Genomic DNA, 56,683 nt, shown 5'->3' with positions numbered 1-56,683 from the left:
GCCAGTACTCCTCGTCGTCCGCCGGTGCGTTGTAGTTCCACAGCGACGCCGCATCGTTCGTGATGGGGTACACCGTCGAGGAGCCACCCGCCGTCAGGAGGTCCTTGCTCTTCGTGTCGCCGCTCTGTTCCGACGTTTTGTCGGAGTTGTCGTTGGACGTGTCCGAACCGTCGCCTCCCGAGCTCGTGCTCGAATCTTTGGAATCGCCGCTACTGCCGCTACAGCCAGCGAGGGCTGCTGCGCCAGCGACGCCGGTTACCGCGAGGAAGTTTCGTCGTGACGTGCCACCGTTCGCCCGTTCGGATTTTCGCGTCATTCACTCGGAGGAGGCCGATGGGACATAAAAACCGCTTATAATAGGCGTTCATATTACCACCGTTCAGGTCATACCCGAACGGAGCGCTATTGGTGCCACTATTCGAACAATTTCCACCAATAGTAGTAATATCGGAATAATACTACTATATAGATGGCTGACAGGGTGGAACGGCGAACCGCAGTCACGAACTCCGACGAGGTATTATGATATAACTCTTTTCTCGGTGAAAACAACAGTCAGTCGGAGAATGTTTTGAATTCGAACAGAGGGGGAGAACGGAGAACAGTGGCCGTGGTGATGGCTCGCTCCGCCCTTACACGTCCTCCTCGCGGAGTTCGAACTTCTGAATCTTCCCGCTGGGCGTCTTCGGCAGTTCGTCCACGAAGGCGTACTCACGCGGGCGCTTGAAATCGGCCAGGTCGTCGCTCCGGAGGAGGAACGAATCGAGCGTTTCCGCGGTCGTCCCCGGTTCGGCAGCGACGTACGCGACCACTTTCTCGCCCCACTCGTCGTCGGGGATGCCGACGACCGCCGCCTCGAACACGTCGGCGTGTTCGAGGAGCGTGTCTTCTACTTCTCGCGGATAGATGTTTTCTCCACCGCTGATTATCATGTCGTCCGCGCGGTCTTTGACCCAGACGTAGCCGTCCTCGTCGGCGTAGCCGAGGTCACCGGAGTAGTACCATCCGTCACGGATCGCCGCGTCGGTTTTTTCGGGACCATTCCAGTACCCTCGCATCAACGCCGGACCCTGAACGATTATCTCGCCAACGGTTCCGGTCAGTGCCTCATCGTCAGGCGCGAGCGCGTTACCGTTCTCGTCGAGTCGGGCGATGCGGACGTCGTGATTGAGGATAGGAATTCCGGCGCTTCCCGCCTTCTCCAGTTGTTCGTCCGGATAGAGCACCGTGACCGCCGGACCGAGTTCGGTCATTCCGTAGTACTGGAGGAGGTCACAGCCGATTCGTTCGTGGATGTCGCGGACGGTCGCCGGTGCCATGCTCGCTCCACCGTACCCGCCCAGTCGGAGCGCGGAGAGGTCGTAAGATTCCGGGTCCGCCTGGAGCATCGCGAGCCACATCGTCGGCGCACCGAACAGAACCGTCACGTCGTGTTCCGCGAGCATCGAGAGCGCCAACTCCGGATCGAAGGAGTGCTGAACGACGGTTGCCGCTCCCACGTGAATCCGTGGGATGAGGAAGACGTGGAGTTCCGCCGAGTGATAGAGCGGTGCCGCCGAGAGGCCGACGTCGTCCCGGGTCAGTTGCTGGTCCACGAGCACGGACATGCTGTGTTCGATCATGTCCCGGTGAGCGTGGACGACGCCTTTCGGCCGCCCGGTGGTCCCGCTGGTGTACATGACGATGTAGTCGTCGTCCTGTGACACGTCCACGCTCGGCGCGACCGTCGATCGGTCCGCTAGCAGGTCGTAGAAATACGTGTCCGCACTCGAATCGTCCACGTGGACGAACTCCTCGACCGTTTCGAGGTCGTCCCTGGCCGCCGCTACCACGTCCGCCACCGCGTCCTCGTACACGAGTACCGAACTCTCGGCGTCGTTCAGGATGTACGTCACCTCCCCGGCGGGCAGGCGGAAGTTCAAGGGATTGAACGCCGCGCCGAGTTTCGAGGCGGCGTACATCGTGAGCACCATCTCGCTGGTGTTGAACAGGAGCGTCGAGACGCGGTCCCCTTTTCCGACACCACGCTCGGAGAGCGCGTTGGCGAGTCGGTTCACGTTCTCGTCGAACTCCCGATAGCTCCAGGTCTGGTCCTTTCGCGGGTACACCAGTGCGGTGCGTTCCGGGTACTTCTCGGCAGTGAGGGAGAGAGTATCTCCCACGGTTGGGTGCATACGCCGAGTTTCATTCGCACGAATAATAAATATCCGCACGCTGGTGGTTCGAGAGTTCCCTCCCCGCACAAGCGCTCACCGAAAAGAGAGTGGACGGACGACGACCCCGACGCCGGTTTCCACGGTCAATCCGCGTCGACGATCCTGTTTTCGAGCGTTCCGATACCGTCGTATCGGATTTCGACCGCCTCGCCGGGACGAACGAGACCGGGGTTGGCGGGACTGCCGAAGGAGACGACGTCGCCCGGTTGGAACGTGTACCGCTCCGAGAGGAACGCGACGACTTCACGAGGGGAAAACAGCATCTCCGAGGTGTTCGCCTCCTGCCGGAGTTCGCCGCCGACGTGCGTCGTCATATCGACGTCCGTTGGCTCCAACTCCGTCTCGATCCACGGACCTAACGGCCCAGACCCGTCGAACGCCTTCCGGGCGGTTCGCCCGTCCTGGTCGAGCGCATCGAGGTCGTTGAGTATCGTGTATCCGCGAACCGCGTCGTCCACGTCGTCGACGTCGAGGTCCGTGCATCGGTCGTCGATAACGGCCGCGAGTTCTCCGGCGTAGGTCAGTTCGCTCGTCCAGTCGGGGTACGGTAATTCCGCTCCGTGCGGACGAACCGAGACCGGCGGCTTGATGAACCAGTCGGGACGTTCGGGTCGCTCGTAATCCATCTGTTCGTTCGTCGCCGCGTAATTCCGCCCTACGCAGTACAATGCCGACGGTTCGCAAGGAGCGAGCAGTTCGGCGTCGTCACCGACGACGTACGACTCTGTGCCAGCGTCCACCGTCCCGTCCTCGTATTCGCCGGTCAACACCCCGTCCGCGGTACGAATCCGTGCCAAACGCATACGTCGAACCCACTCACAGCAGGCGTCTATTCCTTTCGGTGTCTCCTGCTCCGTCGCGAATGGCCTGGCTACGGTAGCCACCCCGAAATATTCACGCCAGAAAACAATATATGATCCGAAATTTTCCAAAGGTTTAAATTAGAATAGCAAACCAAGCATACTCATAACGACATGTCTTCGATGGATATTTCACCGTGTTCTGACACACCTGCCACGTCTGATACTGGGACGGTTCCCCCACCGATTCCACCGGACGCCCCGGACGCGTGGTACGCACCGGACGTGCGCGACCAGCGCGAACTCCATCCCGGCGTCGTCGCGACGGTTCGAGAAACCGAGAATGGCTTTCGATACGACGTTCGAACGCCCACGCTCAGTGCCGCTGACGGGGAAGCGCTCACCCGAATTCGGGAGTATTTCGCCACCGCGAACCTCCGCCGACCGCTCACGCGCGAAGGTGCCGTGGAGTGTGTGGAACACGGGTTCGAACCGAAGTACCGGCGCGCCATCGACCGTCTGACCGACCTCTCGCCCGACTCCCGGCGACGCGTCGAGTATCACGCGCTCGCCGAACTCCTCTGTCTCGGGCGACTCACCCCCCTCGCGCTCGACGAACAGATCGAGGTCGCCGACGCCGCGGGCGACCATCTCGTCGTTCACACCGAGAACTACGCTCCCGCGGATACCGACCTCCCGGCGGACGGTGACTACCTCGCGCGCTTCGCCAGCGAACGTATCGAGACGCACACCGTCGATTTCGAGGGGTTCCGTATCCCGGTCGTCGTCTATCAGGAACACCTGCTCGGAACGGACTCCTTTGCGACGAAGTACGCCGTCCTCGAACCCAACCTCCTGCCGGACGACGACCGACTCATCACGGAGTGTAAGGACCGAATCTGGGAGACCCACGTCGGCGACATCGTGGACGACCGAGCGGCGTTCGTCCGCGAACGCGCGAAACAGTTCCTCTCGCGGCGACTCACCGCCCGAAACACCCGCGCGTGGTTCGACGCGGCGAAGTATCGCGTCCGGACGGCGCTTGCGGAGTACGACCTCGCCGTTCCGCCGGTGGACCATCGCTTTTCGGATGACCGCCTCTCGGACCTCGTATACTACGTCCTCCGGGATTACGTCGGCCACGGCAAACTCACGATTCCAATCCGGGACGGGTTACTCGAAGACATCGAGGCGAACCAAGTCGGGGAACGGATCAAAGTGATTCCCCGCGGTCACGCCATCGGCCACGGCGAGCGCATCCCGACGAACCTCTCGTTCGAGGACGAGTCGGCGTTCGTCAACGTCGTCACCCAGATGGCCGCTTCCGATGGTGTCGAACTCAACGCCAGCAACCCCAGCGCGAAGGTCAACCTGTCCCCCGACGGTGTGGCCGACGAGGAGACCATTCGCTGTGCCGTCGCCCTGCCGGTCATCAGCGAGGGCGGGCCGCACATCTCGATTCGAAAACAGGCACCCGATACGATGACGCCGGTCGACCTGCTGAATACCGAAAGCATCTCCACCGAAATCGTCACCTTCCTCTGGCAACTGTACGAGCATCACGGCGTCGCGCTGTTCTCCGGGCAAACCGGCGTCGGCAAGACGACGCTGATGAACGCGCACATGCCGTTCATACCGTACCGCGACCGGCCAATCAGCATCGACGAGGGGTCACGGGAGGTTCGACTGCCACACGAAACCGGCGTCTCGCTCACCACCCGCGACCACGAAAACGACTACAAGCGGGTGACGATGGCCGACCTGATGACCGAGTGCAACTACCTGAACCCGGACGTCGAGGTCATCGCCGAAATCAACACCCCCGCTTCCTTCCAGACGTTCGCCGAGTCGCTCAACACGGGACACGGACTTCTGGGCACCACGCACGCGGAAAACATCGAAAAGCTCGTCAACCGTGTGGTCGAACAGGGGCTCTCGTCGTATCTGCTCCGGGAGATAGACCTCGTCGTCTTCCCGCGAAACGTCAACGGCGAGCGCTACGTCGGCGAGGTCATCGAACTCGTGAACGAAGACGAACTGGCCGAGTTGGACGGTCGCTGTGGAACGGTTCGAAAGGACGGCACGACGATTCATTGGAACACGGTCGCGTGGCGCGACCACGAAGGGACGTTCCACACGAAGTACGACCATCCGCAACTCGGCGACGACGACCACGAAATCGGGTTCCAGTTCTTCGACCGACTTGCCCACCGTACCGACCGAAGCGTGGAGGAGGTCGAGACGGAGTTCCACCGCAAACACCACTACGTGCAGTATCTGGAACGCGAGGGGATGACCGACTTCGACGAGTTGTTCTCGTTCCTCGCCGACCTCCAGAACAACGAGGCGGCGACGGTGGAGCGAGTATCGCGGGAGGTGAGCGGATGAGTCTCACCGAGACCCCGAACACGACGGCGAACGGGGACGTCGTGGGAAACTCCATGGGCTCGGGCTCTTCCCTCGGCATCCTCGACCGCGCGCTGTACGCGCTGTTCTCGCGCCACGCCGATCACAGGCGACACGACCGGGATCGAAAACGGTACCGCGCGACGGACGTGAACGCCAGTTTCGACGTGTTCCTGTCGCGGACCTACGGTCTCTCGTGGGTCGTCTTTCTGGCACTGTTCGCGTGGACAGGGGTATTGATACTCGCAATCCCTCCTTCCGTCCTCGCACATCTCGTGTCGTTCTTTCACGGCGGCGTACCTGTGTTGGAGAAACTCACGTTTCCGTCCGTGTCCCGCGTGGACGCCGCAGCGATACTCGCCGTCGTCTGCGCGACGGGCGGAAAACGGGCGACGGTGTGGTTCGGCGGATTGTATCTCGGCTGGGCGGCGAGTGCACGTCGGTCGAACATCGAACGGACGCTCCCCGGCGCGGTACGCTATCTCCGCGCACTTTCGTCGGGGAGCGACGATCTGATCGCCATGCTTCGGAAGGTCGCCGACCGGGAGGAATCCTACGGCGAAACCGCGGTCGCGTTCCGGAAGGTGTTGAACAAGGCCGCGCTGACCGGGAGCGTCGATGACGGCTTGCGAATCGTCGCGCGTGATACTCCCTCGCGGGACGTGCTCGCGCCGTTTCTGCTCAAGTTCCGCGAACACGCCGAACAGGGTCCCGACACGCTGGAGCAGTATCTCCAGATGGAAGGGCGGATGTTGAGCCACAGTCAGTCCCGCTCTCACGAACAGGCACAGGATTTCCTCGAACTGCTGGCGGAGATGTTCATCGTCCTGCTCGTCATTCCGGCGTTGCTCGTCATCGTGTTGACCGTGATGAGCGTCCTCGCGCCGGGGTTGGCGGCACCCGCACCGGCACCGTTCGGTGCGCTCTCGGTTCGTGCGTTCATCATCTACGGAAGTGGGGCGTTCATCCTCGTCATCGGTGCCGGTGCCGCGGTGATGGTGTCGTCACTCCGTCCAGCGGACCAATCCCCGCCGGGTCACGCACGGTCGAGGGATGTCACTGATTTCCTGCGGACGGTGTTCATCAATCCCGCAAATACCATCGTCGTGTTCGGTCCGGCGGCGGTCATCGTCGGAACGCTTCTCCTCTCCCTTGGCTACACGCCGACCAACGTCGTCCTGCTCTCGTACGTCGCGTTCGCCCTTCCGGTCGGGTTGGTGTCGGTACGGCGCTCGCGCCGTGACGACGCGAAAGACCGGGAGATAAAGGACTTCGTCCACGCCGTGTCGAGCCACGTCAGTCTCGGGCGACCGTTCTCGACTGCCGTCGAGCGCGTCGCCCGCGACGTGGATCTCGGCGCGCTTCAACCGAACGTCAACGACCTCGCGTTCAGTGCGAACCTCACCAGCCGCGAAGGAGACCTCCGACGCGATGCCCTCACCCGATTCGTCGACGAAGTCGGAACGCCGCTCGCCGACCAAACCATCGGTCTCGTCACCGGAACCCTCGATGTCGGCGGGGACACCGAAACCGTCTTCGACACGCTGCAGGTCGAAATCGGGCGGCTGTACCACCAGAAGAAATCGCTGCGGTCGAACATGCTCGTGTACGTCGTGGTCGGGTGGACGACGGCACTGCTCGTCGTCGGGATCATGGTCGCCGTGAACACGTACGTCCTCGACAGTTTCGCACAGCTATCGACGGTCTCCTCGTCGAACGCCGGGTTCGCGCTCGACCCGAACGCGGTGCAACCGACCCGTGACCGATATCGGTTTTACGTCGTTACCCAAGCGACCATGCTCGCGTGTGGCTGGTTCGCGGGCTACGCGAGCCGCGGGTTCTACGAAGCACTGCTTCACTCGGCCGCACTCGTCGCAATCGCGTACTTCGTCTTCGCGGGGGCGGGAATGGTATGACCTCCACACCCCGTCCGGACCGCACGACTCGCGCCCAATCGAACGTCGTCGGCGTCGCGCTCCTCTTGGGTGTCGTCATGCTTTCGCTCGCTTCGCTGACGGCCAGCGTCGGGATGGTCGTCCAAAGCAACGCCGCGACGGCGGACTCGGCGCGTGTCGCAAACGACATGAGCAACGCACTCGCCCCCGTCGAGACCACCGGAATCCATCGCGGTCGGATCTCCTTTTCGAACGGCAAGCTGACGACCCAGAGTCGGGAGCTTCGAGTCCTCGACGACTCCGGCAATGTTTGGACAGTGGAGACCGATGCGCTCGTTTTCACGAGCGGAAACAGGCGTGTCACGTACGTGGCCGGTGCGGTCGTCCGAGGGACGAACGACGGCGGCCAAATGTACGCACGCCCGCCGATAACGTCCTCACGGCGTGGCGGTGTCCTCGTCGTCGGCGCACCGAAACTCGACGCTTCGAAGAAAACGGTCGTCTCCACGAGCGGCGAATCCGCACTCGTCCGCACGAACGTCACGCACAACCGGACGACGCTCGGAAACGGTACCTATCGAGTCGCAATCGAGACGAGGACGCCCGACGCGTGGCGGCGTTACTTCGAGCGGGAGAACGCCACGACGACGGTTCGGGACTTCGACGATGACGGTATCCAAAGCGTCGTGGCGAAATACCCAGGGCGACGGTTCGCCTATCTCGTCGTCCACGACATGCGAACGGAGGTCGAATGATGGACGCCCGTAGACGGAGGACGAACGAAAGACATCGAAGCCGCAAAAGTGACAGGCGGTTCCTCGACGACCGTGCCGTTAGCCCCGTCATCGGCAAGGCACTCGAAGCGGGACTCGTCGTCCTGTACATCGGACTGCTGACGACGACGCTGTACAGTGGCGTCGTTCCGAAGTACAAGGTCGCCGTCGGCCACGAAGTCGGCGACCGTGTCCTCTCGAAGACGGCGGAACGGGTTCAGCAGTCGGTTCCCGCTGATGGGACGAACGTCGACGTACGAATGCGTGTCTCCCTGCCGGAGACGATTCGCGGCCACGAGTACGTTATCCGTGCAAACGGGCGGATGCTGACGCTCGACCGTTCGGATGGTGGCTCGAATTCGAGCGTGCGACTCTCGCTTCCGTCCCGTGTCGCGACGGTACGCGGAAACTGGTCGAGTTATGATCCCGCCATCATCGCGGTATACAGCGGTCCGGATGGTCTCATCGTGGAACTGAAACGCGGGAAACGGGGGACGAATCGATGAACCGGAAGGGGACGGACGAGCGACTCCCGCGGTCACAACTGCGCGGACAGATGAACCTGCCCGCGCTGGCGGTCGCCCTCCTCATCCTAACGATGGTGACGGGATTGAGCGTCGGTATCGCCGATCGGGCGTTCGTCGGTGCGGACAGGACCCCGACGAAGCGTCGAATCGCCGTCGCGACGAGCGAACGGTTCGTGTCCGCGGACGGTCCGCTGACGATTCGGGCGAACGTCCTCGACGGGACGAAAGTAGCGAATCTGAACACAACCCGCCTGATGACGTTGTTTCCCGTCCTCGCGGATCACGACGTTCGAATCAGGCTCGGCGACACGATTCTTGCGGAACGCGGGTCTCCCTCGGGTGGCACGACGATTCGCCGTATCGTGCTGGTCGAAAATCGGAGTGCGGTGACGCGGACACCGCCGCTGTCGGGAAGGGATCCACAGTTCACGCTGCCGCGGCGTACGCCGAACGCGACGCTCGTTGTTCACCCACCGGACGGGACGACGGTGAGCACCGTTCGAGCGAACGGACGAGTCGTTCTCCGAAACGAGTCGGGTCTCGACGGGGAGCTTCACGTGTCGCTCTCACGGTTTGAGACGACGCGGTTCACGTTCGACACGAACGGAGCGCTCCCGACGGGGAGCATCCGAATGACGTACTATCCGGCGGCGACCCGGAAGTCGATTCTGGCGGTGACCGTCGATGGGTGATCGAAAACCCCGTGCCCAACTCTCCCTCTCCATCGTGGAATCGGGAATCGGCGTCGTGCTCATCCTCGGCGTTACGATGGGCTTCGCGCTCGGCGTTCCAGCGCCACACACGAGAGGGACACAACTGGACATGTACGCGAAGGACGCCGGAAACGTGCTCATGAACGACGCTCCGAGGCATCAGGGAACGACGCGACTGGCGGAGATCATCGACTCGTCGAAGTCGTTCCGCCGCGAGAAAGGCACGCTCGAACATCGCGTCGACCGCATCCTTCCGGACAACCTCATGTTCCGGGTCGAAACGCCGTACGGGTCCGTCGGGTATCGGAAACCGGCAGGGGTTCCGGTCGGCCACTCCACGGTGACGACGGCGAACGGCGACGTGACGGTCTGGGTGTGGTACGTATGAACGACCGCGCCCAACTCGTCCTCGGCGCGGCGGCACTCGTCGCCGTCGCGTTGACTCCGATACTCTTCGCGTATCTCCAACTAGGCTACAGCGGGGACGTGGCCGCGAGCGGCGAGTACGACGCGCCCGTCCAAAACGCACAGCGAGTCCTCTCGCGCGGCGTTCACGGTGCCGGGAGCGGGGTTCCGGAATCGTATCGCTGGCAACAACGAGACGCCGCCATCTCGACGGTTCACACCGATTTGCAGGGGACGCTCGACTCGCTTCGCTCGTCTCGCGTCGATTCGGGCACCGTGTATCAGGTCGAATACAACGAGTCGGCGGCACGGGTGTGGCGTCAGGCCAACTGCCCGGATGGTCCGAACCGACAGTTCGGGGCGTGCGAGGCGAGTCGAGGCGTGGTCGTTCAGAATCGGGACGGTGAAACGCACGTCCTCGCGGTGGCGTTCGACGTTCGGGTGACGATGGAGCGAGGGAAGTACGAGACGACGCTCGTCGTGGAAACGCGAGGCTGAACCCGATCGTCTCGAACAGATTTCGAATCAGAACGACTCGACTTCGCATCCGTTATAGTTCGACGGCGGTCCACGTACCGGCGACAGCGTTATCCTGTTACTCGTCTTTCACTGTGACAGCGACTATTGTACCAGGTCAGTCGAGGGGCTGACGGGGTGGGTTTCAGATGAGTCAAACCGAGAATCGGACGTTAACGGTGCCGGTGAACGAGACGGATCACGTCCGCGGGTCCGACGACGCGCCGGTGACGCTCGTGGAGTACGGCGATTTCGAATGTCCCTACTGCGGCGATTTCTATCCCATCGTCCGCCGGATTTTGAACCGACTGGGGACCCGAGTTCGCTTCGTCTTCCGGCACTTTCCGTTGACGGAGCAACATCCGCTCGCACAGCGGGCCGCCGAAGCGTCGGAGGCGGCCGCGGCGCAGGGACGGTTCTGGGAGATGTACGACCTGCTGTATCAGCATCAGGACGCGCTCACCCGCGCCGACCTTATCAGCTACGCCGAGGAACTCGAACTGGACGTCGATCGGTTCGCGGACGAGCTCGACCGCGGGGTGTACGAAGAGCGAGTTAGGGAGGATTTCGAGAGCGGCATCTACAGCGGCGCGAACGCGACGCCGACGTTCTTCGTCAACGGCGAACGCTACGACGGTGCGTACGAGCTCGAACCGCTCCTCGAAGCGATCGCCGAGGTCGGTGGTCTAACCGAGATTCAGCGGTCGTTACAGCCGGAAAACCGGGAGCTTCGGGAGACGATCGATCGTTCGCGGCGGGGTGCACCCGCCGCTGGCGAGGCCGTCCGCGACCGATTCTCGGCGGACGAGATCTTCCAGCGCGTGACGGCGACGGCGGACGAGGAGATCGAGCGGAGCACGCGGTTGCTGTTCTTCAGCGGGCTCGCCGCCGGATTGAGCATCGGCGCGACGTTCCTCGCGCGGGCCGCAATGACGACGGCGTATCCGGACAGCGTGGGGATGAGCAACCTGTTGTATCCCGTCGGATTCGTGATGATCGTCATCGGCAGTTACCAGCTGTTCACGGAGAACACGCTGACGCCGGTGACGTTGGTATTGACGCGGCTCGCGAGCCTTCCGCAACTGCTTCGACTGTGGACAATCGTGCTCGCGGCGAACGTCATCGGTGCGGGTATCACCGCCTACCTCCTCGCCACGACGGGGATTTTCGACCCCGCTGTGGCCGCGACCGCCAGCCATTTCGGCGAGCACGCGATGGGAACGGCGTGGTGGGCGCTCTTCTACAAAGGTGTCTTCGCAGGCGGCCTCGTGGCAACGATGGTCTGGTTGGTGCACGCGGCCCGGGAGACGATCTCGCGTCTCATCATCATCTACGCCATCATGATCATCATCCCCATCGCCGACCTCTTTCACTGCGTCGTCGGCGCGTGTGAAGTTCTCTTTCTGGTGTTCATCGGTATCGAGACTCTCGGCTCGGTGTTCTTCCATTTCTTCGTTCCCGTCGTCCTCGGAAACACCCTCGGTGGAATCGTGTTCGTCGCGCTCGTGAACTTCAGCATGACCGAGAATCGGCGGTTCCCCGAATACGACCGCCAGCGGTTCGAACTGCCGTGGGCCGACTGGCTGTTCGGTTCCCGTCTGATGAACTCCCTCCGTGAACGCGACCGTGAGAACGCCGTCGATGATCGGACACAGCCTCACTCGGCCGAGCGTCGGAACTGATCGGGAAGGGGAACGGTAACAGGATCCGTTAACAATGACCGCGATGTCCTACGAAGTGCTCGGCGAAAACGGTCGTGATAGGTTTCGCCGTTATGCCTACATATTTTATTCAGTCGCCCGTTCTCGCCATCATGCAAGGAGAATCAGTTCGCCTCGGTGTCGTCGGCTTGGGATTCATGGGCCAGACCCATGCGACGAACGCATTCGAACTCGGCCACGAGGTCGTTGCGGGTGCCGATATCGTCCCCGATATTCGCGAGAATTTCGAGACGAAGTTCGGCGCGAGAACCTACGAGGAGTTCGAGACGATGTACGAGAACGAGGACCTCGACGCGGTCGCGGTATCCACGCCGAACGCGTTTCACGAGGACGCCGTCGTCGCCGCGCTCGGGCAGGGCTACGACGTGCTCTGTGAGAAACCGCTCGCCGACAGTTTGGAGGCCGCCGAACGGATGGCCGAAACCGCGCGGGAGGCCGACGGGTTCTGCATGGTGAACTTCCACAACCGCGTCTCGACGGCGGCTGAACTGTTCAAGGGGTATCAGGACGCGGGTCACTTCGGCGACGTTCGGCACATCCGGGCGAACTACATCCGCAGTCGCGGCATCCCCGGTGTCGGTTCGTGGTTCACCAACGAGGAACTGTCGGGCGGCGGCGTCGTGGTCGATATCGGCGTTCACGCCATCGACTTCGCGCTGTATCTGATGGACTTCCCGCCGGTCGAGACCGTGTTCGGCGTCACCCGCAACCAGTTCGGGAACCGGGACGACTACGTGGACCCGGACGACTGGTACGACGCCACCGAGGAGGCCGTGTTCGACGTCGAGGACTCGGCGACGGCGCTGATCCGCTGTGCCGATGGCCGAACGATCTCGCTCGAAGTCGCGTGGGCGACCAACGAGGCCGAGAGTCAGGAGTTCGTCGTTCGCGGGTCGGAAGCAGGCGCACGTCTCGAACTCGGTGGCGACGACCTGACGATGTTGGAAGCGAGATCGAGTGGTCCCGACCATCTCGTGGAATCCACCGTCAGTGACGCCTCCATCGACCACGTCGGCTGGGAGGGAAGCGACAAGCGGTTCCTCGACGCCGTCGTGGCCGGGCAAGCGCCCGAGTTCAACACCATCGAGCAGGCGCTCACCACCCAGCGCGTGATGGACGCGATTTACCGCTCGTCAGAGTCGGGTGGCTGCGTCGAAGTCGGCGAGAAGCGATAGAGCGGGACGTCCCGCTTATCGTTGGAAGATCTGACATACTTTCTGTAGAGTAATCAACTCGCGATAGCCAGTTTTCCGTGACGGGCAACACTCAGGTCCCCCCAAAGCAATCCCGCAAACGGATACATGACTGTCGGCATCATCGGCGGCGGCGTCATCGGAACGAGTTGTGCGTACCACCTCGCCGACCGCGGCCACGACGTGGAACTGTTCGAACGGGACGATATCGGCGGCGGGACGACGGCCGCCTCGATGGCCGTGTTCGTGTGGCAGGCGGTGCCACCGAGCGAATTCGCACACGAACTCCGACGGCGAGCGTGGGACGAATATTCGACATTCATCGAGGACGGCGAACTGGTGTACACGCAAACGGGACTGCTCCACGTCGCATGGTCGGATTCGACGCTGGAGACGTATCGGGAGTACGCGGATTCGCTCCAGGACGCGGGAATTGACGCGGAGATTCTCCCGGACGCAGGGCCGTACGACGACGAGCGCGCCGTCGGCGCGCTCTCGACGCCCGAAGACGGCCACTTCGATCCCGTCGCCATCGCGGAACTGTACGCCGAAAAAGCACGGGACGCGGGCGCGACGATTCGAACCGGGACTGAAGTGAGGGGCATCGAAACCGAGTCCGGGCGCGTCACTGGCATCGAACTGGATGATGAAACGATGGCCGTCGATGCGGTGGTGAACGCCGCCGGACCGTGGGCGGTTGACGTGGACGGGATGGACGGTTTTCCCGTCCGCCGGACAGCGGGGCCCATCGTCGGGTTCGAGACGCCCGATGACGCGGATACCGGAATTCCGTTCACCCTCTTCGAGAACGAACTCTACGTCCGTCGATACGCGAAGGGGCTGTACGTCGGTCACTACAACACCGAGTTTCGGACGGACGAGGACGCGACTCCCACTACCGGAGATTCCCCCAACGACGACTTCGAACGGCGAGCGCGGGACCTGCTCTCGGAACTCGGCTTCGACGCCGACCGCTTCCGCCGCGAGACGGGATGGATCGGCTACCGAACCGTCACGCCCGACGGCCTGCCGATCGTGGGTGAGGGGAACACGGAAGACTACTATCACGCCGTCGGCATGAGCGGTCTCGGAATCACCCGAGCGCCCGTCGTCGGACAGTTGATATCCGAAGCGGTGGATGGCGAATCGTCGCCGATGCTCCGGCAGTTGTCCCCTGGGCGTTTCGAGTAGGGACGTGAGACTTAGGGACGTGAGACTTCGCTAAAATGACGATAGTTCTGATTTAATCGACTACATGTTTATGGCCGTCAACGGCGTAATGAAGCGACAACGCAGGAGAACAGCTGTCGCACGGTTGCGCTCTTCGGATGCGACTGTAAGGGGTGGGAGACAGATGGGAACTAACACGACGAAGCTAGCGAATCGCGTACCGACGATCACCGAACAAAACCGGAAGTGGTGGGTGGTGGTGGCCATCGGCATCGCCGGGATTCTGGTCAGCGTGGATTTCAACGGTCTCACGGTCGCGCTTCCGACCATCGGTCGGGACCTCGGAATCTCGACCACGGGACTCCAGTGGACCATCAACGCCTACCTGCTCGCGTTCGCCGCGCCGATGGTGGCGTTCGGTCGGCTGTCGGACATCTTCGGTCGGCGGCGCGTCCTGCTCATCGGGATTACCATCTTCATCGCCGCATCGGCGTTCGCCGGATTCTCCCAAAGCGAACTGTGGCTCGTGTCGGCCCGTGTGGTGCAGGGCCTGGGCGCGGCGGCCTTCTTCGCGGCGTCGCTACCGATAGTCAGTCACGCCTTCCCCGAGAAGGAACGCGGCAAAGGTATCGCGCTCTGGGCCGCTATCTCCGGCCTCGGACTGGCCGCCGGGCCCCTCGTCGGCGGCGTCCTCACCCAGATGGTGTCGTGGCGCTGGTTTTTCTTCTTCAACGTTCCGCTCGCGGCGGTGGCGGTCATCCTGACGCTCGCGGCCGTGCGCGAATCGCGTGATGAGACGGTCGGCCATCATGTCGATTTCGCGGGTCTCGTGACCGTTACCGGCGGTCTCGTCGCGCTAGTGCTCGCGATTCAACAGGGTGACACGCTCGGTTGGGGGTCACCGTTCGTCATCGGCGCACTCGGCGCAGCGGTGCTGTTGCTCGCGGCGTTTTTCGTCATCGAGCGGCGTACCGACGACCCGCTGATCGAACTCGACCTCTTCGCGAACCGGGACTTCCTCGGCGCGAACGCGGTCGGATTCGTCGTGAACTACGGGTTCGGTGCGCTGTTGTTCTACATGACGCTGTATCTCCAGAACATCCTCGACTACTCCCCGTTACGAACCGGACTGGTATTCCTGGCGTTCACCGTTCCGTTGGTGGTGTTGGAAGCACGGACGAACGACGTCTCGACCCGGCTCGGCGTCCGAAATTCGATGGTCGGTGGTATGGCACTCATGGCAGTGGCGTTCGTCTTTCTCACCCGCGTCACCCCGACGAGCGGATTGGTTACCGTCCTCGTCTCACTCGTCCTCGCCGGAACCGGGATCGGAGTGGCGTACACGCTCTCGAACACGGTCGGAATGGGAGCGCTGCCCGACGCGAAGGGCGGCGAAGCGTCCGGCGTGTTGGGGATGGTTCGGCTCTTGGGGGCCGTCTTCGGGGTCGCGGTGACCGGTGCCCTGTTCAAGACGCTTGAAAACGAGAAACTGGCCGAACTGCTCGTCAAGGCTGGAGCGGCGCTGGATGCATCCGACAGACAGGAGATCAAGGGGCTGCTGTCCGGGTCCGATGCCGCGGAGACGACGCTCAAACACCTCGCCCCGGAAGTCGAATCGCAGGTGGAGCGAATCGTCCACGTGGCCTTCGTCTCCGCGTTCGGCCGGGCGATGTTGCTCTGTATGGCCGTCTCGATACTCGGCGTCATCGCGGCGTACTTCATCATCGAAGCCGCCTCGTCGGAGTGAATCCTGCTTCGGTTCCGTTTGAACCCTGTTTTGGTTCCGTAGTCGGCCTACGCGTCGAACAGTGCGCGGATCGCTTCGTCGCCCGCTTCTCCGTTCTCGTCGGCGTACTTCGACAGCGCGAGCATCAGCTTGAGGCGGGCTTTGTGCGCAGGTAGGTCCCCTGCGAACAGCGCTCCGGCGTCCCGCAGCGTCTCGCCGCCGCCCGCGTTCCCGTATACCGGCGTCGTACGCCCGGCGAGACAGCGCGAGGTGACGACGACGGGCGTTCCGTCCCGAACCGTCGATTCGATAAATTCCCCGAGTTCCGCGGTGACGTTGCCGAGTCCCGTTCCGTTCACGACGAGTCCGTCCGCGCCAGCGTCGAGCGCGGACGCGACCAACCGTTCGTCCATTCCGGTTCCGCTCCCGACGACGAAGACGGTCGGATCGAGCGAGGCGTCCGGAACGTGCACTGATTCGCTTCGCGGCGGGCGGAGGATTCGAACGCCGCTCCGGTCGTGGGTCGCAACCGGGCCGACCTCGGGCGAGGCGAAGGCGTCGAGTTTCGACGTGTGGACCTTCGTGACGAACCGTGCCGAGTGAATCTCCTCATCGAAGGCGACGTAGGTTCCGCCGTCAACACCATCGTCTTCGACGAATTCCCCTGCCGCCGCAAACGCGGTGACGAGGTTTGTTGGGCCGTCGAATCCCCGTTCGTCCGGTCGTCGCTGTGCGCCGGTCAGGAAAACCGGCGTGCTCGGGCTGACGGCCACGTCGAGATAGTACGCCGTCTCCTCCATCGTATCGGTGCCGTGGGTGATGACGACGGTATCGACGTTCGGGTCGGCGTCCAGTTCCGTCACCCGCTCACGAACGGTTTCGAGCGTTTCCGTCGTCATCTCGTAGCTCGGAACCTGTGCGACCTGTTCGACCGTGATGTCGGCGTACTCGTCCAGTTCCGGAACGCGCCCGATCAGTTCCGCTCCGCGTTCGGTCGGGACCGCGCCGGTCTCGTGGGCCGTACTCGCGATCGTTCCGCCCGTGCCGAGAACGGTGACGTTCATATCGGCCGTTCGCATCGGACGACCAAAAAGGCGGAGCGGAACGGGTCGTCGTGAGTGTGGTGGATGGAGTGAAGCAAGGTATCGGTATCGGGTGGGTGGGAGTGGAGTGCAGTGGCTTCCCGAGCGCGCGTCGTGGACCGTCGCTCAGGTTCCAAATCATATAAATTTAATATATTCTGACAGTATTGATATCCGTTTCTCGCCGCTGTATGGCGGTTGTACTGCGATATGGCGGCGAGATGGATCACGATACGTATTTGAAACATTAGCCGCTATGATGATCCGATGCAAGTCGTCGGAAAGTGCCCCCCAACGGAAGCGGAGTTGCAAGCCGCGGCCGAGCGTGGATTCGATGCCGTCGAACTCCACCTCTCCCCGGAGAACTTGGACGCGATGGAAGAAACGGTCGCCGCGTGCCGGGACGCCGAGGTCGAAATCGCTTCGGTTCACACGCCGCACGTGGACCTCGAACAACTCGAATACGTCCAACTGACGAACGACCTCTGTGAACGACTCGACGCGACGCTCGTCGTCCACTCCGCGAAAATCCCGCTGAGTAACCTCGACTACGTCCTCGACAGGGTCGATATCACCGTCCCGAACGGGTTCGAGAACTCGACGGGCCACAGTACCCATTTCCTGAAAAACGTCCTCTTCGAGGAAGGGCTGTCGCTCGTCCTCGATACGGCCCACTTCTACACGGCCGAGGCGAATTTTTTCCCCCTGCTGGAGAGCCTGCTGACCGAGCACGGCGACTCGATACCGGTCGTCCACTGTTGTGACGGGACCAAAACCACCGACGGCTTGGCGTTCGGCACCGGAACGATGGAGATGGAGCGGCTAATCTCGCTCCTCGATGACTGCTACGACGGCATCGTCGTGCTGGAAGTCATGCCGGACGAGCAGGCCGACGCGCTGGACATGGTCGAGGACGTGCTCGGGTGCGAGACGGTGGCTGCTCCCGGAAGCGACTGATTCGCCGAGACGACTTCCAACGAAACGGCCTCCCAAACCGTCAATCGTCGGTCGGCCGCGGAGCGACCGACGACGGTTTCACCGCTTTTCCGCCCTCGATCGACCAGAGATGGTCCGTCGGGAGGGTCACGGGCACCGACTCGCCGACCGTCAGGGCCGCGTTGCTGAACGCCGTCACCTCCTCGTCTCCGAGCGCGAGCGTTACCCTATCGTCGCCGTCCCGCGGCGTGATGCGGGTGACGCTCGCCATCGCCGTCGGATTCGAGCCATCCAGTTCGACGTACTCCGGCCGAATCGAGACGTGGGTCGCCGACGACCCGGAAATCGTGCCGTCCGGTAGCACCGACACGGGAAGGCAGTTCGATCCGGTAAACCACGCGACGAAGGGCGTCGCTGGGCGGTGGAACACGTCCTCCACGGAGCCGAGTTGAACGATACGACCGTCGCGCATGACGGCGATTCGGTCGGCGAGCGCCCGGGCAGTCGTCCGGTTGTGAGTGACGTGAATCGCGGTGATGTCCGCGACGAGGTCCCGGAGGTCGTCGCGGAGCGCCTCGCGCGTCGGCACGTCGAGCGCGGAAAGCGGTTCGTCCAGCAGGAGTGCGGCGGGACGGATGGCGAGCGAACGCGCCAGCGCCACGCGCTGGCGCTCGCCGCCGGAGAGCGTTTCCGGGCGACGGTCCGCGAGGTGGTCCACGCCGAGGTCGGCGAGGACGGTATCGGCGTCGCGCGCTTCCGGGTGATAGCGCGCGCCGAACGCCACGTTTTCCCGCGCGGTCATGTGCGGAAAGAGCGCGTAATCCTGAAACACGAAGCCGAATCCCCGTTCTTCCGGCGGGTCGTCCGTCACGTCGTGGCCGTCGAATCCGACGTGACCATCGTGGTCGTGATAGCCAGCAACCGTTTCGAGCAGGAGCGTCTTGCCGCTCCCGCTCGGGCCGAGAACGACGAGGGTTTCGCCCGTCTCGACAGAGAACTCGGTTTCGAGGTCGAACGGGTCGGTACCTTGAGTGGTGAACGTCGCCGCGATGTCCACGTCGAAACTCACAGGAATCCCCCCGATTTCGTCCCCGTGAGCAGTCGAACGACGAGGAAGATGCCCGCGCTCATCACCAGCAGGATGAACGCGACGGCGCTCGCGTGTTGCAATCCTGCGGATCGATACGTGTCAGGATGTACACCGGCGCATGTTGTGAGATGGTCTCCTTTCCGGTGAACGGGTAAAAGAAGTTCACGCTGTAGGCGACGATGGCAATCGCGCCGAACTCCGAGACGCCGCGCGCCCACGCGAGGACGCCGCCCGTGACGATGCCGCGAGACGCGAGCGGCACCTGAATCCGGCGGAACGTCTCGAACGGCGTCGCGCCGTGGCTTCGTGCGGCGTATTCGAGTCCCGAATCGATCGATTCGAACGCCTCACGGGTGGTGTTGACCGCGTAGGGTGCGCTCACGAACGTCAGCGCCAGTACCATTCCGGTCATCGTGGTCAACACCGACGTCCCCGGAAACAGCCCGTGTTTCCCGAAGCCGAACAGGATGAGGATTCCGGCGACCGAGTGGGGAACGACGAGCGGCAGATCGACCAGACTCTCCACGATCGCCTGTCCCGTGAAGCCGCGGGCGAGGAGGGAGGCGAGCGGGACGCCGAAGACGAGTGCCCCAACCGTTGCGAGGAGCGGGCCGTAGATAGTGAGGTACAACATCGTGTGGACTTCCGACGACGTGGCCGTCTCGACGAGGAGGTCCGGTTCTTGATTGACGAAAAACATGGCGAACGGCATGCCGAGCGCGAGCAGGAGGACGACGCCGAACGTCGCGGCGGCCACGCCGAACCAGCCACGGTTCGCCCGCCATCCCAACAGCGCGGCGCTCACGAGCGCGACACCGATGTAGAGCGTCGGATGGCCGAGCACGTAGAGCGCCGCGAACGCGAGTACTTGGACCGTCAGCACCGTCAGTACGACCGACCCCCGACCGAGCATCGCCGTGGAAGTCGTTCGATATCGCCCGTCCTCGTAGTTGGAATCGCTCATTGGTTTTCTATTGGTTCGTGTCGGATCTCGGCGGTAGTTCGGAGTCCGGCTATAGCTTGAGCGGGCCGAGTGCCGATTTGGCTTCCGCGTCGTTCATGATGGTCTCGGGGACGGCGTCCTTCTGACTCTTCGGGACGACCGCAGGGGAAACCGGTTTGAAGCCGTTGTCCTTCAGTATCTTTCCTCCAGGCTCCGTGATCATGTACTCGACCCACGCGTTCCCAGCCTCGGTGTTCTTCGCATTCGTCGGAACCGTCATTCCGTAGGCGATGGGCGCTCCAGTGTACGTCGCGCTGTCCGTCTTCACGCTCACCTTCGCGTAGTGTTCGGCGTACTTCTTCGTGGCTTTCGAGAGGTCCACCGAGGGCTGTAAGTCCACCGTCTTCACGTCGTGGCTCGCGCTCGTGGACTGATACTCCCACGCGTAATCGAGGTCGCCCGAGTGCAGTTGACTGAGGAGGTCCGTTTCGGTGCTCGACGGGACCTTGGACTTGTCGATGAGTTTCTTCGACGTGCTCTCGTCGAACAGTTTCTCGCCGTCCAGCGGAATCGCACCGAGCTTCATCGACATCACGGAGCGATAGCCGTTCGGGTCCGCGGCGGGGTCGGAATGACCGAACGTCACGTCGTCACGCCCGAGGATCTTCCACCAGTTGTCGGCGGAGATTTCGTCCGCGCCCGTCGATTTGTCGGTGTAGGCGATGGTCATGGCGTTGGTCGCGAACACCGCGTACCACTTCGCGTGCTTCGGGAGCATCATGTCCCGGAGGAGGCGGTAGTCGGCCACGCCGAGCACGTCCGCCGACCGGCCGAGGTTGGTGATCTTCCGCGTGGAATCGACCGACCCCTTCGCCTCCTGATTGACCTGTACGTCGTAGTTCGACTCGACTTTCTTCTCGGCGGCGTCGAACGGCGCGGAGAGGCTTCCCGCGTGGAAGATGGTCATCGTCCCCGAGAAGCCCTTCAGGTCGGAGGAGGTCGTTTCCTCGCTCGAAGTTCCCCCGTCGGTCGAATCGGTTTCGCCCGAACTCGTGCTCCTGTCGCCCCCACCATCGCCACCGTCGTCACTCGACGTACACCCGGCGAGCGCGAGAACGCCTGTCGTTCCAACCCCGCGAAGCAATCGTCGTCGCGTTATCGTCGGTCGGTTTCCCATGAATGGAACATCGTTGTATCGATCAGCATATAACGATTGTGGTTGAATTGCTGACGCTTCCGACGATGGTGGGTCGTGACGTGCGAAACGCCGTCGCTGGCGTGTCGAGTAAACGGAAAAGAAACGTCAGTTCGTCTCGTGGGTCGTTAGACCGTGACCGCTTTCTTCTGTGAGAGCGACTGCGGGATGGAGACCTGATAGACCGTGGTCGCACCGTACTGGGTAGTAATCTTCACCTGTGCGGTCTGACCTTCCGAGAGTCCGTTGCCGTCGTCGCTGAGCAGGTCGGCAGGGACCGTTAGCCGAAGTCGGTCGTCCTGGCTGTTGAGCACGGGACGCGACTCATCGGTGTCCTTGATCGGACTGATAGCGAACTCGTTGCTCGACGGGGCGATGACGACTTTGTTGCCGACCATCGAGGAGTTGTTCCCGACGAGCGTCGTCGCGTTGTCCGGGCCGATCCATTCGATCGTCGCTTGGGAGAGGTTGATGTCGTCCGAACCCGACCCGCGCATGACGGTGAAGTTGACGAGGTCGACATGACCACTGCCGGAGACGTTACCGTACACGCTGACGATATCGACGCGGTTGGAGACCTGTGCGCTGCTGTCCTGTCCTGTCTGTTGAGACTTCGATTGGAGGAAACCCGCCGTGTTGATGAGCACGCCCGCCGCAATCGCGGCGACCAGTACCATCGCGATGAACACGATGAGCGTCCCGATGCCGACCTGTCCGCGGTCGTCGAGTCGCTTTTGAAGTATGTCTTTCATAGTTCTCGTTTGTCCGGTGCCGTATCGGAGAGTACCGGACACGCATGCCTATCATAACAGTAATCTTTTAAAACTTTTCGTTTACTAACAAAATAGATCAGTTTCTGTTATCTTCTAATCGGGCCTTAGAGCGTTTGATAGACCAAAAACAATATAGTAGTGTGTATTTAGTATTTATTCTGTTAGTTCTATTTGGGAGAGGTCAAAAACCGACCGCGATTCGGTCCGGGATCGTGTTATTCGTCCACCACTTCGTGAAGCGGGTTGGGGACCGTCCCGTGTTCCGACGCGTGCGGGCGACCGTCGGCGTCCTCGTAGCCGTAGTCGAGCAACCGATTTCGGTTGAGACAGAGCTTCGTGAACTCGGGTTGGAACAGGTCGAACAGTTCGAATCGCTCCTCGAGTTCGGGGAACTGGGCGTGATACGCCTCGATGGCATCACGCACACCCAACCAGAACTGCTCCTCCGAATAGTCCGAATGTGTCTCCAGCGCGTCGGCGACGTACCGGAAGACGCAGACGAACAGTCCGGAGAAGATGAACTGACACAGTCCCTCCGGTGGTTCGGTTCGCAGGACATTCGAGAGGTCCTCCGGAAGCGACTGGAGTTCCGGCAAGGGTTGGTCGCTGACGTTCACGTCGTCCACGAAGTCCTTCACGGCGAGTCGATGTGGGCGACCCTCCTTCAGCACCAGCATCGTGTTCTGGCCGTGCGGTGAGAACACCGTTCCGTACCGGTAGAGGTAGTGAAGCAGCGGCGGCAACACCGTCGAGAACAGTTCATCCAGCCACTCCTCCATCGACAGGCCGGACTTCTCGACGAACGATTCGAGGTACGGCGTTCCGCCCTCGACCTGCATCAACGCCGACAGCGTGATGGCCTGTTCGTCGTCGTTGAGGAAGGAATAGATGCTCTCGCGCCACACGCAACCGAGCAGTTCGTCGTACTGGTAGGCGGAGCCATCGAGCCGTGAGAAATCGGGATGGTCGTAGTTCAGCCCCGCTATCTCGCCGGGGAGGATCAGATCACATTCCTCGCGGAGGTACTCGTCGTCCTCGTAGATTTCCTTGACGTACTCCGTCACTATCGGCGCGACCTCGGTTCGTTCGCCCGGCAGTCCGCGGTAGACGAGCGTGTTGAGGAGTCTGAGCGGCAGTTTGACGTGATGGCGCTCCAGTTCGTCGGTGTTCACGAACGTTCGGATCGACTGCTGGGGTAGGTACTCGTCCGGACCGTCACCCAGCGGGACGATGGCGTTCGATGCGATTTCATCCGCGAACAGTTGGACGATGCTGTCCTCCCACTGCCACTCGTGGACCGGCAGGAAGTAGTAGTCGTCCGGGTCGAGACCCTTGGACTCCAGTTTCGAGCGGAATTTCCCGTAGCGCTCGCCGAGTTCGTCCCGAACCAGCGACTCGTGGTCGAGGTCGGTCACGGCGCTGAAGGTGGCCCGCGAGCGGGATACCGCCAGCCACGAGAGCGTCACGGGTTGTTTCCGCTCAGGTGCGTAGTCGAGGTAGTCCTCGTAGCCGAAGCCGAGTCGCCCTTTGTTGTAGGTTATCCACGGATGCCCCGTCATCTCCCCTTCGAGTTCCGCGTAGTCGAGCGACGTGAGGTCCCGTTCACCGTCGCGGGTTCCCTCCTCGATGTGGGCGTCCGCGAGCATCGTGTTGCGGTACTCCCGGACCAGGTGTCCGGCGGTCATGTCCGAGACGCCGATGGTCCTCTGTGCGTCGAGCAGGAACTCGACCGGATCCGTCGCCGGTTCCCAATCGCCGGATTCCCGGCGCTCGATGGAATCGGGATGGACGCTCGACCAGTCGAACAGCCGTTCGTCGGCCTCGAACCGATATTCGATGCCGTCCGATAATCCGAGATGGAGATACCCGTCCTCGGTTTTTCGGGGTGAGATGAGGTCCTCGTAGCTGAACTCGGCCAGCATCTTCGCCAGCAGTCGGCGGCCTACGCTCTCCCAAATTTCGGGGGAGAGTGCGTCCTCAAGTTGTTCGTACTCGATCCCGTTCGTCTCGTCCGCGTCGTGAATTGGTGTCTGTTGCATGGTCAATCCTCCCGTGTGGTCGTTGTCCGCTCGTCGGAGGCTCGTTCGTCGTCCGAGCGTTCGCCGTCGCTCAACCGATCACCGTCGCTCAATCGTTCGCTGTCGGGCGATTTTTCACAAAACCGCTCGACGGAGAAGTCCTGAAAGACGGTGTCCTCGTCGGTCGGATACCGTTCCTCGCCGAGGAGCGATTCGATGATGACGGCGTTTCGCTGACAGCACAGCCCGAGGTCGGGTGAGCCGACGCCGTGGCTGTGGAGTCCGGGGTTCTGAACGAACAGCCGTCCAGCGCCGTCGAACTCGATCTCGTAGTTCTCGGCGACGCGAATTCGACCCTTCGCGTCGCGACCGATTCGGTCCTCGATTCCGGCGAGGAAGGGTGATTGTGGGCGATGATAGCCGGTTCCGAGGACGACCACGTCGCTCCCGTGAGCGAACCGTTCGCCCGTCTGTCGCTGCTCGCAGGTCAGGCGGTAGCCGTCGCTGGCCTCCTCGATGTCCTCCACCTCGGTCATCGCGAGCATTCCCACGTCGGGTTCCGAATCGCCGATGGAGCGTTCGTATAGCAGGTCGTATATCTCCTCGCTCGTCTCGGGGTCGATTCCCTTGTACAGCAGGTCCTGTTCGGGCAGGATCGAGTCCTTTCGCTCCTGTGGGAGGTCGTAGAAGTACTCGGTGTACTCGGGCGTGAAGTACTGAAGCCCGAGTTTCGAGTACTCCATCGGGAAGAAGCCGTCCGAACGCGTGAACCAGTCGAGGCGGTAGCCCGCCTCTGGTTGGCGTTTCAGCAGGTCGAGGAACACCTCGGCGGCGCTCTGGCCCGACCCGACGACCGTGATGGCTTCGGCGTCGAGACAGCGCTCCCTCCGGTCCAGGTAACTCGCGGTGTGGAACACGTCCGACTCCGGATGTCCCTGCAACGCCTCCGGAACGTGCGGAATGCTGCCGACGCCGACCACGACGTCGTCGGCCTCGCATTCGACCGTTTCGCCGCTTTCCGGGTTGCGCGCGGTGACGTGGAACACCTCGTCGGCCTCGTCGTAGCGAACGTCCGTCACGCAGCGGCTGAACGCCGTGTTTTCGAGCGCGCTGGCGACCCACTTGCAGTAGTCGTCGTACTCCCGCCGCGGAACCTGAAACGTCTCGTAGAAGTAGAACTCGTAGAGACGGTCCGTCTCCCGGAGGTAGTTCAGGTAGCTGTACTCGCTGGTCGGGTCGGCGAGCGTCACGAGGTCGGCGAGAAACGGCACTTCGAGGGTCGCGTCCTCGATTAGCATGCCGCCGTGCCACTCGAACTCGGGCTTCTGTTCGAAGAACAGCGCGTCGCAGTCTGTGTCGTCCAACAGCGCCGCCAACCCGAGGTTGAACGGGCCGAGGCCGACGCCGACCATGTCGTAGGAATCGGTCATCGGCCCAACACCTCCGACTCGAACCGCTCGCGCTCACAGATCATGAGCAGGGCGTCCTTCTCCTCCAAGGACAACTCGCGTCGGGGTTCGAATCCGCACGCCTCGAAGACGCCGATGACCTTCTCGTTCCGAACGTCCGGTTCCGTCACGACCCGGTCGGTCTCGTCGTGGCGGAACTGGAACGCCGTCATCGCCCGAAGGAGGGGCTTCGCGTAACCGTGGCCCAGGAACTCCGGCACGCCGATGAGCAGGTGGATGCCTTGGTCGGTGGGCCGGGCGTCGTAGTGCTCCGCGAGGTCGTCGTCCGAAGCCCAGTACGATTCCCAGTAGCTCATCGGCACGTGGTCGAGGTGGCCGACGTAGAGCGTCTGGTGGTCGTCGGCCAACTTGTCGGCCAGCTTCCGACGGAATTCGGGAAGCGGGTCGTCCCACTGCCAGTACGGCAGGACGTGCGGTTCGTTCAACCAGCGGTGAAGCCGACCGAGGTCGCTCCCCATCTCGGCCTGTCGGAACGAAATGGTCGCTTCCGCGTCGTCGTCGTGCGTCTGGTAGTCGTAGTTCGACGCCACGAGTCCGGCGGCCCCGGTCATCGCGGTCCCTCCAGTTCCGTCACGAGCGGGTTCGGGACCTCGGAATAGACGGACTGGTTTTCGAGCGTCCCGGTCAGTTCGTCCATGCCGCGGAAACGTGTCAGGAGGTTCGCCTTGCACGGCAGTCGGCGCTCGGTGAGCAGGCTCGTCACCAACGAGGACTCCTCGCGCTCGAACTCCGCGAGCGATTCCAGTTCCTCGCGGAGGATAGCCAGCAGGTCGCGCTCGTCGGCTAGTCCGGCACAGCCGAAGGCGTTGATGACGCCGAACGTGTTGTTCAGCATCACGTAGTACCTGATTCGCTCGTCCGCCAGCGCGTCGGAAACGAGCGTGTCGGCACGCTCGGCGACGCCGGGGAGGTACTCCTCGACGTCGCTTTGGGTCGATTCCGCGAAGTAGTAGCCCTGATTGTCACGGTACCGGAACGTGTCCGGATACCCCTCCGCAAGCGTCAGTACGCTGTTCTGCTGGTGGGCCTCCAGCCCGATGCCGTGGGTCAGGTAGAGCCACAGCACCGGACGAACCGAGATTTCGAGGTACCGACGGAACCACTCCTCGCTGACCTCGGCGGTGCTCCGACCCTCCCGCGCCGCGATTTCCAACACGATGTTCCCGAGCCGCGAGTTTCCACCGATCGAATCCTGACAGAGGCCGACGATGGGCGTCGCGCTCTTCGCATCCTCGCCGCGGAACGGGTTCTCGCGGAGGACGACTTCGAACCCGGATTCGGGCTCAGGTCCCGCTTCGACGGTCAGATACGCCGGGTCGCGAACCACGTCGAACCCCGGGAACCGCGAGCGCAGTTCGTCGCCGAGTTCCGTGTCCATCAGTTCGGTGATGGCGACGCCGCGTTCCAGTTCCGGCCGCTTGTTCGTCCGCTCGGAGTTGGTGATGGTGACGGCGAGCGACCCCTTCACCATGAACGACGATTCCGGGCTGTACAGCGTTCGAACCGACGACGTCGGGAAGTACTCCCGACCCACCGCACCGAGATGTTCGAGGGAGCCGTCTTCCACGAGCGACTCCACGAACGGCTTCCGAAGCAGATGCTCGGCCTGCCACGGATGGACCGGAATCAGCGCGTCGTCGTTCTCGACGTGTTCGGACACGAACGATTCGGAAACCGACGAATCCTCGCGGAGTTCCTCCTTCACCCACTCGATTGCCGATTCGCCCCGTGCCGAATCGTGCGCGACGAGTTCGGGGGAGACCCGGAAGTAGTGGAGCGGGAAGGACCCGCGCAGTTCCGGAGCGTACGTCGGCGCGTCGCGGTGTGCGATACCCTCCCGACTCTTCGGCGTCGGGTGCAGGAGGTGACCGAAGACGAGCGACTGTTCCGCATCCGTGAACTCGAAGTCGGTGCCGTACAGTCGCTCCGAGTCGTCGGCGCGCGCGCCGACGAACCGCTCGGTCGCACGTTTGCTCGACAGCACGCGGGAAAGCAGTTCGTCGGCGACGTTGTCGCCCGAGCGTTCCAACGACAGTTCCTTGACGACGAGCGACGCCAGCGTGGCGTAGTCGAGGTCCGTCCAGTCGTCATCATCGCCCGCACGGAACCGCACCGGGAGGTCGAACAGGTGGCGACCGGTCGGGGAGCGGTACGACAGCGGCGCGACGATTTCGACGCCGACGGTCGGCAACTCGAACCGAATCGCCTGCCCGGCGGGTGCGGTCGAATCGACGAGTTCGCCCGCGCCCGTCTCCCGCAGATACGAGTTGAGGAAGGCGTGTGTCGTCGCGGACCCGGCGACCGCCGACGCGTCGGCGGCCGTCCGCTCGTCCACTTCCGATAGATGGCTCATCGGCTCACCTCCGGCGAGACGGCACACAGCGAATCGCCGCGCTTGGAAATCGTGTCGAGCACCTCGGCCACGTCATCGAGCGTCGTCCGTGGGTTGAGGAGCGTGAACTTCAACGTGGGCACGCCGTCCACCGTCGTCCGCGCCACGACGGCCGTCCCCTCACGGAGCAACGACTCGCGTATCGCTTCGTTCAGCCAGCCCACCCGTTCGTCCGAGAGGTTCTCGGTCGGCCGATACCGGAAGACGACGGCATTGAGCGTCGGTTCCGCGAGCAGTTCGAACGCCTCATCGTCCGCGAGCAGGGACGCGACGTCCTCGGCGAGGTCGATGGTGCCGTCGATGAGGGTCGCCAATCCGTCCCGGCCGAGCGCCTGAAACGTCACGAACGGTTTGAGCGCGTCGAACCGCCGCGTCGTCTGGGTGGATTTGGCGACGAGGTTCGGCGCGTTGTCGCCCGCCGGGTTGAGATACGAGGCGTTCCGTGCGATGTGTTCGTACTGCGAGCCATCGCGGAGCAGGAACGCGCCGCAACTGATGGGCTGATAGAACAGTTTGTGGAAATCGACGGAGATGGAGTCGGCCCGCTCGATACCCGCCAGACGCTCGCGATGTCGGTCGCTCGCGGCCAGCGCGCCGCCGTAGGCCGCGTCCACGTGGAACCAGAGGTCGTGTTCCTCGGCCCGTTCCGCGAGTTCGGGGAGCGGGTCGATGCTGCCGAAATCCGTCGTCCCGGCGGTGCCGACGAGCGCGAACGGGATCAGTTCCCGCTCGTGGAGTTGCGCGACCGTCCGGTCGAGTGCGTCCGGGGACATCCGGCGGTCGTCGTCGGTTTCGACGGTCACCACGGCGTTTTCTCCCAGTCCGAGATGGGCGGCGGCCTGTTCGGCGGTGAAGTGGGTCTCCTCTGAGCAGAGGATTCGCATCGCCTTCGCGCGCGGCGGGAGCCCCGAGCGCTGTACGTCCGTACCGAAGCGCTCCTTGGCGAACCACTCGCGGGCCAACAGCAGGCCGAGAAAGTTCGACTGCGTTCCGCCGCTGGTGAACACGCCGTCGCCAGCGTCGGCGTCGTAGCCGAAGAGCGAACACAGTTCCTCGACCATTTGAGTTTCCACCGTCGTCGCCGCCGGACTCTGGTCCCACGAGTCCATCGACTGGTTCGTCGCCGAGAGCATCGCCTCGGCGGCCAAGCTAGGGATCATCGGAGGACAGTGGAGATGGGCGAAGCAGGTCGGGTTCTCGACGCGGACCGAGTTCCCGAGTATCGGCGCGGCGGCCTCGATCGCTCCCTCCATGCCCACCCCCTCCTCGGGAATCATCCGCTCGTCCGCGAATCGGTCACGGAGCGACGCGGGCGACTGACCGGAGTACGGGTCGCCGTCCGACGAGTCGAGCACCGCATCCACCGCTCGGTTCATGGCGGTTCGGTACGCGTCATCGCCCTCGTCGCTGCCGATGAACAGCGATTTCGGGGACGTCCGTTCGTCCCGCTCCCGTTCCATCGGCGTCATGTGGTCTTCACCCCCTGTGGTCGTTCCTGTTCGACCGCCGCACCGACCGCCTCGTGGAACCGTTCCGCGATGGCGTCGACGTCGTCTTTCGTGACGATGAGCGGCGGCAGGAACCGGACGGTACTCCCGTGACGTCCGCCCAGTTCCACGATGAGGCCGCGGTCGAAACACTCCGCACGGATGGCCGACGCGAGGTCGGGTGCGGCGGGGAAACTCCCCAACTCGTCCGGTTCGGACGTCACGTCCACGATTTCGGCTCCGAGCATCAGGCCGCGGCCGCGAACGTCGCCGATGGCGTCGAACGCCTCCCCCGTCCCTTCGAGGTGGTCGCGGAGTCGCTTCCCCATCCGTTCGGCGTGTCCCGCGAGGTCGTTTTCGAGGACGTACTCGATGGTCGCCTCACCGGCGGCCATCGCCAACTGGTCGCCGCGGAACGTTCCGGCGTGTGCGCCGGGTTCCCACACGTCGAGCGACTCGTCGTAGACGACGACTGCGAGCGGGAGTCCGCCGCCGACTGCCTTCGAGAGTGTCACCACGTCCGGGGTGATGTCCGCGTGTTCGAAGGCGAAAGTTTCGCCCGTCCGACCGAGACCCGTCTGGATTTCGTCCACGACGAGCGGAATCTCGCGTTCGCGGGTGATGCGTCGGATTTCGCGCGTCCAGTCGTCGGGTGCGGGAATCGCGCCGCCCTCCCCCTGTACGAGTTCGAGAACCATCGCGGCGGGAGAGACGATGCCGCTCTCGGGGTCGTCCAACAGGCGTTCGACGTATCGGCTCGACGTTCGGTGGCCGTCCTCGCCACCGATGCCGAACGGACAGCGGTAGTCGTACGGATACGGCAGGTGGTGGACGTCCGGCATCGTTCCCGGAACGTCCTCTTTCGCGTCCGTGTCGCCCATCAACCCGAGCGCACCGTGCGTCATTCCGTGGTAGCCGCCCTGGAACCCGAGCACGGAGCGGTTTCCGGTGGCCGTCTTGGCGAGTTTCAGCGCCGCTTCGATGGCGTCGGTTCCGGCCGGGCTACAGAACTGCACGCGGGCGGAGTCCGAGAAGTCGTCGGGGAGGCTCTCGAACAGTCGGTCCACGAAGGCGTCCTTCGTCGGCGTCGTGATGTCGAGCGTGTGAAGCGGTCCGTTCGCGTCCAGGACTTCCTCGATGGCCCCCACGACGGCCGGGTGATTGTGGCCGAGCGCGAGCGTCCCCGCGCCCGCGAGGCAGTCGTAGTAGGTGGTCCCGTCCACGTCCTCGACTTTCACGCCTTCCGCTCGTTCGATGGCGAGCGGGAGATGTCGCGGATAGGTTCGGGCGTTCGACTCGCGACGCGCCTGCTTTTCGAGCAGTCGCTCGCTTTCGGGGCGGGTCATCGGACCCTCCCCCTCGAATCGAGTCGCAAAGCCGTCGCTCTCCGTTTCCTTTGGGGCTTGCATCGTTGCATACAGTTTTTAGGCCGACCTAATCCACCGTAAAAGCTCCGATTTTTAGGCTGTCCTAAAACATTGCTGTGCGACAATGTTCGGGAATACTGATGTAATATTTATCAAATCCACTGCGGTTATTTCGTCGAAATGAAAACGTGTTCGACGGATCAGTCTTCGCCGCGTTTCGCCATTAACACCGTACTTTTCGCACCGAGACGCACGCGTTCGGGGAGCGACCCGGAAATGAACTGTTGGAGGAGCGTTTCGCGCGTCGCGCCGAGGATGGTCACGTCGTAGTTGTTCGAGCGATGGATGATCTCTTCCGGTGCGTGTTCCGTCTTGACGATACTCGAACTCGCCTCGGGGACGTCACCGAGTCGGGTTTCGACGTCCTCGATGAGTCGTCTCGCCGCCTCCATCTCCTCCTCGGTGGCGTCCGTCGACACGCAGTGAACGATATCGATTCGAGCGCCCGCGGCCGTCGCCAGTGCATGTGCGAGGTCGACCGCCAAATCGGAGTGAACGCTATCGGCGACGGCCAGCAGTAGTCGGTGTGCCTGTTCGGCCGAGGAACCCAACTCCTCGACGTACGGTTCCAGTCCGAACCGTTCGACGTACACGTCACAGGTCGCGGTTTCGAGGAACCGCTCGATCGTGTCGCCGCGAAGCAACCGCTGTCGCTGTGAAGTCTGCTTTCGCGTCCCGAGAAACACCGCGTCGTACTCTCCCTCATCGACCAGTTGGTGCAACGTCCTCGCCTCCTTGTGCGCGAGACAGACGCTCCCCTGCATCGAATCTCGAAACCCGTTATCCTCGGCCCAATTCAAAAGCCGTATTACGTCATCACGTGCTTTCTTCCGTTCCTCCTCGATCGTGGAGTCCCGTGCGACGGTATCGAGCGGTGTCTGTGCAGGGAAGAGCAGGATGTTGACCAGATGCACCACGCCGTCCCGGGAACGGGCCAGCGACGACGCGGCCCCGAGCAGTCGCTTGATGTCGTACTCCTGTTCGTCGTCCGTCTGGGTGTCCAGAATCGGCACGAGGATTCGGTCCCCGTCGTGGACGTCCTCGTCCTCCTCCATGACGAACTCGATTTCGATGCTCTCCTCCGTCGTTCCGCCATCCGTGACGAGACTGTCGGCCGTTTCGAGCGGGTCGTGCTCCGCCGTTGGGTCGAAAATCATGAATGGCATACACCGGGCAGACATATCAATGCACCAGCGCCGTCAGAACGGTTTTCGAGTTGAATTTTCTCGTCAGTCGGTGAACGGTCCGAAGGGGCTGATTCGATCGCTGGCCGTCCCGTTCTCACCTCCCTTTTTCACGGACGACGACGCCTACGTCAGCGCGTGCGCTCTTGAAATCGCCATCAGTGGCGATACGGCCGAGCATGTCCTGATAGCGCGTCAGCGTGAGGACGTACTCATTGGGCATGGCGTCGGGTTTCTCTTCCGGAGGACCGTAGTCGGGCATCGGTAGCAACGTTCCGTCGTCGAGGGCCAGAACGTCCAACTGGTCGAACGCGGCACCGTCGTGATACAGACGGTATTTCGCACGTCGAAGCGTGTCGGCGGCGGTCCATTCCTCCCACGGGGCGGACGTGGGCGTCCAGTCTCCGATCCGTTCCATGGTGATGTCCCGGTTCGGATACACGAACGAGTCCGGCGCATCGTCGGTTCGCCAGTCGTCCGGGTTCGAGTCGAGCACCGCTTGCTTGTAATCGGCGTTGCTCGCCATGACACATAGTTGCACACCGATCGCTAAATAAGTGTTTGCCAGTCGACTATCGTATTCAACTCGACAGCCGATGGATGCTATTCTGCACCCGGTTTCAGTTGGAGATGACTCCCAGACAACAATTTGTACCCCGACGGCGTAACGGTGTCTGGGGGGATAGTATGGAACACGTAGACGAAAACAAAGAAATAGTCAATCGACTGATCAACGAATTCGTGAACGAGGGGGACGAAGCGGTCGCAGACGAACTGCTCGCGCCGGATTACGTCCGATACGACCCCGACGCACCGTCGGGTGCACAGGGTCCCGAGGAGTTCAAAGAGATGATCCAAATGTTCGGGGAGGCGTTCCCGGACGCCGAAGTCGCCATCGAGGAGATGATCGGCGAAGGCGATTTGGTCGTCTTCCGTGGCACCGAGACCGGCACCCACGAAGGCGAGTTCATGGGTCACGAGCCGACAGGCCAGACGTTCGAGATCAGTGGTCTCGCCATGCATCGCGTCGAGGACGGGGAAATCACGCAGACGTGGGCCAACTGGGACATGCTCGGCATGATGCAGCAACTCGGCGTCGTTCCGATGCCGGACGACCTGATCGAGATGACCGAATAGCCGTTCGACTTCCATTTTTCCGGCCGACGGCGAAACCAACCGGTAGCTTCCTGTTTGACACACACATAGTGATACAGGGGATGGAGAATGGGAGAGATAGCTGTCGGCGAACCAGAAGAACTGGCAACCACCTTAGAGGAGACGGAGTCGCTCGCGATCGTCTGTCATCACCAACCGGACCCGGACTGTCTGGCGAGTGCCTACGCGCTCGAATGGATCGCAACACAAAACGGCGTACACGACACGGACATCTTCTATCAGGGCCACATCACGCACCAGGAGATCCGGTCGTTCATCAGCATCTTCGACATCGAGCTGAACGAGATCGACGATACCGCCTTCGAGGAGTACGACCTCGTCGCGTTCGTTGACCACTCGATTTCGGGGACGAAGGTGGAAATGCCGCCGACCGTCTCCGCCGACGTCGTCATCGACAACGTGGAATCGATCGCCGAGACGGAGGCGTCGTTCGTGGACGCGCGCCCCGAGTACGGCTCGACGGCGGCGATACTCGCGGAGTACGTGACCAACTTGAACGGGAAGCCACCTCGCTTGGTCGCCTCGGCGCTGTTGTTCGCCATCCACCGCGAACGACTGGACGACATCCGCTACCCGACCGAACTCGACTACCGAGCGGCGCTCGACCTCTTCCCGCACGCCGACATCGACCTCATCGAGGAGGTGTACGGGTCGTCGCTCACGCCCGAGACGCTGGACGCGGTGGGGCGGGCGATCCATTACCGCACTCTGCGCGGGTCCGTCCTCGTCTCCAGCATCGGGCAAACCCCCGACAGCGGCGCGCTTCCGCAGGCCGCGGACTACCTCCTTCGGCTCGAAGGCATCCGAACCGTGCTCGTCATCGGTATCGTCAACGGCGACCTCTGGCTCAGCGGCCGGTCGTTCGACCCCCGCATCGACATCGGCGCGGTCCTCAACGGGGCCTTCGCCGACTTCGGCACCGCCGGAGGGCATCAGGACCGCGCCGGGGGACAGGTCTCGCTCGGAATCTTCGCCGACAGCGACATGGACTCGCCCGCCATCAACGAGCGACTGTTCGACATCGTGTCCGAACGGTTCTTCAAAGAACTGGCGCTGGAAGAGGATTAGGACATTCGACCGTTGTCTCCGTATCACTCGTCCGTGAGCTGATTCGAGCGGACGATGACGGAGATGAGGACGATACCGGTCTCGATTTCGAGAGATTTTTCGGAAACAGTCACCACCTTACCCCGTTCGCCAGCCGTCGATTTCGCGGGTCTTCACGATGTATGCGAGAAGATAGAGGATAAGCGCGACCCACATCCCGGCAACGAAGCTCTCGACCCCGACAACCGGAACATCGACGGTAAACCTCGTTCCCCAGACGACGACGGCAAAGAGGATGATCGCAGACGCTCGCCCGGTGACGCCGATGTCCCGGAACCACTGTCCGAACCGCTTTCCTACCGTCGTGGTTCCCGCGGGACCGGCGGCGGTCCCGGTCAGGACGAATCCGGCGGCGACCCACCACCACGAAATCGTACCGAGGTCAAAGAGGCTCGTCACCGTTCCGAAACTGGAGAACAGTACTATCGTTATTTCCCCCCACGTCGGCGAGCGGTCGGGGAACCAGTCGGAAACCGTGCGGACCATGTTTGCCGAATATTCTCAACAAAACAACTAATTTCTTTCTCCGCCACTTCGTTCCGTCCCTCTCACGCGTCCGTTCCGATCCAACGACTTCGACGAAGCCCGGCGATGAGCGTCCGCCGTTCCGTCAGGGCGAAGCCGACCGCAATGACGACGAACCCGACGACGGTGTGGACGGTGATGGTCTCACCGACGATCACCCAACTCGCGATGGCGGTGACGACGGGAACCACGTATGAGACGAGCGCGGTTCGAACCGCGCCGATGCGGTCGATGAGTTCGAAGTACGCCGAATACGCCCCGGCGGTGGCGATCAGCCCCAGATAGAGGACCGAGAGCAGGAGCGTCGAACTCCACCCCGTCGAGACGTGCTCACCGAGACCCACGCTCACGAGGTGGAGGAAGAGACCGCCGAACAGGAGGCCCCAACTGGTGGTCACGAGCGTCGGAAGCGTCGTCTCGAATCGCCGCGTGAGGACGGTTCCGGAACCGAGACTGGCCGCACCGCAGAGGACGATCCACGGACCGAGTCCCGCCGCCGAGAGGAGCATGTCTGGGCTCGGTTCCGCGACGACTGCGACGCCGACGATACCGAGGACGATGCCGAACACCGAGACGACGGATAGCCGCTCGCTCGGCAACAGCAGCCACGCGAACAGCGACGCCAGTATCGGGTTGAGCGCGAAGATCACGGCGGCGACGGGGCCGGGGGTCGACTGCTGGCCGAGGAAGAGGAAGGCGTTCGCTCCGGCGGCGACGAACAACCCGGCAGCACCGATGGTCAGCCAATCACCCGTCAGTTTCGGCCGCCAGTCGTCGTATCGGTAGATGACGGCCGGAAGGAGGATGACCGACGCGATGTCGAGACGGCTCGCGGCGAAGAACACCGGCGGGAGGTTGTGCAGACCGACGGAGATGGCGACGTAGGAACCGCCCCACGCCAACGCGACGTAGGCGAACAGCGCGGCGACGAAACGGGAGTTTCTCACGTCCGTTCCGACACGGGGGACGGATAAAGCGATGTTGACGGGAGCGAGGTTGGCCGGTAGGGTAACCTCGGAGACGAGAGTTCGTTGAAAAAATACGACGGCCCGTGGAGTGCCGTCGTGATGTGTATCGCAGCGATCAGTCGTCGGGGTGTTTCAGTTGGGCGCTACGCTCTTCGAGTTCGTCCTCCCGCACGGGTTGGACGTTCGTCATCGCGTCACGGTTTCGGTTCTTCCGGGACGCGATTCGTTCCGCCCGTCGCCGTTGAAGCCCGTGCAGGACTACCTCCATCCCTTCGGCTTTCGTGATGACGACCACCGCGTAGCGTTCGTCGTTCGGACGCGTGCTCGCCGCGCCGTGAGTGGGATGGCGTTGTGTGGACATGGTTACCTTCTGAGTTACCCGCTGTGTTCTATCGCACGATACGGAGAAGGTTACTCCCGTCCCCTGTAAAAGAATTGAGGCCCTACTGTTCTCGTTCGTGAAGTTCTCAGGGGCTGAAACGGAGATTCGTGGTCGATCCGCCCGACTCGAAATCGGGTCGAAAGCAGGGAGTTGTCGGTATCGACTCCAGAACGTCGAGGGACGATACTCACTCGTTCCGGCGGGCGTAGGTGAGGACACCGGCACCGAGCGCTCCGAGTACGGACACCGCACCGAGTTGTTCCATCGACGGCGACGGCGATGACTCGCCGTCGCCATCCGTTCCGCCCGCATCGGACGTCGTGTCCGGCGTCGCCGTCCGACCACCGGTTGCCGACGAGCGTGACGCGGTATCCGTCGTCGTTTGCGTCGCTGTGGACCGGGTCGTCGCGGTTGTCGTGGCCCGGTTTCCCGTCACGACCCCGAAATCGGTCAGGGCGTCGCGGAGGGTGGTGATTTCGAGGTTCCGGTCCTTGGACATGCGAATCGTCTCCCGAACGCGAGCAGGCGTGAGCGTCTCCTCCCGACTGTGTCCGACGAATATCCCGAGTGCACTCTCCTTTCGTACCCTGTCGAGGAAGTCGCCGATTTCCGACGCCGACAGGTCGTCGCCGCGGAACACCGTTCGGCCGAGATGATACGGATCGAGCGATTTCCGCGGATTGAACCCGCCGTGATGCTGGTTGGCGAGCACGTCGTAGTACTCCGGAATCAGTTCCTGCACCCGTCCCTGCGTCCGTCCGAACGGGAGCACGATGGCCGAGATATCCACACCGAATCCCTCCAGCGTCCGCTTCGAATCCGCGAGCGAACGGCGGATCCGCTCGTCAGTGTAGCGTTCGGTGACGCCGTCGACCGCCGTGAATCCGGTCCGAAGCGGTTTCTCGCTCACGAGGTACTCCCCCGAGGAATCCTCGCCACCGTCGGCGACGGTGAACGTCGCCGACCGATTATCGTTTTCCACCACGATTTCGTCGCCCGGAACCCGACTGTGGAAGTTCGACTCGACGTACACCTTCGTATCCCCCGGTTCGATGTCCTGCGTGACAGCGATCGCTCCCAGTGCTCGATGCCGAACCGAGTGGGACATGATCTCCCAGCCGTCGCCCTCCATCTCCCGTAACTGCTTCGGCGAGAGCCACGACGAATGCCCGATACGATCGGACACCGCCGCGATACAGCCCGGAACGCCTTCGTCCTGATGCACGGGGAACGTTTCCGTGTAATCCTCCTCCGGCGAATCGTCGTAGATGAACACGACCCGCCCGCCCGGCCCATCCGTCGAGCGGGCGGTAACGGGTGAGCTCAGGAGGGAGAGACTAACCGCGCCGACGGACGCACAGAACCCGCGTCGAGTAGATGTCGGTGTGCCGGTCACAGCACTCCCCTCGTGCAAAAATCGCGCTCGAACTCGTTCTCGGATTCGTTCGCTCGTCCGTTTCTCGGAGGCGTGCATGTCACCGCGTTGTAGCTCGTCGTTGAACGTTCGGCAGGAACCATCTCACGAGGCGAAACGGCGGAATACGAGTTTGTTATTCGCCACCTTCGGGGGGGTGTTGCAGTGCCTGAAAGGGGTATTCTACGGCCTGCAACGGAATGGTTCGAACCCTGAACCGGGGTATCTCAAACCCTGAATCGGCACAACCGATGTCTACTTCCCGACGAAACCGTCCGCACACCGCCGCCCGGCCATCGTCGAAACGTGATACTTCGGCCACAAATCAGTGGGTGGTTCGCGTCGTGCATCTCACGGAGAATGCCCGAAATTCCACGGCGACGGGTACTGGGGGGAACTGCTGGGTTGGCGTTCGCACTTGCGGGATGGGGGGCGAGCGGCGGCCGTGAGAACGAACTCGGGGTCGTCGACTCCATCGTCACCTCGACGGCGGAGTTGGAAGCCACGTTCAGGAACCTCTCGCCCGGCGAGACGGTCCTCATCACGGGAAAGAACGCACCGTATCGAACGACGGGGTGGCTCGACATCGACGTGAGCGACGTCACCGTCGTCGGTCCCGGCATCCGGACGCTCATCAAACCGGCGGCGGACGCCAACGCTGGCGGGTTCCGTATCGGTCATCATCGTCACTGCGAGGACGTCACGATTCGCGGCATCGGCTTCGACGGCAACCCCGAGGAGCAGAGCATCTTCACGAAGCTCTGTCACGGCATCATCGTCCGTGACGCCGAGAACGTCACTATCTCGGGAAACTACGTGACGCGAACGCATCCCTACCACGAACACAGCACAGGCGGGAGCGGCATCAGCGCCGAACGGGAGAGCCGGAACGTCCGCATCCTCGGCAATCGCATCGAAGACATCGGCGACAGGGGAATCCAGGTCGGCGGCACGCGCGTCGTCGTCTCCGGAAATACCGTCACGAACGGACTCGACCGCTCTATCTCCTGTGACATCTGGCGACGGGGACGCCATCGACAAGGGAAACACATCGCCGTCGTCGGCAACGTGCTGGGGAACAACCGGGAGGGCAGTCTGATCGGTCTCGGCGGCGATAAAACGCAGGGTAACGGCGGCTACGTCCTCATCGCGAACAACCTCGGCTTCGGACACCACAAGTCGTTCTTTCACCTCGGCTTCGACGGGACGACCCACGCCGTTCGAATCGCCGACAACGTCAGCGCACAGGAGAAACGGGACGACTACTCGGGTATCTCGCTCGATATCGCCCACGCGAACCACATCACCGCCGTCGACAACGACCTCTACGGCTACGGTGGTCGCGGAATCAACGTGACCGACGGCATCACCGATTTCGTCGTCGCGCGAAATCGGATTCGAAACGTCGCGAGCGACGGCATCAGGATCGACGGCGCGGAGGACGGCATCGTTTCTAGAAACACGATTTCGGGGACCGGGCGGACGGGAATCATGCTCGCCGACGCCCGGTTCGTCACGGTCGAAGGGAACCGCCTCAATGATCTCGACCGCATCGGACTCGTCGCCGCCGGTGGCGAGACGAACCACGAACTCCTTAACAACCGAATCCGAAACTACGCGGCCGGAAAGGGCCACGAAGCCGGGATGTTGGTCCGGAGTGAGGGGAATCTCGTCCGGCGAAACCGCATCTACCGGAGCGGCGGACCGGCAATCGTGGAAGGCGACGGGGCGGACAACTGCTACGAAGCCAACTGGTCCGACGTTCGGGGACCGTGGCACGTCTCAAGTCCGACGTCGCGCGTCCGGAACAACACGCCAGCGTTCGACGTTCATCGCGGCGTTGCCGTCGACGAATCGGGACACGCAACGGTGAAATTCGATAAGCCCTACGCACAGCGTCCGAAACTCACGTTCGGGCGCGTCGGTGGCGGTATTCGTGGCGTGGAGTATCGGACGGCGAAAAGCGGCGACTTCGACGGCGTGCGACTCAGCACGAACTCGCCGAACTCGAAACTCGACCTGTTCGTGGAGTCAGTCTGACCGACCCGCGGCGGCTGGTTCCCCCGCGGAAAGCCGAAGGAAGACAACGCTTCCCTCGGTTTCCTCCTCCAGTTCGTCCCACCTGTCGCGGTCGGTCGGATGCTGGTAAAACAACTCCGGCGGCACGTGTGCGCCCTTTCCCTGCGGTTTCTCGGGCATCAACACGTAGTGGCCGTCCCGTGGCCCTCGGAGGTGAACGCGGTAGTAGATCTCACCGTCCCGCGCCGTGCGCTCCTCGGCGACCCGTTCGACCGTGAACTCGCGCGGGTCCCGGAGCGGGCCGGTGTCGGTTCCGACCGTGACCGCATCCCCGCGTCGCAGTCGATAGAGCACCGATAGCAATCCGCCGCCCGCCGCCTCCCGTGCGAACTTTCGTTGTGGCATACAGAAAGGGACGCGCCGGACGGGGATAAACGAATCCGCGCCGACGGCGTCAAACGGGTGATTCCGTCCGATCCCACCCGATCCCCGCCCGAACGTTTCTGCCGACGCGGGACGAACGGGGCGTATGAAACGAACGACGACGGCGGACGCGGCGAATTGGTTCGACGTGTTGCTGGAAACCGAACGGGCACAGGCCGCCTCGATGGTGTTGTCGCCCGGACAATCGACGGGCGGACCCGAGAATCGCCACGAGGGGAGCGAACAGTGGCTGTTCGTGATTTCGGGACGGGGGAAGGCAGTCGTGGCGGGCGAGACGGTCGGCCTGTCGGCGGGCGACCTCGTCTGTATCGAGCCAAGGGAGACACACGAGATCACGAACACCGGGGAGGAACCGCTGGAAACCGTCAACCTGTACGTGCCGCCGGAGTATTGAAAACAGGATCCGACTGCTGACTACAACCGTTCGATTTTGATGAAATGACGCGTGAGGTCGGGAGCGTCCCCGGTCTCGAACAGGGAGTTGAACGAGGCGTTCGGGTCGGCGCGGAGGCGGGCGAAGCAGTCCCGACAGACGGTCGCGGAGTCCGCGGCGTCGGAGGACGACGTTCGGACGGGGGAAGAACGCCCTTCGATTTCGGTGCGGACGACGCGGAGAACGGCGTCGTCTCGGCAGCGCGAACAGGCTGAAGCGTCCGATGCGGACTCGTTGGGTGCTGACGTCTCGGGTGTCATCGCTCGTCGGGACCACGACGGTGTCGCGCAAGAGTATGCGGTTCGTACGGATTCGAGGACGGGACGGTAGCTACGTCCTACTGTCGGAAAACTGCCCCACGAAAGGGTGATGCTCCGGATCGGCCTAGCGTCACTTGGGGAAACGGAGGTGAATTTTTCGTCCTACGTGCCCCCACTGCGAGAACCATCAGGAGGAATCATGGCAGTCCAATCGCGAGACGAGAAACTACAATCCGTACCCCTCTATCAGTTCGAGGGAACGGATGTGTGGCAGGAGGGGGACGACCACGCCCGACTGCGGGGCTATTTCCCGCTGTCGCCGGGGACCCCGCAAGCGAGCGAGGTGGCGGGCGAGGACATCATGCTCGTCTGCATCGAACTCGAACCGGACAACTACCTGCCGACACACCGCGACAGCAACGAGGAGTTGTTGCACGTCACGGCCGGAACCGTCGAGGCGACGGTCGGCGACGAAACGATAGAACTCTCGACCGGGGAAATCGCGCTCGTTCCGGCCGAGGAACCGCACAGCATCCGGAACGTCGGACGGAAGGCGGCTCGTATCCTCGGAATCTTCCCGAACGACGAACTGACCGCGACGTTCGAGAAACCGATGGAACCGTTCGGCACGAACGTCATCACCATCGGCCCAGACGCCGAGATGGAGTGAGTCCGGCGGTGACTCGCCGTCTTCGGACGGCGGGTCGGCACACGCTTTTATTCCGCCCGACCCAATTTCGACCGATGCTCATCGCCCACGGTGACGACCAATATCGGTTCATCACGCAACCCGACCACGCGGCGTTGGCGGGGCAGTTCGCGGAGCACTGGGGAAACGAGACGTTCGAGCGCCCGGAGCCGTTCGCCGCGATGACCCTCGTGGCGACCACCCACGACGACGGTTGGTGGGAGTACGATCGAAAACCACACCTCGAAGACGGCGACCTCGTTAACTTCGTGAGCGTACCCGCCGACGAGTGGGTCGAATTCTACGACGGCGGCATCAGCAGCGTTGCCGAGTTGAACACCTACGCCGGACTGCTGGCGTCCATGCACGGTTCGGGACTCCGCCGCCGACGCTACGGCCTCTCCACGTCGTGGCCCGACACGCAACCCGCGTTCGAGGAGTTCGTGGCGAAGGAGGAGGAACGACAGACGAGACTGGCGGGCGAGTTGATGGAAGCCGACGAGGACGAGGAGGAACTCTCGGACGAGGACATGGAACTGCTCACCGCGCTTCACAAGCAGGGAGAACCGCCCGAGAGAACCACGAGTCGCCTCTGGTGTAACTACGAACTCCTACAAGTGTGGGACGTCCTGTCGCTGATCCTCGGGACGACCGAATCGCCGGACGAGACGACCATCGAGGACGTGCCGACGGCACCCGGCGAGGAGGTTTCCATCACGGTGAGACCGGTCGGCGACGGTGAATTCGAACTGGATCCGTACCCGTTCGACGAGTCGCCCCTGACCGTCTCCGTGGCCGCTCGAGTCGTCCCGAAGGGCGACTACGGGACGGAGGACGACTTCTGTCGGGCGTACTACGCCGGGGAGTACGAGACGGTCGAGTTCACGCTTCACGCATGATTCCGTTGTTTCACGACTTCCGCGGGGAGCGCGTACTCGTCTTCGGCGGGGGACGGGTCGGCTACCGGAAGGCCCGTCGCTTCGCGCGCGAAGCGACGGTCGTCGTGGTCGGAGCGGAGTTCACTGACGAGTTCGAAGAACTGGGCGAACACCGACAATCGGACGAGCGAGGCGCACGCACCTCACTCGTCCGGGCGCACGTCTCGCCGGGGGACGTGGATTCGTGGCTCGACAGGACGGAACCCGCACTCGTCGTCGCCGCGACCAGCGACGACGAGTGCAACGCGGCCATCGAGCGAGCGGCGAGCGAGCGCGGAATTCTGGTCAACCGCGCGGACCGGAGCGGCGAACGGGAGTCGGGAAGCGTCGTCGTTCCCGCGACGGCCCGCGACGGCGACGTGGTCGTCGCCGTCGGAACCGGCGGGCGCAGTCCGGCACTGAGCAAGGAACTCAGGAAACGGATCGAACCGGAACTGGAGGGGGCCGAAACCGTCGCGGCGGTCACGAGCGACCTGCGGGAAGCACTGAAACGAAGGGACGTTCCCCCGCACGAACGGCGCGACGCCGTTCGTGCGGTTGTCGACTCGGATGCCGTATGGAACGCCGAGGACGAGAAAAGCGCGAGAGAGGAAGCGGATGCGATCGTGGAACGAGTTTTGTAATGGTTACGGTTCGAACTGCCGGAGCGCGACGAACCGGTCCTCAGCCGATCCGTCGGCAAGCGCGTCCCGCGCTCGCTCGACGCCATCGTCGATGGTGTTCACGTCGTCGCGGGCGTACAACCGAAGTCCGGCGTTGAACGCGACGGCGTCCGCGAGGTCACCGTCGCGCTCGCCGGTGAGAACCGCCTCGGTGATTTCGGCGGAGTCGGTCGCCACGTCCTCGACGGCGAGCGCGTCGCCGTCGAAGTCCATCCCGTGGCGGTCGGTCTCGATCTCCGCGCCGTCCCACTCGACGTACGTCGTGTGGCCCGGTCGAACGTCGTCGTAGCCCTCCAATCCCTGGAACATCAGCACGCGCTCGACGTCCTGCGTTCGGCTCTCGGAGAGCGTGTTGATCATCCGCTCGCCGAACGTCGTGTGGAAGAAGCTTCCGAGATGGACCGACGCGTCAGCGGGGTTGGCGAGCGTTTCGACGGTGTTGACGAACGTCCGCACGCCGAGCGCCCGCCGGTCGTCTTCGAGGGCGGCGACGGCAGGATTGAATTGTGCTTGGTCGTAGAAACCGAAGCCGACCTCGTCCGTCATCGCGGCGCTTTCTTCGGGTGAGAGGTCGGTTTCCACGCCGAGTTCGGAGAGGACGTGCCGGTAGGCAGAGCCCTCGCTCATGGGGACGCGGTCGCCGCTGTGGGCGACGACGGGGGTTCCGGCGGCCGCCGCGACGAGTCCCGACGCGACGCCGAGGAGCGCCGTCCGGGATTTGCCGTCGTAGTTCGCGCCGCAGTCCACGGGGTCACAGTCCGGTGCCGCGATTTCGACCGACTCCTCGCGCATCGCGTCCACGAAACCGGCCAGTTCCTCGGGCGTGTTGCGCTTCCAGCGGTTCGCCACCCAGAAACCGCCGAGCGCGACGGGGGACACGTCGCACGCGAGGATTTCCCCGAAGGCGAACTTGGCCTCCTCGTAACTCATGTCGTCGGCGGACTTCGGCCCGGAGCCGACGTGTCCGACGAAGTCCCGAAACTCACGAGTCATCACTCGACACCTCGCTCCGAGACGGCGGCGTCCGCGAACGACGGCACGCCGACCGACGGCGCACCTTCGAGGAACTCGGCCACACGGTCGCGCACGGAGACGACGTCGCCGACGACGGTGACCGCGGGCGGTTCGATGCCCACCTCGTCGCGCCGCTCCACGATGGTGTCGAGCGTCCCTGTAACGGTGAATTCGTCGTCACGCGTCGCCTTCTCGATCATCGCAGTGGGCGTATCCTCGGGAAGTCCCGCGTTCCGCAGTGCGGTCACGTTGTCCGGCAGGCGACGGACGCCCATCAGGATCACCAGCGTCCCGCCCGCTCGGACCGTCGCCGCGAGTCCGTCCCAGTCGAGCGCGCTCTCGGCTTTCGTCGGGTCCTCGTGGCCGGTGACGAACGTCACGGAGGAGGCATGGTCGCGGTGGGTCACCGGGATTCCGGCGACCGCCGGCGCGGCGACGGCGCTCGAAATCCCCGGGATAATATCGAAGTCGATTCCGGCGGCCGCGAGGTGTTCTGCTTCCTCGCCGCCGCGGCCGAACACCGTCGGGTCGCCGCCCTTGAGCCGAACGACGTCCTTCCCTTCGCGTGCCAGTCGAACGAGCAGGCAGTTTATCTCCTCCTGTGTGGTTCGCTCGCCGTCCGGACCGGGTCGCTTGCCGACGTACATCCGCTCCGTGGTCTCGGGACACGACTCCACGATTCGGTCGTCCGCGAGGTTGTCGTGACAGACGACGTCCGCGTCGTCGAGTAGTCTCCGCGCCTTTACCGTCAGCAGTTCCGGATCGCCCGGTCCTGCACCAACCAAATAAACCGTTCCAGTGTGCATGCTCATGTTCGTCCTCCGCGTCGTGCGCTCCGGTACCGCGCTCGGTAGCCGTCTTCGGCGTCGTCTTCCCCGCACTCCTCCATCTTCTGAAACTCCCGTACCTTCGCGATGAACAACGAACACGGCTCCCGGCAGGGGAACTCGCCGTCCCCGCGCGGAACCGCGATTTCGTCGTCGTCCGCCGCGTCCCATTCGCGCCGCGCACTGCACTGTGAATCCACACAGCAGGCTTCGACGGCGTGGTCGAGCGCTTCGCGTCCGATGTCCCCCACGTCGGCGTACACGCCGGTTTGGCGCTCGGCCGTCTCCCGAAAGTGGCTCACGTCGAGTTCGCCGTTCCGCTCGCGGTACCAGTTCGAAATCGTCGCCGGGTAGACGAACTCGACGGCCCGCAGGAGGTCGGCGGCGTCGAGGTCCAAAAGCACCCAGCCGGTGGGAAGCGTCGACGCCGTTGCCAGCGGGCGGTACTCCCCGTCGTCCGTGAACCGCACCCGGTCGCGCGTTTCTGCGGGGTCGGCGTGGGAGTCGAGTTCGTCCAATTCCTCGTCGCGGTCCTCGACGTGCCGAATCTCGTATCGACGGCTACCGTCAGCGGTCCGCGTGGTCGTGATGGCGAGTTGCCCCCACGTTCGGGTCGCGTCGTGGTGTTCGTCGCTCCCGCCGTCCGCCAGCCAGCCCAAAAACGCATCGCGGGCCGTCTCGGCCTCGCTACGCTCGGCGTCGGCGGCCTGCTCTGTGGTTTCGACCGGCTCATCCCCGTCATCGAGCGTCGCTCGCGCTCGCTCGATGACGACGTCCGCGACGAGCGGTTCGGTTCCGACGGCACCCGAGTACCAGACCCGTTTGCCATCGACGTCGGCAGGGACGGGATACCCCGATTCGGCGTCGTCGGTCAGACCGATGTCCTCCGGGATGTCCTCTTGGGTGTGGTAGCCGTCGGCGACGAACAGCGGGACGACGACGAGTTCGTCGCTCTCGAAGTGATCGGTCAGGTCGTCGATGTACGGCGCTTGGTCCATGAACAGCGCCCGCACCTCGTCGAAGCGCTCGCGTGCTTCGAGACCCGCGACGTGGTCGCGGGTCGCCTTCGCGCTCCTCGGGTTTCGTTCGGTGCCGTGGCCGACGACGGCCAGTCCGACGCCGTCCCCGACGCTCGGGTCGTCGGTGACGTGTTCGGCACGTTCGACGATGACGTCGGCCATCGATTCGTGGGTCCCGACCGGGTCGGCGTAGCGAACTCGCTTGTCCACGTCGAGGTCCCATTCGTCGGTGAGCCGAAGTTCACGGGGGAGCACCTGTTCCGTGAAATACCCCTCGCTGGTGAAGAGGGGAACGACGACTACGTCGGTCGATTCGACCGTTCTGAGGACTTCGCGCAGTGACGGTGCTTCCTTCCAGAAGGCTTCCCGAACCTCCGCGAAGCGGTCACGGGCGCGTATCTCGTCGGCGTGGTCGTAGACGGGTCTCGCCGACCCGGCGTTCCGGTGTGAACCGTGACCAACCAGTACGAGCGCCGTGTCCTCGATCATTCTTCGGGTTCTTCGTCCTCCTCGTCCCGTCGGTCGGAGAGGTGCTCCCAGATTTCCGTACATCCTGCACCATCAGGGACGTCTTGTAGGTGGTCGTCGTCTTGAGATTCGTTTCTGTGGCATTCGCTCACGTGATCCTTAGTCACTGATTGTCACACCCCATTGTGAAACTACCGCTGTCGGTTCGACAACGGACTCGTCCACGAGTCGGCGTGTCGCTACATCACTGATATTCATCAGGACACCCTATGACGGGAATCCCCTAAATCGCGTCTCTACCCGTAATTCCGGCCACTGCTCCCACATACCGGTAAGAACCACTGCTATCTCCGACTCCCGTATTCCGGCAATTCGTGCAGGAAATAGGTTGGCCGTGTAGGTATCGAGTGTTCCGCCCGTTTCGACGCGTCAGGCGATTCGGCGGGGATTGCGTCCGCCGATGTATTGAGGGTTCGGAGACGCGGAGATAGGGCATGGTAACTGCGGTTCGGACGCTGGACGAGGGTGCGTGGGTCAACGTGAACAATACCCGAATCGTCGGCGTAAGCGATATCTGGCCGCTCGTGGACCACGACGTCTGTGATTGTGATACCGCGTTGTTCCTCGTCGAGGTGTTCACCGACATCGGAGTGGACGGTCCGTGGGTGGAAGCCCGTGCGGCAGGACAGTGCATCGGCTGTGGGGAACGGGGCGCGACGGGGTGGCTTCGAATCGGACGCGCCGACGGAGACGAATTCCGCCCCATCGACTACGAAGGGGGCCAACGGCCGTCGAACACCCGGTTCTCGGAATAAGGAGTGGGGCGCTGCCATGTCTCCGCGATACTTGCCGCTTTTTCCGACCCCCGGCGGGCATTGACGCGGGGATGGGGTGTTTAGGCGTGTGTGCTGTAGCGATTCCCATGCCGACCGACGTAGAGAAATGGAAGGACGATATCTATGGGGAAGAGATCAAGGACCACATGCGTCGATTCGCCGAGGAGGGCTGGGAAGCCATCCCGGAGGACGAACACGACGAGTGGTTCGAGCGGTTCAAATGGTGGGGGCTGTACCACCAGCGCGACGGCCAGGAAAGCTACTTTATGATGCGCATCGGGCCGCCGAGCGGCTACCTCGAACCCGGTCAGCTCCGGGTCATCGGGGAGATCGCCCGCGACTTCGCCACCGGCCCGGCCGCGAACCCGGAGTTCGGCAACGGCTACGCCGACGTGACGACGCGACAGGCCGTCCAACTTCACTGGATAAACATCGAAGACGTGCCGAAGATCTGGGACCGCTTGGAAGACGCCGGTCTCTCCACCAAGCAGGCCTGCGGTGACTCGTGGCGGAACATCGTCGGCTGTCCGGTCTCCGGAAAGGACAAACGAGAGTTCGTGGACGCGGTTCCCGTCGTCAAGGACCTCAACGAGAACTTCAAGGGCAACCCCGAATACGAGAACCTCCCCCGGAAGTGGAAGGTGTCGGTGACTGGCTGCCGCGAAGGCTGTGGCCAGGGCGACATCAACGACATCGGAATCGAACCCGCCGAGAAGGAAATCGACGGCGAGACCGTCCGCGGGTTCAACGTCCGCGTCGGCGGGGGTCTGGCGGGCCGCGAAGCGCGCTTCGCCCGCGACATCGACGTGTTCGCCGAACCCGACGAGGTCGTCCCCGTCCTCGGTGGGCTTTCGGGACTGTTCCGCGACTACGGTAACCGCGACAACCGCCGCCGCGCCCGCATCAAGTTCCTCGTGGACGAGTGGGGGCCGGAGAAGGTCCGTAAGACGCTTCAGGAGGAGTACGTGGATTTCTACCTCAAGACGGCGGGCGACGACCTACGCGAGGAGTACTCGTACAACGCGGGCGTCCCGGACGACCACGGGCACGCCGACCACGTCGGCGTGCACGAGCAACCCGACGGGAACTACTACGTCGGCTTGAACGTCCTCGTCGGCCGCGTCGGTGCCGAGGAAATGATCGAACTGGCCGACATCGCCGAGAAGTACGGCTCCGGCGAGGCGCGACTCTCCCAGCGCCAGAACATCATCCTGACGGACATTCCCGAGGAGAACCTCGACGCCCTGCTCGACGAACCCGTCCTCGAACGCTACAGCCCCGACCCGCACCCGTTCCAGCGCGGTTCCATCGCCTGTACGGGAACGGAGTTCTGTTCGCTCTCCATCGTGGAGACGAAGAACCGCCAAGTGCGTCTCTCGCGCTGGCTCAAGGAGAACGTGGAACTTCCGGACGACGTTGAGAACTTCCACATTCACCTCTCCGGCTGTACCGCGTCCTGTGCTCAGCCGCAGATCGCCGACATCAGCCTGCGCGGCATGAAGACGCGCAAGGACGGCGAAACCGTCGAAGCCCTCGACATCGGCGTCGGCGGCGGACTCGGCAAGGAACCGAGCTTCGCGACGTGGATCCAGGAGCGCATCGCCGTGGACGAGGTGCCCGGCGCAATTCGCAACCTCATCGACGGCTTCGCGGCCCGACGCGAGGACGGCCAGACGTTCCGCGAGTTCGTGCACTCGCTCCACGCCGAGGAACTCGAAACCCTCGCCAGCCCCGAGGAGACCAGCTACGAGGACCCGTACATGCACAACACGAAGAAGACGTGGTACCCGTACGCCGAGGACGACGACATGGACGCCAGTCCGGCCCCCAACAGCCCGGCCGACCCGATTTCCGGCGATGACTGAGCGTAGCGAAGGAGTCCCGGAAGCCAGTGAGCCGCAGCGTGAACACGACCGCCTCACGCTGTTTCCGGCGATGACTGAGCGTAGCGAAGGAGTCCCGGAAGCCAGCGAGTCGCAGCGCCGAAGGCGACCGTCTCGCGCGGTTTCGGGGGATGACTGAGATGGCGGACCGCGTCCTCTCGGTGAACGCCTACACCACGTTCGACCTGCTCGACGCCGTCGCGGAGGGCCACGGCTGGACGGACGAAGCAATGGCCGTGTTGAACGTCAAAACGCCGCGGAAGAATCCGGACGAAGTCCTGCTCCAACTCGAACTGGACAACGGCACGCTGGACAACCTCCCGGCGCACGCCGACACGGTGTCGCTCTCGCCCGACGAGGCGCGGACGCTCGCCGGGGAACTCGAACGCTACGCCGAGAAGGTCGAGGACGCGCAGGCTTAGAGGTTGTAGTGGAAGTCACACGAGGTACAGCGAAGCGAGTCGTTCTTCCGAACGATGACGCCGATACCGCACTCCGCACAGACTCCCTCGTACGCGACTGAGCCCGCCCCCCTGCGGAGCATCTCGTCCCGGATCCGTTCCATCTCGGCGATCTTTCGTCGCTGTTCGGTTATCTGCCGCTGAAGCCGCGCGAGTTGCTGGAGTTGCCGCTCTTTCTCGGTTCTGCCTGCCGATCGTCGCACTCGTGTTCGCATATGCTAACCACCATGTGAACGAAGGAGTGCGACAGACATTAACTAGCACTCATTGTTTGCAAGGTATTCATTACCGTTTCGCATATCGATCGATAGTCAGGTTGGACGGTGTTCGTTCTACGGGGTGGCGAATGACGACCTCAAAGCATATGCTGAGTGTGATTAATCTCCCGTATACGGATGGGATATCTCTCACGTCGTGCTGTTCTGGGGGGCGTCAGTAGCTCCCTGATTGCCGGTGCTGGATGCCTCTCGCGCTCGAAGCCCGAACCGAAATCGAGAATCAACTTCATCTCCATCAAAAACAAGCGAAATCACGCGGTCGATGTCCACCTACGGGTAAAGGATGCATCGAAGATTGTACTGGCAGAGACTCATCACCTGGAGACGTACTCGGGTATGTCGCCAAAATCGTCCGTCTACTCCACCGAACGCCCAGTCAAGCATTCCGGCCGTTACGTCGTCATGGTCTCGGTGGACGATACTCCGGTAACCGTCGATACGACCACACAGGTCCATGGCAAGACGGATTGTGTGGGGATAATTTTCAGGATAGAACCCGGTTCTGGCTTGTATTACGAGAGCAAAGCAGTGCAGCACTGCTAATTGGACGCTTCGTCCCCACGAAGTGCCGTAGCTGTGTCGGTACCTGTTCCTCCTCATATCACGACACCAAAAAAAAAGCGAGAATCGAGTTAGTTCAGGGTTCGAGCAACACTTTCGTCACGCCTTCTTCACGGCTGTCGAATCGCTCGTACATCTCGGGCGCGTCATCGAGTTCGACGCGATGTGAGACGACGAAACTCGGGTCGGCGCGGCCCTGAATGATGAGGTCGCGGAGTTGGCGGTTGTACTCCTTGACGTTACATTGTCCGGTCCCGACCTTGAGACCCTTCTCGAAGAACTTCCCGAAGTCGATGCCGAGGCGGCCCTGTGCGGCCATCTCGTCCGGTGCTCCGGGGTCCGAGGGGACGTACAGGCCGGGGACGCCGAGTTGTCCGGTCGCCCGGACGACCTGAATCAGTTGGTTGAGAACCACTGCGGGGTTCTCCCGTGCCGGGTCGTAGGCGTCGTCGCCCACGTCGGTGTCGGGGTCCACGGCTTGGTATCCGACCGCGTCAACGCCTTTGTCCACGCCGCCGCCGTGGATGTTCTTGATCTGCTCGACCGGGTCGCTCTCCTCGAAGTTGATGGGCGTCGCATCACAGTGCTTCTCGGCGAGTTCGAGTCGACTGTCGACCCTGTCGACCACGTAAATTTCCGCCGCGCCCTTGATCTTCGCGCTGTAGGCGGCCATCAGTCCGACCGGGCCAGCACCGAAGATGGCGACCGATTCGCCGGGTTGGAGGTTCGCCAGTTCGGTCCCGTGCCATCCCGTCGGGAAGATGTCCGCGAGCAGGATGAACGAATCCTCGTGTTCCGTCCCTTCCGGGAGTTTGAGCGCGTTGAAGTCCGCGAACGGCACGCGGAGCCGTTCCGCCTGTCCGCCCTTATACGGCCCCATTGCGACGTATCCGTACGCCCCACCGGCGAAGCCAGGGTTCACGTTCAGGCAGAACCCAGTATAGCCGTTCTCGCAGTTCTTACACACGCCACAGGCGACGTTGAACGGGAGGACGACGCGGTCCCCCTCTTCGAGCGTCGTCACGCCGTCGCCCACTTCGTCCACGATACCCATGTTCTCGTGACCGAAGACGATGCCGGGGTCGGCGTCCGTCCGTCCCTCGTACATGTGGAGGTCCGACCCGCAGATGGCGCTCGTGGTGATGTCGATGACGACATCGTTCGGGTGTTCGATTTCTGGTTCGTCTACTTCTTCGACTTCTACGTCGTGCGGTCCTTGGTATACGACCGCGTCCATTGACATATGTTTCCACCCCAAAGAGGGCACGCCATTCTCACGTATGTCGTTATTCGAATTGATATGGTATCTTCGGCGTGAACAGAGCCCCCAAACCACTCCTTTCCGCCCGAAAATTGTCGAACAGTTGTCCTACCTGGGTGGGAATGGTTGCCGGTACCGAACGATCACTACGAGGGCAAGCGGTTTGGAAAAGACGCCAGCGATTCCGCATGGCCGTACCGTTCGATTACGTTCGGGTCTTGGGACTGCTCTTCCCTTCGTCCAACGCGGACGAGATGGTCCGGCAGAGGTCCATTCTCCGTTCGACTTCCTCGTGCCCCCAGTACCGGACGGTCTCGCTTCGCGCTTCGTAGGCCAGGATCCCACAGTCCTCCAACATCGGGAGATGAATGTGGTGAAGCCGAATCAACGCCGTTTCGTCGCTACACCCCTCGTCCGCAAGTAGATCGATAAGTTCGTCCATCGAGGCGATCCCGTTGTTCGAGAGATACTCACAGAGTACACGTCGCTGTTGGTCCGAGAGAATTCGCTCCACGGTTCCGGTGGGGAGCGAACTGTCACACTCCTCTTCCGGATGGTTTCGACTCGTGTCTAAATGGGTGTCGTTTGGTTGCTCCGAGTCGCTCATCATCTCTTACGAACTGTTCTGAGGGTACCAGTCCTTTGCCTCAATACTGAGGTATCGAACTCAGACGATACCCGACTGTCCCGCGAACAGCAGCGTGAGGAACTTCCGCTCGGCCGCTTGGAGGTGTTGATGGAACGTCGGTGAGGAGATGTCCAGCGTTTCGGCCAACTCCTTGCCGGAACTCGCACGGGGATAGTCGAAGTATCCCGCGAGATACGCTGCGTGGAGAATTTCCGCCTGTCGCTCGGTGAGCGTCTCGCTGAGTTCGTGATAAAAGCCGGACGTCGAGTGAAACGGTCGTTCGCGGGACTGCTTCGAGAGCAGGTTCCCTTCGGAGTACACCGACTCGACTGCGTCCAAGAACGGACGGATACGGGTGTTTCCCGGCACTTCGACGACGATGCTTCCCTCACCGTCCGTTATCGACCCGCGCAGGACGTACGCACCGCGTTCGATGAGCGCTTGCGCGATCGTCGCCGTACGGTGAAACGCGACCTCCAGCATGGCTTCCTCGTCCCGCTTTTGAACCAGACGAGCACGTTCGACGATCGATGATTCGGACGCCCGTTCGAGTATCCGCTCCGGCGAAACGCCGCTCGCGGTAACGTAGAAGATGTACGTTCCGTCGCTCGACGGAACCACCCCATCGAGGTCGAGCGAACACTCCAACTCGTCGGACGTCGTGACGAAAAACGACTCCGTGTTCGTGAGCGAGAATTCGAGTTCGACGACACGATCGGAGTAGAGGAGTCGCTTGCTTTCGACCGCGTTGATGGCGTGACCGATGGTTTCCCCCAACTCGCTGAAAACGTCCCGCTCGCGCTCGCCCACGACGGCCGGATCGTCGGTATAGAGGGTCAATACCCCGTACGTGGTCTCCCCATAGACGATCGGAATGTAGGCTGCAGAGTTGTATCCTTGGTCGAGCGCAGCATTCCGAAGGGACGGCGGGAATGACGGATCGGACTTCACGTCTTCCACGATCTGGAGTTCCCCTGTCCGAAGCGCGAGTGCGGCGGGTCCCTGTCCGCTCTCCGCGGTGTTCTCCGGCATCGCGTCTAGATATTCGTCGTCGATTCCGGCGGCCGTTTGGACGAACATTCCTTCTTCGGTAGACGACCCCATAGCGATGAACGCACCGTGATAGGCGTCCGAAGCGGCCAGTCGCTCGCAGACGGTTCGTTCGATCTCTTCGCGTGACGGCGCGGCCACGAGCGCTTGGTTGATATCCCGAACGATGGCGTTGATACGGTTCAGCGTCGTCAACTCGTCGCGCTGGCGGGCGACGTCGCGCTCGCGTTCCGCGCGGGTCAAGGCGGCTTCGGTGTTCGCCGCCAGCACACGCATCAGGTCGAAGTCGATTCGGTCGAAATCCCGCGGCGACGGGGACGCCGTGATGAACACTCCGTGTTCGCCTAACGGAGTAATGATGGCGCTTCTCATCGGCGTGTCCCGCTGTGCCACGTTCGGCGTCGTCTGGAAGTCGGAGATCACCCGCGGTTCACCCGTCTCGAAGACCGTTCCGACGAGGTTGTCGTCGAGCGCGTACGTCGGAACCGCGTCGTTCAACAATTCCTCGACCGTGTCGGTCAGCACCTCGGGTTCGAGTACGTCCCTGTCTTCCGCGTGGAGATAGATACCGGAAGCGGGCAGGTCGAGCACGTCGACGGCCGTTTCCACTGCGTGCTGGCAGATGAGCTTGGGTGATGAGGTTTCGAGCAGTTCGTGCGTCGTCTCGTGAAGCGAACTGAGCGCTTCTTCACGTCGTTTCCGGTTGCTGATGTCGTGAAATATCCCCTGTGCGACCCGACGACCGTTCAGTTCGGTACTGGTCGAGTTGATGGCGATGGGGATTCGATTCCCGTTCGAATCGATCACGGACATGTTGTGATCGTCAGGGATCGACTCGTCGAGGTCATGCCTCCGCTCGAAGAGGTTCTTGTATCGCTCCAACTCCCCTTCCGGATGGAGATCGGACTGGTGCATTCCGACGAGTTCCTCTATCGGTCGGTCGAGGAGTTCGGCCGCCGCTCGGTTCGCTTCTAGGATCTTGCCCGTCTCTACGTCGGCGAGGAAAATCGCGTCGGGTGCGGCCTCCACCAGCGTTCGATACTTCTCGGTCGCGATTTCGAGTTCGTTCTGCTGACGCTTTCTGTCGGTGATATCGCGCAGTGTCGTGGTAAACAGCGTTCGATCGTGATACCGGTGCCGACGGAAGGAAAACGACATGGGAAACTCCTCGCCGGTCCGGCGGACTCCGGTTCGTTCGAGGCCGGTGTATTCGGTGGACGTGTCGGCATCCTCGACTTGCTCGCGGAACTCCGCAAAATACTCGTCGCGGTGACGTTCCGGAAACAGCCTCCGTATCGACTCCCCGAGGAGTGTGTCCACGTCGTAGCCGAACATTCGACCGGCAGCCTCGTTTGCGAACACGATGGTTCCGTCACCGGATACCGTCACCACCGCATCGAGCGCGTCTCGGACGATATGCTTGAAAAAGGCGGCTTCCTCTCCCGTTTCCGTTTCGACGAGCGAGGAGTTCGCCCGAGCACTATCGTCCGAACGGAACGGTTCAGACATCGTTGGGATACGCACGGGTAGAGGGTGTAATAGACTTTTGCTCGAAATCGGACCGATCGGTCGTTGGAATACGCCTACTGGAGGGGATATAAAAGACTTGTATATACGAGTGAAAGCCACTGGGTGCTGGCTGGACGTTACTCTACATGAACACGCTCGTCGAAGTGGCGATTCCCGTCGCGGATTTCGCCCTGGAAGAGACGTTCGTATCGGTCCCGGAGGCCCGGTTCGAACTCCTTCCCACGATCTCGTACCGATCTGAGACAGGCCCGCCGCTCCTCCGTGTGAAAAGCGACCGAGAGGTCGCCGACGTGCTCCGAACGGATCCGACCCTCGCTTCGGTGAAAACGATCGTTTCGGACGCGAGTTCGACGCTCTTTGCCGTCCGCTGGACATCGACGCCGCAGTCCGTCTTCGAGACGATCCTCGAAGATGATGTCGTCATCAGTCACGTTTCCGCCACGAAACGACACTGGACGTTTCGGTTCCGAACCACCACCCGAGAGGTGGCATCGAGGCTGTATCATCGGTGTACCGACTGTGGTATCTCGATGGAGATTCGACGGCTTCAGCAACTGGACGGCGTTTCCGGGGAGCAGATCGACTTCAGCGAAGAGCAATTGGAAGTGTTGCAACTGGCGTTCGAGCACGGGTACTACGACATTCCACGCGGAATCACGGTCGGCGAACTGGCGGACAGAATCGGGGTCTCACACCAGGCGGTGTCCGAACGGATCCGACGTGCACACGATCAACTCATCGGGAATTCGATACCGACGTAACGTTTCTATCGGCCGATTTCCGGTTCGGTCGTGATCTCGGGACCGACCGCGAGTGCCCCACGGACTAACGTGTCGTGGGCGCGCCGAAGCCGCTCCGACACCGCCTGTTGGCTGATGCCGAGTTCGTCCGCGAGGTCGGCCATCGAACTGGTGCGTGGGACGTCGAAATATCCGCGTTTAGTGGCGAGAGCCAACACTGCATACTGTTCTTTCGTCAAGCCGAACTGGCCGTGTGGAAAATCCGTGAGCGGGTAGATGCGGTCGATGGTCATCGTCAACTCCCGTTCCTTGCAATGGTCGTGCGTGCGTGAGAACGAGTCCCTGTCCGGAAACAGCGCCCGCATCTTCCAGCGTTCGCTCGTCCCGTTGGCGTTGAGGATCGCTCCGTTCTCCTCAACGAGGATTTGAATCATGACCTCGATGGCGTCGATCCAATCCATCCGATACAGGCTCGTCCCGTCGAACGTGGACACTCGTTCCAGGTTCTCCGTGCTCGGGTCGGTGGCGAGCGCCTCGTCGACGGTTTCCATATCGTTGTTCGACACCCAGAGGTACGGAAACGCGCGGTCCGCGTCGTGTGCCACCAATCGGATGATTTCGAACGTGGCGGTTGGAACCGCGCGAAACGTCTCGGCGAGGACGAACTCGTCCGTCGGTAGGGTGAATTCCACGACCGTGCTCATTCAAACATGCTCCCTGAATATGTCACTCTCCGTCACCGGCTACGGGTTTGCAGTCAACTACCATCTACTATTGGGCTCCGGTTGCAACCCGTTTATGAACGTTCGTATCGCTCGGTTTGTTCGACGACATCGTGGAGCAGTCGTTTGTTCACGATGTCCACGTTCTCCGAGAGCCACACGCGCGGGTCTCCGGCGAGGTCGTAATCGACGATCCCGAGTAAACCGAGGTTCGGGAGATGTACGCGAACTATCCGTTCACGGATCGATTCAGTATCGCCATCAACCGTCGCCGCGACCGTTTGGGTGATTTTCGTCAGCGGAACCGTCGTTTTCTCCTCCCGGAAGAGCGT

The 56,683-nt window shown here is 62.6% G+C and carries 55 protein-coding genes and 1 pseudogene (2 of these 56 cut by a window edge); 23 read left to right on the top strand and 33 right to left on the bottom strand.

The annotated features are described in order from the left end of the window. From NKF26_RS13320 to NKF26_RS13310, 3 genes are all read right to left on the bottom strand, one after another. Positions 1 to 316, bottom strand: the beginning of a protein-coding gene (locus tag NKF26_RS13320) for a PstS family phosphate ABC transporter substrate-binding protein (RefSeq protein ID WP_253228588.1). The gene continues 815 nt to the left of window position 1, outside the view; only the first 316 of its 1,131 coding nucleotides appear in the window; the start codon lies at positions 314 to 316; its stop codon lies off the left edge, out of view. Between the two features lie 316 nt (positions 317 to 632). Further along, positions 633 to 2,174, bottom strand: coding sequence for a long-chain-fatty-acid--CoA ligase (locus NKF26_RS13315; RefSeq protein ID WP_253234432.1), 1,542 nt, complete (start codon positions 2,172 to 2,174; stop codon positions 633 to 635). Positions 2,175 to 2,299: 125 nt separating this feature from the next. Beyond that, the gene (locus NKF26_RS13310; RefSeq protein WP_253228586.1) at positions 2,300 to 3,019 is read right to left on the bottom strand and encodes a fumarylacetoacetate hydrolase family protein; all 720 of its coding nucleotides are present in this window, start codon (positions 3,017 to 3,019) and stop codon (positions 2,300 to 2,302) included. Positions 3,020 to 3,199: 180 nt separating this feature from the next. Between NKF26_RS13310 and NKF26_RS13305 the strand changes: the two genes are divergently transcribed. The 11 genes from NKF26_RS13305 to NKF26_RS13255 all read left to right on the top strand — a co-directional run bounded on the left by NKF26_RS13305 (position 3,200) and on the right by NKF26_RS13255 (position 16,082). Next, positions 3,200 to 5,404: a type II/IV secretion system ATPase subunit gene (locus tag NKF26_RS13305; RefSeq protein WP_253234431.1), complete on the top strand. Its 2,205-nt coding sequence runs from the start codon at positions 3,200 to 3,202 to the stop codon at positions 5,402 to 5,404. 53 nt (positions 5,405 to 5,457) lie between these two features. Then, a complete protein-coding gene (locus tag NKF26_RS13300) occupies positions 5,458 to 7,338 on the top strand; it encodes a type II secretion system F family protein (protein WP_369682144.1) in 1,881 nt (626 codons plus the stop codon). After that, positions 7,335 to 8,072 carry a hypothetical protein gene (locus NKF26_RS13295; RefSeq protein ID WP_253228583.1) on the top strand — a complete coding sequence of 246 codons (738 nt, stop codon included), beginning with the start codon at positions 7,335 to 7,337 and terminating at the stop codon, positions 8,070 to 8,072. Before NKF26_RS13300 ends, NKF26_RS13295 begins: the two co-directional genes overlap by 4 nt. Further along, positions 8,069 to 8,596, top strand: a complete 528-nt coding sequence (locus NKF26_RS13290) for a hypothetical protein (protein WP_253234430.1) — start codon at positions 8,069 to 8,071, stop codon at positions 8,594 to 8,596. Before NKF26_RS13295 ends, NKF26_RS13290 begins: the two co-directional genes overlap by 4 nt. Further along, complete coding sequence (locus NKF26_RS13285) at positions 8,593 to 9,309, top strand: hypothetical protein (protein ID WP_253228581.1); 717 nt, start codon at positions 8,593 to 8,595, stop codon at positions 9,307 to 9,309. The genes NKF26_RS13290 and NKF26_RS13285 overlap by 4 nt, the downstream gene beginning before the upstream one ends. Then, positions 9,302 to 9,718 carry a hypothetical protein gene (locus NKF26_RS13280; RefSeq protein WP_253228580.1) on the top strand — a complete coding sequence of 139 codons (417 nt, stop codon included), beginning with the start codon at positions 9,302 to 9,304 and terminating at the stop codon, positions 9,716 to 9,718. Before NKF26_RS13285 ends, NKF26_RS13280 begins: the two co-directional genes overlap by 8 nt. Then, the gene (locus tag NKF26_RS13275) at positions 9,715 to 10,233 is read left to right on the top strand and encodes a hypothetical protein (RefSeq protein ID WP_253228579.1); all 519 of its coding nucleotides are present in this window, start codon (positions 9,715 to 9,717) and stop codon (positions 10,231 to 10,233) included. The genes NKF26_RS13280 and NKF26_RS13275 overlap by 4 nt, the downstream gene beginning before the upstream one ends. A gap of 167 nt (positions 10,234 to 10,400) precedes the next feature. Continuing rightward, positions 10,401 to 11,933: a formate/nitrite transporter family protein gene (locus NKF26_RS13270; protein ID WP_253228578.1), complete on the top strand. Its 1,533-nt coding sequence runs from the start codon at positions 10,401 to 10,403 to the stop codon at positions 11,931 to 11,933. A 131-nt stretch (positions 11,934 to 12,064) separates the two neighbouring features. Further along, on the top strand, positions 12,065 to 13,147 hold the full coding sequence (locus tag NKF26_RS13265; protein WP_253228577.1) for a Gfo/Idh/MocA family protein: 1,083 nt from the start codon (positions 12,065 to 12,067) through the stop codon (positions 13,145 to 13,147). A 126-nt stretch (positions 13,148 to 13,273) separates the two neighbouring features. Next, positions 13,274 to 14,356, top strand: coding sequence for an FAD-binding oxidoreductase (locus NKF26_RS13260; protein ID WP_253228576.1), 1,083 nt, complete (start codon positions 13,274 to 13,276; stop codon positions 14,354 to 14,356). A 163-nt stretch (positions 14,357 to 14,519) separates the two neighbouring features. Next, entirely contained in the window at positions 14,520 to 16,082 is a 1,563-nt protein-coding gene (locus NKF26_RS13255) for an MFS transporter (protein WP_253228575.1), read from the top strand. 47 nt (positions 16,083 to 16,129) lie between these two features. Here the strand turns inward: NKF26_RS13255 and NKF26_RS13250 are convergent, their stop codons facing one another. Next, on the bottom strand, positions 16,130 to 17,125 hold the full coding sequence (locus NKF26_RS13250; protein WP_369682143.1) for an asparaginase: 996 nt from the start codon (positions 17,123 to 17,125) through the stop codon (positions 16,130 to 16,132). 285 nt (positions 17,126 to 17,410) lie between these two features. Between NKF26_RS13250 and NKF26_RS13245 the strand changes: the two genes are divergently transcribed. Further along, positions 17,411 to 18,100, top strand: coding sequence for a sugar phosphate isomerase/epimerase (locus NKF26_RS13245; protein ID WP_253228573.1), 690 nt, complete (start codon positions 17,411 to 17,413; stop codon positions 18,098 to 18,100). 40 nt (positions 18,101 to 18,140) lie between these two features. Here the strand turns inward: NKF26_RS13245 and NKF26_RS13240 are convergent, their stop codons facing one another. From NKF26_RS13240 to NKF26_RS13185, 12 genes are all read right to left on the bottom strand, one after another. Next, positions 18,141 to 19,148 carry an ATP-binding cassette domain-containing protein gene (locus NKF26_RS13240; protein ID WP_253228572.1) on the bottom strand — a complete coding sequence of 336 codons (1,008 nt, stop codon included), beginning with the start codon at positions 19,146 to 19,148 and terminating at the stop codon, positions 18,141 to 18,143. 61 nt (positions 19,149 to 19,209) lie between these two features. Then, the gene (locus NKF26_RS13235) at positions 19,210 to 20,133 is read right to left on the bottom strand and encodes an ABC transporter permease (RefSeq protein ID WP_253228571.1); all 924 of its coding nucleotides are present in this window, start codon (positions 20,131 to 20,133) and stop codon (positions 19,210 to 19,212) included. Positions 20,134 to 20,182: 49 nt separating this feature from the next. Further along, a complete protein-coding gene (gene wtpA, locus NKF26_RS13230; protein WP_253228570.1) occupies positions 20,183 to 21,289 on the bottom strand; it encodes a tungstate ABC transporter substrate-binding protein WtpA in 1,107 nt (368 codons plus the stop codon). A gap of 146 nt (positions 21,290 to 21,435) precedes the next feature. Then, positions 21,436 to 22,059, bottom strand: a complete 624-nt coding sequence (locus NKF26_RS13225) for an archaellin/type IV pilin N-terminal domain-containing protein (RefSeq protein WP_253228569.1) — start codon at positions 22,057 to 22,059, stop codon at positions 21,436 to 21,438. A 236-nt stretch (positions 22,060 to 22,295) separates the two neighbouring features. Continuing rightward, the gene (locus tag NKF26_RS13220) at positions 22,296 to 24,119 is read right to left on the bottom strand and encodes an IucA/IucC family siderophore biosynthesis protein (RefSeq protein ID WP_253234428.1); all 1,824 of its coding nucleotides are present in this window, start codon (positions 24,117 to 24,119) and stop codon (positions 22,296 to 22,298) included. 2 nt (positions 24,120 to 24,121) lie between these two features. Then, entirely contained in the window at positions 24,122 to 25,528 is a 1,407-nt protein-coding gene (locus NKF26_RS13215) for a lysine N(6)-hydroxylase/L-ornithine N(5)-oxygenase family protein (RefSeq protein ID WP_253234427.1), read from the bottom strand. Continuing rightward, the gene (locus NKF26_RS13210) at positions 25,525 to 26,118 is read right to left on the bottom strand and encodes a GNAT family N-acetyltransferase (protein WP_253228566.1); all 594 of its coding nucleotides are present in this window, start codon (positions 26,116 to 26,118) and stop codon (positions 25,525 to 25,527) included. The genes NKF26_RS13215 and NKF26_RS13210 overlap by 4 nt, the downstream gene beginning before the upstream one ends. Further along, on the bottom strand, positions 26,115 to 27,920 hold the full coding sequence (locus NKF26_RS13205; RefSeq protein WP_253228565.1) for an IucA/IucC family siderophore biosynthesis protein: 1,806 nt from the start codon (positions 27,918 to 27,920) through the stop codon (positions 26,115 to 26,117). The genes NKF26_RS13210 and NKF26_RS13205 overlap by 4 nt, the downstream gene beginning before the upstream one ends. Beyond that, positions 27,917 to 29,428, bottom strand: coding sequence for an aspartate aminotransferase family protein (locus tag NKF26_RS13200; protein WP_253234426.1), 1,512 nt, complete (start codon positions 29,426 to 29,428; stop codon positions 27,917 to 27,919). The genes NKF26_RS13205 and NKF26_RS13200 overlap by 4 nt, the downstream gene beginning before the upstream one ends. Then, entirely contained in the window at positions 29,425 to 30,792 is a 1,368-nt protein-coding gene (locus NKF26_RS13195; RefSeq protein WP_369682142.1) for a diaminobutyrate--2-oxoglutarate transaminase, read from the bottom strand. The genes NKF26_RS13200 and NKF26_RS13195 overlap by 4 nt, the downstream gene beginning before the upstream one ends. Positions 30,793 to 31,013: 221 nt before the next feature. Continuing rightward, a complete protein-coding gene (locus NKF26_RS13190; RefSeq protein ID WP_253228562.1) occupies positions 31,014 to 32,030 on the bottom strand; it encodes a universal stress protein in 1,017 nt (338 codons plus the stop codon). A 124-nt stretch (positions 32,031 to 32,154) separates the two neighbouring features. Then, positions 32,155 to 32,583 (bottom strand): hypothetical protein, encoded by a 429-nt coding sequence (locus NKF26_RS13185; RefSeq protein WP_253228561.1) that lies wholly within the window; start codon positions 32,581 to 32,583, stop codon positions 32,155 to 32,157. Positions 32,584 to 32,744: 161 nt separating this feature from the next. Here NKF26_RS13185 and NKF26_RS13180 point away from each other — a divergent pair, with 161 nt between their 5' ends. Next, a complete protein-coding gene (locus NKF26_RS13180; protein ID WP_253228560.1) occupies positions 32,745 to 33,194 on the top strand; it encodes an ester cyclase in 450 nt (149 codons plus the stop codon). A gap of 87 nt (positions 33,195 to 33,281) precedes the next feature. Beyond that, positions 33,282 to 34,301 (top strand): bifunctional oligoribonuclease/PAP phosphatase NrnA, encoded by a 1,020-nt coding sequence (locus NKF26_RS13175; RefSeq protein WP_253228559.1) that lies wholly within the window; start codon positions 33,282 to 33,284, stop codon positions 34,299 to 34,301. 117 nt (positions 34,302 to 34,418) lie between these two features. Here the strand turns inward: NKF26_RS13175 and NKF26_RS13170 are convergent, their stop codons facing one another. From NKF26_RS13170 to NKF26_RS13155, 4 genes are all read right to left on the bottom strand, one after another. After that, complete coding sequence (locus tag NKF26_RS13170) at positions 34,419 to 34,826, bottom strand: hypothetical protein (protein WP_253234424.1); 408 nt, start codon at positions 34,824 to 34,826, stop codon at positions 34,419 to 34,421. A 62-nt stretch (positions 34,827 to 34,888) separates the two neighbouring features. After that, positions 34,889 to 35,812, bottom strand: a complete 924-nt coding sequence (locus NKF26_RS13165; protein ID WP_253228557.1) for an EamA family transporter — start codon at positions 35,810 to 35,812, stop codon at positions 34,889 to 34,891. Between the two features lie 136 nt (positions 35,813 to 35,948). Further along, the gene (locus NKF26_RS13160; RefSeq protein ID WP_253228556.1) at positions 35,949 to 36,194 is read right to left on the bottom strand and encodes a hypothetical protein; all 246 of its coding nucleotides are present in this window, start codon (positions 36,192 to 36,194) and stop codon (positions 35,949 to 35,951) included. A gap of 208 nt (positions 36,195 to 36,402) precedes the next feature. After that, a complete protein-coding gene (locus tag NKF26_RS13155; protein WP_253234423.1) occupies positions 36,403 to 37,611 on the bottom strand; it encodes a polysaccharide deacetylase family protein in 1,209 nt (402 codons plus the stop codon). 378 nt (positions 37,612 to 37,989) lie between these two features. On the opposite strand from NKF26_RS13155, the gene NKF26_RS13150 reads away from it, so the two are divergent. Beyond that, complete coding sequence (locus tag NKF26_RS13150; RefSeq protein WP_253228554.1) at positions 37,990 to 39,669, top strand: right-handed parallel beta-helix repeat-containing protein; 1,680 nt, start codon at positions 37,990 to 37,992, stop codon at positions 39,667 to 39,669. Here the strand turns inward: NKF26_RS13150 and NKF26_RS13145 are convergent. Further along, the gene (locus tag NKF26_RS13145; RefSeq protein WP_253228553.1) at positions 39,661 to 40,053 is read right to left on the bottom strand and encodes a hypothetical protein; all 393 of its coding nucleotides are present in this window, start codon (positions 40,051 to 40,053) and stop codon (positions 39,661 to 39,663) included. The genes NKF26_RS13150 and NKF26_RS13145 overlap by 9 nt on opposite strands. Before the next feature lie 124 nt (positions 40,054 to 40,177). Here NKF26_RS13145 and NKF26_RS13140 point away from each other — a divergent pair, with 124 nt between their 5' ends. Then, complete coding sequence (locus NKF26_RS13140; protein WP_253228552.1) at positions 40,178 to 40,486, top strand: cupin domain-containing protein; 309 nt, start codon at positions 40,178 to 40,180, stop codon at positions 40,484 to 40,486. 20 nt (positions 40,487 to 40,506) lie between these two features. Here NKF26_RS13140 and NKF26_RS13135 read toward each other — a convergent pair whose 3' ends face one another. After that, entirely contained in the window at positions 40,507 to 40,785 is a 279-nt protein-coding gene (locus tag NKF26_RS13135; protein ID WP_253228551.1) for a hypothetical protein, read from the bottom strand. Positions 40,786 to 40,984: 199 nt separating this feature from the next. Here NKF26_RS13135 and NKF26_RS13130 point away from each other — a divergent pair, with 199 nt between their 5' ends. The 3 genes from NKF26_RS13130 (at position 40,985) to NKF26_RS13120 (ending at position 43,034) form a co-directional block, all read left to right on the top strand. After that, positions 40,985 to 41,455: a cupin domain-containing protein gene (locus NKF26_RS13130; protein ID WP_253228550.1), complete on the top strand. Its 471-nt coding sequence runs from the start codon at positions 40,985 to 40,987 to the stop codon at positions 41,453 to 41,455. Positions 41,456 to 41,529: 74 nt separating this feature from the next. After that, entirely contained in the window at positions 41,530 to 42,372 is an 843-nt protein-coding gene (locus NKF26_RS13125) for a DUF3891 family protein (RefSeq protein ID WP_253234422.1), read from the top strand. Then, the gene (locus tag NKF26_RS13120; protein WP_253234421.1) at positions 42,369 to 43,034 is read left to right on the top strand and encodes a bifunctional precorrin-2 dehydrogenase/sirohydrochlorin ferrochelatase; all 666 of its coding nucleotides are present in this window, start codon (positions 42,369 to 42,371) and stop codon (positions 43,032 to 43,034) included. Before NKF26_RS13125 ends, NKF26_RS13120 begins: the two co-directional genes overlap by 4 nt. A 3-nt stretch (positions 43,035 to 43,037) precedes the next feature. Here the strand turns inward: NKF26_RS13120 and NKF26_RS13115 are convergent, their stop codons facing one another. From NKF26_RS13115 to NKF26_RS13100, 5 genes and pseudogenes are all read right to left on the bottom strand, one after another. Further along, positions 43,038 to 44,066, bottom strand: a complete 1,029-nt coding sequence (locus tag NKF26_RS13115) for an anthranilate phosphoribosyltransferase (protein ID WP_253228547.1) — start codon at positions 44,064 to 44,066, stop codon at positions 43,038 to 43,040. Then, a complete protein-coding gene (gene cobA, locus NKF26_RS13110) occupies positions 44,066 to 44,899 on the bottom strand; it encodes a uroporphyrinogen-III C-methyltransferase (protein ID WP_253228546.1) in 834 nt (277 codons plus the stop codon). Before cobA ends, NKF26_RS13115 begins: the two co-directional genes overlap by 1 nt. Beyond that, positions 44,896 to 45,573, bottom strand: a complete 678-nt coding sequence (locus NKF26_RS24385; protein WP_369682141.1) for a DR2241 family protein — start codon at positions 45,571 to 45,573, stop codon at positions 44,896 to 44,898. The genes cobA and NKF26_RS24385 overlap by 4 nt, the downstream gene beginning before the upstream one ends. A gap of 51 nt (positions 45,574 to 45,624) precedes the next feature. After that, positions 45,625 to 46,422: pseudogene (locus NKF26_RS24380) on the bottom strand (CbiX/SirB N-terminal domain-containing protein); the annotation flags it as partial. Next, a complete protein-coding gene (locus tag NKF26_RS13100) occupies positions 46,419 to 46,568 on the bottom strand; it encodes a hypothetical protein (RefSeq protein ID WP_190303844.1) in 150 nt (49 codons plus the stop codon). The pseudogene NKF26_RS24380 and the gene NKF26_RS13100, both read right to left, overlap by 4 nt. 327 nt (positions 46,569 to 46,895) lie before the next feature. Between NKF26_RS13100 and NKF26_RS13095 the strand changes: the two genes are divergently transcribed. From NKF26_RS13095 to NKF26_RS13085, 3 genes are all read left to right on the top strand, one after another. Then, positions 46,896 to 47,216: a hypothetical protein gene (locus NKF26_RS13095; protein ID WP_253228544.1), complete on the top strand. Its 321-nt coding sequence runs from the start codon at positions 46,896 to 46,898 to the stop codon at positions 47,214 to 47,216. Between the two features lie 107 nt (positions 47,217 to 47,323). Further along, on the top strand, positions 47,324 to 49,102 hold the full coding sequence (locus NKF26_RS13090; RefSeq protein ID WP_253228543.1) for a nitrite/sulfite reductase: 1,779 nt from the start codon (positions 47,324 to 47,326) through the stop codon (positions 49,100 to 49,102). Between the two features lie 158 nt (positions 49,103 to 49,260). Continuing rightward, a complete protein-coding gene (locus NKF26_RS13085; RefSeq protein ID WP_253228542.1) occupies positions 49,261 to 49,542 on the top strand; it encodes a DUF6360 family protein in 282 nt (93 codons plus the stop codon). Here the strand turns inward: NKF26_RS13085 and NKF26_RS13080 are convergent. From NKF26_RS13080 to NKF26_RS13065, 4 genes are all read right to left on the bottom strand, one after another. Then, positions 49,539 to 49,796, bottom strand: coding sequence for a hypothetical protein (locus tag NKF26_RS13080; protein WP_253228541.1), 258 nt, complete (start codon positions 49,794 to 49,796; stop codon positions 49,539 to 49,541). The two genes, NKF26_RS13085 and NKF26_RS13080, sit on opposite strands and share 4 nt — an antisense overlap. Positions 49,797 to 50,496: 700 nt before the next feature. Then, positions 50,497 to 51,657 (bottom strand): glutathione-independent formaldehyde dehydrogenase, encoded by a 1,161-nt coding sequence (locus NKF26_RS13075; RefSeq protein ID WP_066148175.1) that lies wholly within the window; start codon positions 51,655 to 51,657, stop codon positions 50,497 to 50,499. Positions 51,658 to 51,886: 229 nt separating this feature from the next. After that, positions 51,887 to 52,288 carry a hypothetical protein gene (locus NKF26_RS13070; protein WP_253228540.1) on the bottom strand — a complete coding sequence of 134 codons (402 nt, stop codon included), beginning with the start codon at positions 52,286 to 52,288 and terminating at the stop codon, positions 51,887 to 51,889. 60 nt (positions 52,289 to 52,348) lie between these two features. Next, positions 52,349 to 54,868 carry a PAS domain S-box protein gene (locus tag NKF26_RS13065; protein ID WP_253234419.1) on the bottom strand — a complete coding sequence of 840 codons (2,520 nt, stop codon included), beginning with the start codon at positions 54,866 to 54,868 and terminating at the stop codon, positions 52,349 to 52,351. Positions 54,869 to 55,014: 146 nt separating this feature from the next. On the opposite strand from NKF26_RS13065, the gene NKF26_RS13060 reads away from it, so the two are divergent. After that, a complete protein-coding gene (locus NKF26_RS13060; RefSeq protein ID WP_253228538.1) occupies positions 55,015 to 55,650 on the top strand; it encodes a helix-turn-helix domain-containing protein in 636 nt (211 codons plus the stop codon). Positions 55,651 to 55,655: 5 nt separating this feature from the next. On the opposite strand, the gene NKF26_RS13055 is transcribed toward NKF26_RS13060, so the two are convergent. Beyond that, on the bottom strand, positions 55,656 to 56,333 hold the full coding sequence (locus NKF26_RS13055; protein ID WP_253228537.1) for a helix-turn-helix domain-containing protein: 678 nt from the start codon (positions 56,331 to 56,333) through the stop codon (positions 55,656 to 55,658). A 92-nt stretch (positions 56,334 to 56,425) separates the two neighbouring features. Then, positions 56,426 to 56,683, bottom strand: the 3' portion of a protein-coding gene (locus NKF26_RS13050) for a hypothetical protein (protein WP_253228536.1). 156 nt of this gene lie beyond the right edge of the window; only the last 258 of its 414 coding nucleotides appear in the window; its start codon lies beyond the right edge, outside the window — the gene reads right to left on this strand; its stop codon occupies positions 56,426 to 56,428.

Source organism: Haladaptatus sp. AB618 (genome assembly GCF_024136965.1).
In the GTDB taxonomy this organism is placed as follows: Archaea; Halobacteriota; Halobacteria; order Halobacteriales; family Haladaptataceae; genus Haladaptatus.
The sequence above is the reverse complement of the archived record's forward strand: the minus strand, read 5'-3'. Positions and strand labels throughout refer to the sequence as shown.

Coding starts and splice junctions, on each gene's coding strand:
- NKF26_RS13315 (WP_253234432.1), bottom strand. CDS start 2,174: ATGCACCCAACCGTGGGAGATACTCTCTCCCTCACTGCCGAGAAGTAC.
- NKF26_RS13310 (WP_253228586.1), bottom strand. CDS start 3,019: ATGCGTTTGGCACGGATTCGTACCGCGGACGGGGTGTTGACCGGCGAA.
- NKF26_RS13305 (WP_253234431.1), top strand. CDS start 3,200: ATGGATATTTCACCGTGTTCTGACACACCTGCCACGTCTGATACTGGG.
- NKF26_RS13300 (WP_369682144.1), top strand. CDS start 5,458: ATGGGCTCGGGCTCTTCCCTCGGCATCCTCGACCGCGCGCTGTACGCG.
- NKF26_RS13295 (WP_253228583.1), top strand. CDS start 7,335: ATGACCTCCACACCCCGTCCGGACCGCACGACTCGCGCCCAATCGAAC.
- NKF26_RS13290 (WP_253234430.1), top strand. CDS start 8,069: ATGATGGACGCCCGTAGACGGAGGACGAACGAAAGACATCGAAGCCGC.
- NKF26_RS13285 (WP_253228581.1), top strand. CDS start 8,593: ATGAACCGGAAGGGGACGGACGAGCGACTCCCGCGGTCACAACTGCGC.
- NKF26_RS13280 (WP_253228580.1), top strand. CDS start 9,302: ATGGGTGATCGAAAACCCCGTGCCCAACTCTCCCTCTCCATCGTGGAA.
- NKF26_RS13275 (WP_253228579.1), top strand. CDS start 9,715: ATGAACGACCGCGCCCAACTCGTCCTCGGCGCGGCGGCACTCGTCGCC.
- NKF26_RS13270 (WP_253228578.1), top strand. CDS start 10,401: ATGAGTCAAACCGAGAATCGGACGTTAACGGTGCCGGTGAACGAGACG.
- NKF26_RS13265 (WP_253228577.1), top strand. CDS start 12,065: ATGCAAGGAGAATCAGTTCGCCTCGGTGTCGTCGGCTTGGGATTCATG.
- NKF26_RS13260 (WP_253228576.1), top strand. CDS start 13,274: ATGACTGTCGGCATCATCGGCGGCGGCGTCATCGGAACGAGTTGTGCG.
- NKF26_RS13255 (WP_253228575.1), top strand. CDS start 14,520: ATGGGAACTAACACGACGAAGCTAGCGAATCGCGTACCGACGATCACC.
- NKF26_RS13250 (WP_369682143.1), bottom strand. CDS start 17,125: ATGAACGTCACCGTTCTCGGCACGGGCGGAACGATCGCGAGTACGGCC.
- NKF26_RS13245 (WP_253228573.1), top strand. CDS start 17,411: ATGCAAGTCGTCGGAAAGTGCCCCCCAACGGAAGCGGAGTTGCAAGCC.
- NKF26_RS13235 (WP_253228571.1), bottom strand. CDS start 20,133: ATGAGCGATTCCAACTACGAGGACGGGCGATATCGAACGACTTCCACG.
- wtpA (WP_253228570.1), bottom strand. CDS start 21,289: ATGGGAAACCGACCGACGATAACGCGACGACGATTGCTTCGCGGGGTT.
- NKF26_RS13225 (WP_253228569.1), bottom strand. CDS start 22,059: ATGAAAGACATACTTCAAAAGCGACTCGACGACCGCGGACAGGTCGGC.
- NKF26_RS13220 (WP_253234428.1), bottom strand. CDS start 24,119: ATGCAACAGACACCAATTCACGACGCGGACGAGACGAACGGGATCGAG.
- NKF26_RS13215 (WP_253234427.1), bottom strand. CDS start 25,528: ATGACCGATTCCTACGACATGGTCGGCGTCGGCCTCGGCCCGTTCAAC.
- NKF26_RS13210 (WP_253228566.1), bottom strand. CDS start 26,118: ATGACCGGGGCCGCCGGACTCGTGGCGTCGAACTACGACTACCAGACG.
- NKF26_RS13205 (WP_253228565.1), bottom strand. CDS start 27,920: ATGAGCCATCTATCGGAAGTGGACGAGCGGACGGCCGCCGACGCGTCG.
- NKF26_RS13200 (WP_253234426.1), bottom strand. CDS start 29,428: ATGACGCCGATGGAACGGGAGCGGGACGAACGGACGTCCCCGAAATCG.
- NKF26_RS13195 (WP_369682142.1), bottom strand. CDS start 30,792: ATGACCCGCCCCGAAAGCGAGCGACTGCTCGAAAAGCAGGCGCGTCGC.
- NKF26_RS13190 (WP_253228562.1), bottom strand. CDS start 32,030: ATGATTTTCGACCCAACGGCGGAGCACGACCCGCTCGAAACGGCCGAC.
- NKF26_RS13185 (WP_253228561.1), bottom strand. CDS start 32,583: ATGGCGAGCAACGCCGATTACAAGCAAGCGGTGCTCGACTCGAACCCG.
- NKF26_RS13180 (WP_253228560.1), top strand. CDS start 32,745: ATGGAACACGTAGACGAAAACAAAGAAATAGTCAATCGACTGATCAAC.
- NKF26_RS13175 (WP_253228559.1), top strand. CDS start 33,282: ATGGGAGAGATAGCTGTCGGCGAACCAGAAGAACTGGCAACCACCTTA.
- NKF26_RS13170 (WP_253234424.1), bottom strand. CDS start 34,826: ATGGTCCGCACGGTTTCCGACTGGTTCCCCGACCGCTCGCCGACGTGG.
- NKF26_RS13160 (WP_253228556.1), bottom strand. CDS start 36,194: ATGTCCACACAACGCCATCCCACTCACGGCGCGGCGAGCACGCGTCCG.
- NKF26_RS13150 (WP_253228554.1), top strand. CDS start 37,990: ATGCCCGAAATTCCACGGCGACGGGTACTGGGGGGAACTGCTGGGTTG.
- NKF26_RS13145 (WP_253228553.1), bottom strand. CDS start 40,053: ATGCCACAACGAAAGTTCGCACGGGAGGCGGCGGGCGGCGGATTGCTA.
- NKF26_RS13140 (WP_253228552.1), top strand. CDS start 40,178: ATGAAACGAACGACGACGGCGGACGCGGCGAATTGGTTCGACGTGTTG.
- NKF26_RS13135 (WP_253228551.1), bottom strand. CDS start 40,785: ATGACACCCGAGACGTCAGCACCCAACGAGTCCGCATCGGACGCTTCA.
- NKF26_RS13130 (WP_253228550.1), top strand. CDS start 40,985: ATGGCAGTCCAATCGCGAGACGAGAAACTACAATCCGTACCCCTCTAT.
- NKF26_RS13125 (WP_253234422.1), top strand. CDS start 41,530: ATGCTCATCGCCCACGGTGACGACCAATATCGGTTCATCACGCAACCC.
- NKF26_RS13120 (WP_253234421.1), top strand. CDS start 42,369: ATGATTCCGTTGTTTCACGACTTCCGCGGGGAGCGCGTACTCGTCTTC.
- NKF26_RS13115 (WP_253228547.1), bottom strand. CDS start 44,066: ATGACTCGTGAGTTTCGGGACTTCGTCGGACACGTCGGCTCCGGGCCG.
- cobA (WP_253228546.1), bottom strand. CDS start 44,899: ATGAGCATGCACACTGGAACGGTTTATTTGGTTGGTGCAGGACCGGGC.
- NKF26_RS13095 (WP_253228544.1), top strand. CDS start 46,896: ATGGTAACTGCGGTTCGGACGCTGGACGAGGGTGCGTGGGTCAACGTG.
- NKF26_RS13090 (WP_253228543.1), top strand. CDS start 47,324: ATGCCGACCGACGTAGAGAAATGGAAGGACGATATCTATGGGGAAGAG.
- NKF26_RS13085 (WP_253228542.1), top strand. CDS start 49,261: ATGGCGGACCGCGTCCTCTCGGTGAACGCCTACACCACGTTCGACCTG.
- NKF26_RS13080 (WP_253228541.1), bottom strand. CDS start 49,796: ATGCGAACACGAGTGCGACGATCGGCAGGCAGAACCGAGAAAGAGCGG.
- NKF26_RS13075 (WP_066148175.1), bottom strand. CDS start 51,657: ATGGACGCGGTCGTATACCAAGGACCGCACGACGTAGAAGTCGAAGAA.
- NKF26_RS13070 (WP_253228540.1), bottom strand. CDS start 52,288: ATGAGCGACTCGGAGCAACCAAACGACACCCATTTAGACACGAGTCGA.
- NKF26_RS13065 (WP_253234419.1), bottom strand. CDS start 54,868: ATGTCTGAACCGTTCCGTTCGGACGATAGTGCTCGGGCGAACTCCTCG.
- NKF26_RS13060 (WP_253228538.1), top strand. CDS start 55,015: ATGAACACGCTCGTCGAAGTGGCGATTCCCGTCGCGGATTTCGCCCTG.
- NKF26_RS13055 (WP_253228537.1), bottom strand. CDS start 56,333: ATGAGCACGGTCGTGGAATTCACCCTACCGACGGACGAGTTCGTCCTC.